The organism is Pseudomonas sp. NPDC089741 (genome assembly GCF_044748825.1).
Taxonomy (GTDB): Bacteria; Pseudomonadota; Gammaproteobacteria; order Pseudomonadales; family Pseudomonadaceae; genus Aquipseudomonas; species Aquipseudomonas helmanticensis.
On sequence record NZ_JBIVGT010000002.1, the window covers coordinates 221,863 to 279,533 of the forward strand.

A 57,671-nucleotide genomic window follows, 5' to 3' on the forward strand; every position below is an offset into this window, starting at 1 on the left:
TGCACTGACATCATCCGTGAGGAGGTGCAGGAAGCCCAGGCCGAAAGCAGCGCGCATAAATTGCCTTCGCCCAAAGAAATCAGCGGCATCCTTGATCAATACGTCATTGGTCAGGAGCGTGCAAAGAAGGTTCTGGCCGTAGCGGTGTATAACCACTACAAACGCCTGAACCAGCGTGACAAAAAGGCTGACGACGTCGAACTCGGCAAGAGCAACATCCTGCTGATCGGCCCGACCGGCTCGGGTAAAACCCTGCTGGCCGAAACGCTGGCCCGCTTGCTGAACGTTCCGTTCACCATTGCCGACGCAACCACCCTCACCGAGGCGGGTTACGTGGGTGAAGATGTCGAGAACATCATTCAGAAGCTGTTGCAGAAGTGCGATTACGACGTAGAAAAAGCCCAGATGGGCATTGTCTACATCGACGAAATCGACAAGATTTCCCGCAAGTCCGACAACCCGTCGATCACCCGCGATGTTTCCGGTGAAGGCGTGCAGCAGGCCTTGCTGAAGTTGATCGAAGGTACGGTCGCTTCCGTTCCACCGCAAGGTGGCCGCAAGCATCCGCAGCAGGAATTCCTGCAGGTCGACACCCGTAACATCCTGTTCATCTGCGGTGGTGCGTTCTCTGGTCTGGAAAAGGTTATTCAAAACCGTTCCACCAAAGGCGGCATCGGTTTCAACGCAGAAGTGCGCAGCAAGGAAGAAGGCAAGAAAGTCGGTGAATCCCTGCGTGAAGTCGAGCCTGACGATCTGGTCAAGTTCGGTCTGATCCCGGAATTCGTCGGTCGTCTGCCGGTCCTCGCGACGCTGGACGAACTCGATGAAGCTGCATTGATGCAGATTCTCACCGAGCCGAAAAATGCTCTGACCAAACAGTATGCCAAGCTGTTCGAGATGGAAGGCGTCGATCTGGAATTCCGTTCCGACGCACTGAAATCGGTCGCCAAGCGTGCCCTGGAACGTAAAACCGGTGCTCGTGGCCTGCGCTCGATTCTCGAAGGTGTATTGCTCGACACGATGTATGAAATCCCCTCGCAGTCCGAGGTGAGCAAAGTCGTGATCGATGAAAGCGTGATCGAAGGCAAGTCCAAGCCACTGTATATCTACGAAAACAGTGAGCCGGCTGCCAAGGCAGCGCCGGACGCGTAAGCGTCCACCGCGCCGCAACAAAGAAGGGGCCTTCGGGCCTCTTTTTTTTTATGTCGTTTTTTACATCCGCTTTGCGCTTGTTTTTTTTCAAGGCAGCCCCCATCTTGGTTTCAAGCTCAATTCCATCTGATTACGGCCATATGGCCGCCGTAGAGGCGAAATCATGAAGACAACCATCGAATTGCCTCTCCTGCCATTGCGTGATGTCGTGGTTTATCCGCACATGGTTATCCCGCTGTTCGTGGGGCGCGAGAAATCCATCGAAGCCCTCGAGGCAGCGATGACGGGCGACAAGCAGATACTGCTGCTGGCCCAGAGAAACCCGGCTGACGATGATCCCGGTGAAGACGCTCTCTATCGCGTAGGTACCATTGCCACTGTCCTGCAGCTGCTGAAGCTGCCTGATGGCACTGTTAAGGTTCTGGTCGAGGGTGAGCAGCGCGGCACCGTCGAACGCTTCAGCGAAGTCGATGGCCACTGCCGTGCAGAAGTTTCGTTGATCGAAGAAGTCGACGCCGCCGAGCGCGAGTCCGAAGTCTTCGTACGTACGCTGCTGTCGCAGTTCGAACAATATGTGCAGCTGGGCAAGAAAGTCCCGGCTGAAGTCCTGTCATCGCTCAACAGCATCGATGAGCCGGGTCGTCTGGTCGACACCATGGCTGCGCACATGGCGCTGAAAATCGAGCAGAAGCAGGAAATCCTCGAAATCATCGATTTGTCGGCCCGGGTCGAGCACGTCCTGGCGTTGCTGGATGCCGAGATCGACCTGCTGCAAGTCGAAAAACGCATTCGCGGCCGCGTCAAAAAGCAAATGGAGCGCAGCCAGCGCGAGTACTACCTGAATGAGCAGATGAAGGCCATTCAGAAAGAGCTGGGCGACGGTGACGAAGGTCACAACGAAATCGAAGAGCTGAAAAAGCGCATCGATGCTGCCGGCCTGCCGAAAGACGCGCTGACCAAGGCGAACGCCGAGCTGAACAAGCTCAAGCAAATGTCGCCGATGTCCGCCGAAGCCACCGTGGTGCGCTCCTACATCGACTGGCTGGTGCAAGTGCCGTGGAAGGCACAGAGCAAAGTGCGCCTTGACCTGGCGCGTGCAGAAGACATTCTCGATGCCGATCACTACGGTCTCGAAGAGGTCAAGGAGCGCATCCTTGAATACCTCGCCGTGCAAAAGCGCGTGAAGAAAATCCGTGGCCCGGTGTTGTGCCTGGTGGGTCCTCCTGGCGTGGGTAAAACCTCGCTGGCAGAGTCGATTGCGCACGCCACCAACCGCAAATTCGTACGTATGGCCCTCGGTGGCGTGCGTGATGAAGCGGAAATTCGCGGTCACCGCCGGACTTACATCGGTTCGATGCCGGGAAGATTGATTCAAAAGATGACAAAGGTCGGCGTTCGCAACCCGCTGTTCCTGCTCGATGAAATCGACAAGATGGGCAGCGACATGCGTGGCGATCCGGCGTCGGCGTTGCTGGAAGTGCTCGATCCTGAGCAAAACCACAACTTCAACGACCACTATCTGGAAGTCGATTACGACCTGTCGGATGTGATGTTCCTGTGCACCTCGAACTCGATGAACATCCCGCCAGCACTGCTCGACCGCATGGAAGTAATCCGTCTGCCGGGCTACACCGAAGACGAAAAGATCAATATCGCCGTCAAATACCTTTCGCCAAAACAGATCACCGCTAACGGTCTGAAGAAGGGCGAGATTGAATTTGATGAAGAAGCGATCCGCGACATCATTCGTTACTACACCCGCGAAGCCGGTGTGCGTGGCCTCGAACGTCAGATCGCCAAGGTCTGCCGCAAGGCTGTCAAAGAGCACGCGCTGGAAAAACGCTTCTCGGTAAAAGTGACAGCTGACTTGCTGGAACACTTCCTCGGTGTGCGCAAATTCCGCTACGGTCTGGCCGAGCAACAGGATCAGATCGGTCAAGTCACCGGCCTTGCCTGGACTCAGGTTGGCGGCGAGTTGCTGACCATCGAAGCCGCTGTGGTACCGGGTAAAGGCCAACTGATCAAGACCGGTTCGCTGGGCGATGTGATGGTCGAATCGATCACCGCAGCGCTGACTGTTGTCCGCAGCCGTGCCAAGAGTCTGGGCATTCCCGTGGACTTCCACGAGAAGCGCGACACGCACATTCACATGCCGGAAGGTGCCACGCCGAAGGACGGTCCTAGCGCCGGTGTCGGCATGTGCACGGCCCTGGTGTCGGCCCTGACCGGGATTCCGGTGCGCGCCGATGTCGCCATGACCGGTGAAATCACCTTGCGTGGTCAGGTGCTGGCGATTGGCGGTCTGAAGGAAAAACTGCTGGCGGCGCATCGCGGCGGAATCAAGATTGTGATTATTCCGGAAGAGAACGTGCGCGATCTCAAGGAGATTCCTGACAATATCAAGCAGGATCTGCAGATTAAACCGGTTAAATGGATTGACGAGGTCCTGCAAATTGCGCTGCAATACGCGCCGGAGCCCTTGCCGGATGTGGCTCCGGAGATAGTTGCCAAGGATGAAAAACGTGAGTCTGACTCTAGGGAACGACGTCGCACGCCTTACTACGTGGGTGCCTGGGTGGCGGCCTTGAGCGCTGTGTAGCGCCCGTGTTCGCGTGCGGCTCGTCTGTGTCGGTCGGCCCTTCAGCGGTCGTTTTTGCTTTCACCAAAAAACTTAGAATCATCTCAAAATAGATATAAGGGGACTTAGAGTGAACAAGTCGGAACTGATTGATGCTATCGCTGCATCCGCTGATATCCCGAAAGCTGCTGCTGGCCGTGCGCTGGACGCTGTAATCGAATCCGTCACTGGCGCTCTCAAGGCTGGCGACTCCGTTGTTCTGGTTGGTTTCGGTACTTTCTCCGTGACTGATCGTCCAGCTCGCGTTGGTCGTAACCCACAGACCGGCAAGACGCTGCAAATCGCTGCTGCTAAAAAACCAGGTTTCAAAGCCGGTAAAGCACTGAAAGAAGCGGTCAACTAAGTCGTTACAAGTTTTTACCCATCCGGGTCGGGGTCATCCCTGACTTGGCAGCGGAGCGGTAGAGCAGGTCGCTGAAACAGCTGCCTGTAACGCCGGGATCGAGGGTTCGAGCCCTGTCCGCTCCGCCAGTTACGAGAAGGCGCATCCTCGGATGCGCCTTTCTTCTATCCGGATTCTACCCACGCTCCACGGTTGCCTAATTTTTGAAGTTCAACCGTTTCTGGGGGACGCATGCTGCAGAATATCAGGGACAATTCACAAGGCTGGATTGCCAAGACCATTATTGGGGTCATCGTTGCACTGATGGCCCTGACCGGTTTCGACGCCATTTTCAAGGCCACGACGCACACGAACGAAGCGGCCAAGGTCAATGGTGAAGAAATCAGCCAGAACGAGCTGAGCCAGGCCGTTGACATGCAACGCCGTCAGCTGATGCAACAGCTGGGCAAGGACTTCGATGCTTCCTTGCTCGACGAAAAAATGCTCCGCGAATCTGCCCTCAAAGGTCTGATTGATCGCAAGCTGCTGCTGCAAGGCGCTGAACAATCGAAGTTCGCTTTCTCCGAAGGCGCGTTGGACCAAGTGATCCTGTTGACGCCTGAATTCCAGGTCGACGGCAAGTTCAGCTCCGAGCGTTTCGATCAGGTAATCCGTCAACTGGGTTACAGCCGCATGCAATTCCGCCAGATGCTGGCTCAGGAAATGCTGATCGGCCAACTGCGTGCCGGTGTAGCGGGCAGCGGTTTCGTCACTGACGCCGAAGTGCTGGCTTTCGCCCGTCTGGAAAAACAGACCCGCGATTTCGCCACCCTGAACATCAAGGCCGATCCGGCTGCGGTGAAGCTGACCGACGATGAGGTCAAGGCTTACTACGACGAACACGCCAAGGAATTCATGACCCCTGATCAAGTGGTCATCGATTACCTCGAGCTGAAGAAGTCGTCGTTCTTCGACCAGGTTGCGGTCAAGGACGAAGACCTGCAGGCGGCGTATCAGAAAGAGATCGCCAACCTGTCGGAACAGCGTCGTGCCGCGCACATCCTGATCGAAGTGAACGACAAGACCACCGAAGCTCAGGCCAAGGCGAAAATCGAAGAAGTCGAGGCGCGTCTGGCCAAGGGCGAGAAATTCGAAGCGCTGGCCAAAGAGTTCTCGCAGGACCCGGGCTCGGCCAACAATGGTGGTGACCTCGGTTATGCAGGTCCTGGCGTTTACGATCCAGCTTTTGAAAAAGCGTTGTACTCGCTGAATAAAGATCAGGTTTCCGCGCCGGTTCGCACCGACTTCGGTTTCCACCTGATCAAGCTGCTGGGTGTCGAAGCGCCTGAAGTGCCGACACTGGCCAGCCTGAAAGACAAGCTGACCCGCGAGCTGAAAGCGGCGCAGGTCGAGCAGCGTTTCGTCGAGGCGACCAAGCAATTGGAAGACTCCGCGTTCGAAGCGTCTGACCTGGCCCAGCCAGCGGCAGATCTGAAGCTGACCGTGCACACCTCCAAGCCATTCGGCCGTGAAGGTGGTGAAGGCGTTGCGGCCAACCGTGCCGTGGTCACTGCAGCATTCAGCACCGAAGTGATTGATGAAGGCGCCAACAGCACCGCCATCGAGCTGGATCCGGAAACCGTGATCGTGCTGCGCTCCAAGGAACACCTGAAGCCTGCGCAACTGCCTCTGGAAAGCGTGAACGCGGCCATCCGCACTCAGCTGACCAAAGAGCACGCCAGCGCTGCTGCCAAGACCAAGGCCGAGAAGCTGATCGCTGATCTGCGCGATGGCAAGGCGCCGCTGGACAAGGCGGTTGACGGTCAGAACTGGAAAGCCACCGCAGCGGCCACCCGTGCGCAGGAAGGTGTTGATCCGGCCGTGTTGCAGGCATTGTTCCGCATGCCGAAGCCGGCGGCCAAAGACAAGCCGACGTTCAGCAACGTGACGCTGCCGGACGGCAGTCTGATGATCGTGCGCCTGAACGGCGTCAACGAAGCAGCGGCACCGACCGATGAAGAGAAGGCTCAATACCGTCGCTTCCTCGCGTCCCGTGAGGGTCAGCAAGACTTCGCGGCGTACCGCAAGCAGTTGGAAGCTCAGGCCGAAATCAAGCGTTACTGATGCCTGACTGAGCAGCAAGACCAAAAGCCCCGGCCGCAACGCCGGGGTTTTTTTTATTCCGTTCCTACAATGACCGTGGAAAACCGTGGCTTCTGGCATTGACGGCCGCAACCAAGGTCAGCACCAGTAGCGCTGCGACAATCCACGGAAACGCCCCAACGCCAGGGTTATCCAGCAATAGACCACCCACCAGCCCGCCGCCGGCAATTCCGACATTCCACAGGGTTACCAGCATCGATTGCGCCGTATCGGCAGCAACTCCCGCCGCTTTCGCCGAAGCGGTCTGCAACAGCGACGGCATAGCCCCGAATGCCAGCCCCCAGACAACTACGGCGACATAGACCACGCCGGCTGAATCGCGCCACACGCCCAGGGTCAGCGCCGAGAGCATGAACAGCGCTGTGCTGATCAACACCAGCTCACGCAGCCAGCGATCAATCAGGCTGCCGACGATCCGCAGGCTCAGTACCGAGGCGAGACCGAACGCCAGCAGCACGCGGTCGATGTCGTTTGCCAACCCGGAGGGTTGCAGGAACGGCGCGATGTAGGTGTAGAGAAGGTTGTGTGCCACCACGTAGGACAACGTCACGAACAACACCGGTCGCACCCCGGGAAGGGTGAACACCTGACGCAAGGGCAGGCGTTTTCCTGCACGTTCGCCGGCAAAGTCCGGCACCTGCCAGCGCACCCAGATCACCAGCAACACGGTCAGCGCGGTCATGATCGCAAAGCTCAGACGCCAGCCGACCATGGTGCCCAACAGTGTGCCTGCCGGTATGCCGAGCGACAGCGCCAGCGGTGCGCCGAGCATGGCGACGGTAATGGCGCGACCTTGCAGATGGGGCGCGACCATGCGGCTGGCGTAACCGGCCAGCAGCGCCCAGAGCAGGCCAGCAAACACGCCGGCAATCAACCGCGCGATCAGCGTCAGCCAGTACAGGTCTGACAGCGCGGTAATACTGTTCGCCAGCGCGAAGCCGCCAATGGCCGACAACAGCAGCGGCCGTCGTCGCCAGCCGCGTGTGGCGATGGTCAGGGGAATCGCCGCGAGCAGCGAACCGACGGCATAGAGCGTGACCAGTTGCCCGATCAGCGCCTGCGAGACGTTCAGGCCGGCGCTCATTTGGGGCAATAGCCCGGCGGGCATGGCCTCGGTGAGCACGGTGATGAACCCGGCGGTGGCCAGCGCCAACAGCGCACCCAACGGCAGGCGTTCGCGGTTGGCGGCGGCTTGTATCAGGGGCGGGGAGGTCAGTTGCGCATCGTTCATGATCCAGCGTCCATTTCGAAGGGAGAGACGAAGGCCATAGGGTAGGGCGCTGCGCATTCGGGAAAAACCGGTTATGGTTCCGAACATATCGGACATTGATGTCGCCAATCCCGGAGTGAAAATGGACAGCCTCGGCAGTATTTCGGTGTTCGTACAGGCCGCCGAAACCCGGAGTTTTACCGAGGCCGGGCGCCTGCAAGGGGTTTCGTCGTCGGCGATCGGCAAGAGTATTGCGCGTCTGGAGGCGCGGCTCGGTGTGCGGCTGTTTCATCGCAGCACCCGCAGCATCACCCTGACCGCAGAGGGGGCCTTGTTTCTGGAGCGCTGCCGGAAGATTCTGGCGGAGGTCGAAGCCGCCGAGTTCGAGTTGTGCAACGCCGCCTCGGCGCCCCATGGCAAGTTGCGCATCAGCCTGCCGCAGGTGCATGACCTGGTGATGCCGGTCCTGATCGAGTTCATGGCGTTGTACCCGCAGATCGAGCTGGACCTGGATCTCACCGATCGCATGGTCGATGTCGTCGACGAGGGCTTTGACGCGGTGATTCGCACGGGCAAGCCGAAAGATTCGCGACTGATGGCGCGACCGTTGGGCGAGTTTCATCTGGTGCTGGTGGCCAGTGCCGTTTATCTCGATCAGCACGGCGCGCCGCAAACCCCGGCCGATCTGGCTGATCACGCCTGCCTGCGCCACACCTTTCACGCCACCGGAAAACTCGAAGCGTGGCCCTTGCGGCGTGAGGAAGGGAGCGCAGAGCCGGTGTTGCCGACGCGGCTGGTCAGCACGTCGATCGAGGCGGTGAGCCACGCGGCGTTGGCCGGGATGGGCATTGCCTGTCTGCCGGATTTCATGGTCGCCGAGGCGGTCCGGCAAGGTCGATTACGGCGGGTGCTCGATGCATATGTGGAGCATGACGGGCAGTTTTGGGTATTGTGGCCATCAAGTCGCCATGCAGCGGCCAAACTGCGAGTGTTCATCGATCATATTTCGCAGCGACTTTTTCCCGCAAAGGATGGTCGATAGAGTTGTAAGCGTTTTAAGACACTAATCCGTACTCCGCAGGGCCGCGATCTGTTGCACAATACGCCCCGGACTGTTTTCCCTCAGGATGTTTAATGTTGATTTCCACTCCCTTGCGTGTTGTCGGGTTGGCGTTGTTGGTGGCTGCTGTCGCCGGCTGTTCGAAAGACAAGCCGATGTATGAGCATGAGAATTTCGACGACTCCGGTATGTTTTCGCGCAACTACCCGGTGGCCGATACTGCCAGTTGCGAAGCCGCCCGGCGCGCATTGCTCAGTCAGGGTTACATCATCACCAGCAGTGACCCGAAACTGGTCAGTGGCCACAAGAGCTTCCAGCAAACCGGCGATACGCACTTGGAGATCAGCTTCAACGTGGTCTGCGCCGAAGACAGCAGCGGCAAACATCACGCGACGATGTTCGCCAATGCCCTGCAGGATCGCTACGCGCTGAAGAAGACCAATAACTCGGCCAGCCTGGGTGTCGGCGTATTGGGTTCGGTGTCGATGCCGATCGGCTCGTCGGACGATTCGATGGTCAAGGTTGCCAGTGAAACGGTGATTTCGCAGAAGTTCTACGAGCGCTTTTTCACCTTGGTCGAGCAGTTCCTGCCGGCTGATGCGAAGAAGGCTGCGCACATCGAAGAGAAACCCAAGGCCGATCTGGGGATGCCGGAACCGAAGCCTGCGCCACTGACGCCGACACCCGCAGCCGAGCCGGCCGCGACTCCCGCGCCTGCACCTGCTGCAGAACCGGCGCCGGCACCTGCTGAAGTGGCCCCCGTGATTTCCGAGCCGGTTGTACCGCCAGCGGAGTCGGCGCCGATCACTTCAGCGCCGAGTGCCGATCCTGCACCGGCCACGGAAACCATCACACCACCGGTCAACCCGGACATCCCGCCGCCCTCCGAGCCGATTCCGGCGATGCCATCCTCAGGCCAGTAATACCGCCTGATCCCCTGTAGGAGCTGCCGCAGGCTGCGATCTGTTGATCTTGATTTAAAAACCAGGATCAACAGATCGCAGTCTGCGGCAGCTCCTACCCAGGAAAATTTCGTTACATTCCCCTGACAAAAATCCCGCGATAAATTCCTGACCACCTGCTACGTTTTAATGATGAAGGCCGGGTTTCACTTTTCCTTCATACGGGCAGTTTATGCTCGAGGCACTGGGCATTTGCTCAGGCCCATTCAAGAGAGCAGCAGGGGGATTACGCAATGGATGACTATCAAGAAGAGCTGCTCGAATTCCAGGCCTTTGAACTGGATCAACCGGAACCTGCGGAAGACGCCACCGAGCTGTGAGCTTTAGCTTGTAGCCCTATGCCGTCTGGCGATGGCTGCGACGAAATTCGCCGGGTGTCTGTCCCGTCCAGCGCTTGAACGCTCGCTGGAAAGCTTCGGCTGAAGCAAAGCCGAGCAGATAAGCGATCTCACCGAATGCCAGTTCGGTGTCGCGAATGTAGGTCATCGCCAGATCACGGCGAGTGTCGTTGAGGATCGCGCGAAACTGCGTGCCTTCCTCGGCCAGTTTGCGCCGCAGTGTCCAGGTTGGCAGCTTCAGGCGTGCCGCCACTTCCTCCAGATCCGGTTCGCGACCACCGTTGAGCAACGGCCCGAGCAATTGCGTGATGCGTTCGCGCAGGCTGCGGGTGCGCGTCAGCTGTTCCAGTTCGCGCTCACACAATTGCAGCAGATGCCGCCAGGTGCTTGGGCAGTGTTCGGGGTTGCGTTGCGCGAGGCTGTTCAGGCTCAGGCGCAGTTGATTACGTTCGGCGCCGAACAGGATCGGGCAATCCCCCAGCGCCGCGTACGCTTCGCGGTAATCCGGCTCGGCGAATTCGATTTCGATGCGTTCAGCGCGCAGCGTTTCACGACTGACGCTGGACAGTTGCTGCAACCAGCCGGCAATGATCGAATCCACCACAAAGCGGTTGTAGGCGTTGTACGGGCTGATCGAATAGAAACGCAGCCATGCGCCGTTGGCATCTTCGTGAAAGCTCGACTGCCCGCGATAGTTGGAGCCGTACAGTGCTTCGAAACGGATCAGGCAACGGGCGGCTTCGCGCACGGTCGGCGCTTGTGCGGCGGTGACCCCGGCCAGTCCGGCTTGGCTCAGGCGGCTCAGTTGGCCCATTCGCAGGCCTAACGCCGGGTCTTCGGTCAGCTGGATCGCCGCGTGCCCGAGGCGCATGTAACGCGGAATTGACAATCGTGCTCCGGCCTCGGCCAGACGGGCGGCATCGAGACCGTATTGCTCAAGCAGCGGCTGCGGATCGGCACCATGGCTGCGCACCGCGTCGGCGAGGCTGTGAACGAAACCCACCGACAAATCGCCAAGGCGCATCGGCAGCGGTTTCATGATTTACAACCAGACATTCAGCAAACGCGCGCCACGGGCTTCGCCGTCGGCAAACTGCTGGCCGTTGCTGCTGAGAAAGCTTTGCCCGGAACTCGACTTGTCCCAGAACTGCCCGCGCAGGAACACGCTCACGCCAGCGATCGCGCGACTGCTCGGCGGCTGCGCAGTGAGGGTCAGGCGATGCCAGGCCTGGCCTTCACTGACTTCGCCGGGCTTGAGGCTGACCGAGCCCGGCGTGCTCGAACCTTTATAGCCGCCCCACGGTTGATTCCACACGCCATGACCCACCACGAACGCCGGCACCGCCACCAGTTGCGCACCTTGCTCGTCGAGTTTGCGGTAATTGTCCGGATACCAGCTGTCACTGCCGATGAGGATGCCCAGGCGCCCGGCGGGCGTGTCGACGACGTTGATCGCGTGTTGATCTTCGCCCTCGATCACATCGCGTTGATCGAAGATCGGGTGCATCTGCCGCTGCGGTTGCCCCAACGGCACGCCATCGCGACCAAACACCACGCTGCTGTTGAACAGTGCGCCGCTGCCGGGTTTGAGCTGGCCATCGCGAATGCTTGGCTCCGGCAAGACGATCGAGCCGGCCACCAGCGTCACATGAAATTCCTTGGCCAGGCCACCGAACAGCGCCTGGTAATCCTTGGCCATCGCCTTGGATTTCATACGTAGATGGGCGTCATCGAGACGACTATTGCCCTTGGCGCTGAGCCAGGCACGGGCGAACAACAGCGGGTTGCTCGCGGCCAGCCAGTTCATCGCTTCGGCGAGGGTCGGCGCCTGATACAGCTCGTCTTTCTCGCCGCTGATCATCAGCCACGTGCCGACATGCTCCGGCAACACCACCACGGTTTTCTCGTTCAACAAGCCTTGATCCTGAGCCTGTTGCAGATACGCCGCGAGTTTGCGGTGCAGGCGATCGGGGCTTTGATAGTCGGTGGGAAACAGTTCGGGCTGGATGCCCAGCAGGTTGCCGCGGTCGGCAGGCGTGCCCTCATCGACCGCCAGTTTGATGCGCAGGTCCGACAGGTAATGGCCCGCCGGCCGGTCTGCCGCCCACATGGCGTAGGTGGTCAGGACGGCCACGATGGCCATGGAAAATGTCAGGTACAAAAGTTTGCGCATGAAAACCAACAACAGCCGGGTACAGGGTGTGGCGACTAGGGTAGGGCCCATGGCGCCGATTGCCAAGAGGCGCTGCGCATTTGGATCAATAACTTGTCAGTTACGGTCATTGAGTGACAACGGTGCGACTCTTAGTCTGTGCCACATGACTGACGGGGGACGCAGAGCTCCCGCACTTTTTCCGTGAACGCTCGTTGTGGAGTTACCGATGACCGCCGCTCATTACCCGCACCTGTTGGCCCCGCTGGACCTGGGATTCACCACGCTGCGCAACCGCACCCTGATGGGTTCGATGCATACGGGCCTGGAAGAGAAACCGGGCGGCTTCGAGCGCATGGCGGCGTACTTTGCCGAGCGCGCGCGCGGCGGTGTCGGCCTGATGGTCACCGGCGGCATTGGTCCGAACGACGAGGGCGGGGTGTACTCCGGCGCGGCCAAGCTGACCACCGAAGAAGAAGCGCTCAAGCACCGCATCGTCACCCGCGCGGTGCACGAGGCGGGCGGCAAGATCTGCATGCAGATCCTTCACGCCGGCCGTTATGCCTACAGCCCGAAGCAAGTCGCACCGAGCGCGATCCAGGCGCCGATCAACCCGTTCAAGCCTAAAGAGCTGGACGAGGAAGGCATCGAGAAGCAGATCAGCGATTTCGTCACCTGCTCGGTACTGGCACAAACCGCCGAGTACGACGGCGTCGAGATCATGGGCTCGGAAGGTTATTTCATTAACCAGTTCCTCGCCGCGCACACCAACCATCGCACTGACCGCTGGGGCGGCAGCTACGAAAACCGCATGCGCCTGCCGGTAGAAATCGTCCGCCGTGTACGTGAGTCGGTAGGCCCTAACTTCATCATCATTTTCCGTCTGTCGATGCTCGATCTGGTCGAGGGCGGCAGCACCTGGGATGAAATCGTCATCCTCGCCAAAGCCATCGAGCAGGCCGGCGCGACCATCATCAATACCGGCATCGGCTGGCACGAAGCGCGGATTCCGACCATCGCCACCAAAGTGCCGCGTGCGGCATTCAGCAAGGTCACGGCCAAGCTGCGCGGTTCGGTGAGCATTCCGTTGATCACCACCAACCGCATCAACACCCCGGAAATCGCCGAGCAGATTCTTGCCGAAGGCGATGCCGACATGGTCTCGATGGCGCGGCCGTTCCTCGCCGATCCAGACTTCGTCAACAAGGCTGCCGAAGGCCGCGCGGATGAGATCAACACCTGCATCGGTTGCAACCAGGCGTGCCTCGATCACACCTTTGGCGGCAAGCTGACCAGTTGCCTGGTCAACCCGCGTGCCTGCCACGAGACCGAACTCAACTATCTGCCGGTGCAGCAGATCAAGAAGATTGCCGTAGTCGGCGCCGGCCCTGCCGGTCTGTCCGCTGCAACCGTGGCGGCCGAGCGTGGCCATCAGGTGACCCTGTTCGATTCGGCCAGCGAAATCGGCGGCCAGTTCAACATTGCCAAGCGTGTACCGGGCAAGGAAGAGTTCTTCGAGACCCTGCGCTACTTCAAGCGCAAGTTGCAGACGACGAATGTCGAGGTGTGCCTGAACACTCGCGTCGATGTGGCGAAACTGCTTGAAGGCGGCTACGACGAAATCATCCTCGCCACCGGCATTGCGCCGCGTTTGCCAGCGATTCCGGGCGTCGAGAATGCCAAGGTGCTGAGCTACATCGACGTGATCCTTGAGCGTAAACCGGTCGGCAAGCGTGTCGCGGTGATCGGCGCGGGCGGTATCGGTTTTGACGTCTCGGAGTTCCTCGTCCATGAAGGCGTTGCGACCAGTCAGGACCGTGCCGCGTTCTGGAAAGAATGGGGCATCGATACGAAGCTGGAAGCACGCGGTGGCGTCGCCGGGATCAAAGCGGCGCCGCACGCTCCGGCCCGTGAAGTGTTCCTGTTGCAGCGCAAGAAAACCAAGGTCGGCGATGGCCTGGGTAAAACCACTGGCTGGATTCACCGTACCGGTTTGAAGAACAAGCAGGTGCAAATGCTCAACAGCGTTGAATACCTGAGCATTGACGACGAGGGTTTGCACATCCGCATCGGCGAAGCCGGCGAGCCGCAATTGCTGGCGGTGGACAACATCGTGATCTGCGCGGGGCAGGATCCGCTGCGTGAGCTGCACGATGGCTTGGTGGAAGCCGGGCAAAACGTGCACCTGATCGGCGGCGCCGATGTCGCGGCCGAGCTGGACGCCAAGCGCGCCATCAACCAAGGCTCACGCCTCGCCGCTGAACTGTAAACACCCCTGCAGGAGCTGCCGCAGGCTGCGATCTTTTGATCTGGGTTTTCAAAAACAGGATCAAAAGATCGCAGCCTGTGGCAGCTCCTACTAGTATGTGTTTTTTTCAGATCATGCTCTGCTCATGTTTGCCCACGCCCCCCTCGAACACCTTCATCTGGACTGGCTCAGCGCTGCCGGCATTGAGGTCGCGATCCTGCGCCTCGACCAGATTGACCCGCTGATCAGCGGCAATAAATGGTTCAAACTCTCTGAACACCTCAAAGCCGCCGAGGGTGCCGGTGCTGAAGGCATCATCAGTCTCGGTGGTGCTCACTCCAATCATCTGCATGCGTTGGCGGCGGCGGGCAAACGGTTGGGATTCAAGACTGTCGGGCTGTTGCGTGGGCATGCGCAGGAAACGCCGACCGTGCAGGATTTGCAAGCGTTCGGCATGCAGTTGCACTGGTTGGGTTACGGCGGCTACCGCGCGCGGAATGAGCCGGGGTTCTGGGAACCTTGGCAGGCGCAGTACCCGCAACTGTATGCGGTGCCGGAGGGCGGCGGTGGATTGGCCGGCGCGCTGGGTTGCGCTGCGCTCAAACAGCAACTCGATGCACAATTGCCCACGCTCGGCTGGAGCGATTACCACGGCTGGTGGCTGGCCTGCGGCACCGGCACGACATTGGCCGGGTTAGTGCTGGCGGAGGCGGGGGCGCATCCGGTGTTTGGCGCACTGGCGGTGCCGGAGGATCACGGTGTGGCGCCGCACATCGAGGCGATCCTGCAAGCAGCAGGATTGGCGAATGCGGGCTACGAGTTGATCGAGGCCAGCCGTGGTGGTTTTGCCAGGGTTGATTCGGCGTTGCTCGCGTTTATTGAGCAGACCGAACAGGCTAGCGGTGTGCCCTTGGAACCGCTCTATACCGGCAAAGCGCTGATGGCCCTAAAGGAACAGATAGAAGCAGGCAGATTTGCCAGCGGCACACGACTGATCGTCATCCACACCGGCGGCCTGCAGGGCAGACGCGGTTTCAGCACCTGTCCCTGACCGCACCCTATTTCTGTCATATGGAGATTCATTGTGGCGAGGGGATTTATCCCCGCTGGGCTGCGAAGCAGCCCCAATTCAGCCCACACTGTTCAGTCTGACACACCGCGTTTTGAGGTTTTGGGGCTGCTTCGCAGCCCAACGGGGATAAATCCCCTCGCCACAGTGGTTTGCAGTGCCACAGATAGATCCCATTGCCAGCCACAATGGTTTGCAGTGCCTCAGATAAATGCCAGCAACAATGGATGTATTGCCACAGTGAGATCCCGGTGGTTTCACCCGCGCTTGGGCATCATCCGCAGCAGCGTGTTATCGCCTACCACGTAATGGTGATAGATCCCCGCCAGCGCATGCAGCCCGATCAGCCAGTATCCGATCGTGCCGATCAGCACGTGCCAGTGCTCGACCTGCTTGGCGAAATCCTTGTTCTCCGCAACCAGCAGCGGCAGATCAAAGCCATAAAACATCACCTGATGCCCCTCGGCGCTGGTAATCAGCCAGCCGAGAATCGGCATGCTGATCATGAACAGGTACAGCGCCCAGTGCATCAGCCGCGCCAGCACGGTTTGCCATTGCGGCGAAGCGGGGAAGATCTTCGGTGCCGGGCCGAGGCTGCGCGCGAGCAGGCGAAACCACACCAGCACGAACACGGTCAGGCCAAGCATGTAATGCACTTCGCGGATCAGCGTGCGGCCGCCGCTGCCTTTGGGGAAGAAGCCGCGCAATTCCATGCTGGCGTACACCAGCACCAACAACACCAGCATCAGCCAGTGCAGCAGCACCGACACGGTGCTGTAGCGCGATTCTGAACTTGTCCACGGCATACGGTGTTCCTCTCGGTTCAGGGCTCCATCGCGCCGTTTCTCCGACGGCATACCTTAACTGTAAACGTCCTTTGGGATTTTTGCCTGAACCCGGCAGAAGTTTTTTCATGTGCTGCTTTTATGACGCTGTTAGTTTCTGCAAAGCGTGATTTTAGTTGTTCAGGTGTAACCGGTTGTTGTTTATTTTTTGAATCTTTAGAGCGTTTGATTGACGTTATTTAAGTGTTTAGTGTTATGCGTAGTTGTCGCTTTTAAAACAGTTGGGTTGACAAGTAATTCCATTAATAACAGGATTTTTCATAAAAGGATTTCAAGATGACTTTCAGTATTCTTCTGGATCGTAAACAGAGTAAGAACATTGTAAAAAAAGCGATGGCAAAACCACCGGTATCGCGACCGAAACCTGTGCCCGGCAAACCGCCAGTGACGCCACCCTCCAAACCCGTGGTCAAGCCGCCCGTGGTTCCGGTCAAGCCGCCAGTCAAGCCTGCCCCGGTCAAACCACCGGTCAAACCTCCCGTCAAGCCAGTAACGCCGGTCACCAAACCTCCCGTCAAGCCAGTAACGCCGGTCACCAAACCACCGGTCAAGCCAGTGACGCCAGGCACCAAACCGCCGGTAAGCGTCCGTCCGCCAATGCCGTGGCCTACCTTGAATATCAACATTGATCCCGTGGCACTCATCAATCTGGTGAACGCCCTCGGCAGTATTGGCAAGCCCGACGGGTCGACCAAGCTGATCGATGGCAGCGTCGTCAATGCTGAGCGAAACCAGGTCACCCGACCGGACGGCATCATTCAGCATGCTGACGGCAGGGTAGAGCACCCGGACGGACGTATCGTCTGGCCGGATGAGACTGTTGAATATCCAGATGGTCGTATCGTCTGGGCTGACGGCACCGAGCAATTGGCGGACGGTTCGATTCGTTATGTGGACGGCTTGCTATATGACGCAGAAGGCAATCTTGTTGTTGAGTGACTGTTGTAGATTCAATGCTGTGTGTTATTCGGATTTAACGGTGTAGATTCCGATTGAATATTTAAGTCGATCAATAAAAAACCGCCAACTGTTGATCAGTTGGCGGTTTTTTTAATCTGACTTAATCGTTTTGCGGCATCTCACCCTTGGCCAGACGCTTGTTGATGTCGGCAATCACTTCCGGCAAGTCAGTGATGGTGTCGATCATATAGTGCGGGCGCGAGCTTTCGAACAGTGCGTGAATGCGTTTGCGTTCGCTGGCCAGTTCATCGCTGCCCAAGGCGCGGAAACCGGCGTAATCCAGGCCCAGCGCATTGCCGGAGCAGATCAGCGCGACCGTCCACATCCCGGCGCGGCGGCCTTCGAGGATGCCGGGCACGGTGTCGTCGATCTTCACGCAGGCACCGACATCGTCGATGCCCAGTGCAATTACGTTGGCCAGTGCTTGAGCCGGCCATGGGCGACCGTTCGGCACTTCGTCGGTGGCGACCACGTGGTCGGCGACATAACCGTTGCTGGCGGCCAGTTCGACGACTTTATCCATGACCTGTTTCGGGTAGCCGGAGCACGAACCGATCTTGATCCCTTGCTCGCGCAGCTTGGCGATGGTTTCCAGGGCGCCGGGAATCAGCGCCGAGTGTTCGGCGATCTTCTCGATCTGCAGGGGCATGAAACGCTTGTAGATCGCGGTGACGTCATCGTCGGTCGGCGTGCGGCCGAAGACTTTGCGATAACGCTCGGCGACTTGCGGCTGATCGCAGAGGGTACGGATGTGATCCCACTTGCCCATGCCCATCGGCCCGCGGGCTTCTTCGATGGAAACCTGTACATCGAATTCGGCGAAGGCTTCGACGAAAATCTGCGTCGGCGCGAAAGAACCGAAATCGACCACGGTGCCGGCCCAGTCGAGGATCGCGGCTTGCAGCTTGCTTGGATTGACGTAGTTCATGGCAATTAAATTCCTGATTTGGCAATGCAATTCAAACTGTGGGAGTGAGCCTGCTCGCGATGAGGGCGTGTCAGTCGACAAAAAATGTTGAATGTTCGACCGCTATCGCGAGCAGGCTCACTCCTACAGGGGAGTTGTGGTGTGGCTTAAATTTCCAGGACTTCCATCTCGCGCAGCACTTCGCCCACCGCCGCGACGGCCTGGCGCATTTCGTCCGGGCTGACGTGGCCGATGCAGCCGACGCGGAAGGTTTCGACCTGAGTCAGTTTGCCGGGATAGAGGATGTAACCCTTGGCCTTGACCCGTTCGTAGAAGTCCTTGAACTGGTACCGCGGATCGTTCGGCGCATGGAACGTGGCGATGATTGGCGCCTGAATCGCCGCCGGCAGGAAGCTGCGCAAACCGAGTTTGGCCATCTCTTCCATCAGTGCCTGACAGTTGGCGGCGTAGCGCGCATGCCGCGCCGGCAGGCCACCTTCTTCGTTGTATTGCAGCAACGCTTCGTGCAGCGCCGCGACCACGTGGGTCGGCGGGGTGAAGCGCCATTGGCCGGTTTTCATCATGTAGGCGTGCTGGTCGAACAGATCCATCGCCAACGAATGCGAATTGCCAGCGGCAGCCGCCAGCGACTCTTTGCGGGCGAAGACAAAACCCATTCCCGGCACGCCTTCCAGGCATTTACCGGAGGCCGCGATCAAGGCATCGAACGGGACTTTTTGCGCATCCACCGGCAACGCTCCGAAGGAACTCATGGCATCGATGATCAGGCGTTTGCCGTGTTGCTCAACGACTTCGGCGATTTCCGCCAAAGGATTAAGAATCCCGGTGCTGGTTTCGCAGTGGATCAGCGCGACGTGAGTGATGTCGCTGTCGGCGCGCAGCAGACGGTCGACGTCGGCGGCGGTGGTCGGTTCGTCTTCAGCGGTTTCAAAAGTGCTGAACGAGCGGCCGAGCACTTCGCAGATCTTCGCCAGACGCTTGCCGTAGGCACCGTTGATCAGCACCAGGACTTTGCCGTCACGCGGCACCAGAGTACCGATCGCCGCCTCGACGGCGAAGGTGCCGCTGCCCTGCAATGGCACGCAATGGTGAGTGGCCGCGCCGTTGAGGATCGCCAGCAATTGTTCGCACAGGCTGGCGGTCAGTTGATTGAAGCGGTCATCCCATGACCCCCAGTCGACCATCATCGCCTGACGGGTGCGGGCCGAAGTGGTCAACGGGCCGGGAGTGAGCAGGATGGGTTCGGCGATACTCATTCGTGTGTCCTCGGATAGCGCTGTGGGATGAAGCTACGGGGCATACGTTGCAATTCGGCGTTGTATCAATCAAATTGTTTGTTGTTATGCCAGCCATCAGTGAGAGTTATTCATGAACCTGTTTCAGCTGCGCGCCTTCGACGCCGTGGCCCGCGAAGGCAGCTTTACCCGGGCTGCTGCGCGGTTATTCATCAGTCAGCCGGCGGTCACCGGGCACATCAAGGCGCTGGAGGAGCACTACCAGATCACTTTACTGCGGCGCACCGCGCGACGAGTGGAGCTGACCGAAGAGGGCACCAAACTGGCGGCGATCACCCGGGCGATGTTCGGCCTCGCGGAAGAGGCGCAGGTGCTGCTTGAGGCCAATCGACAATTGCTTACCGGGCGTCTGGAAGTGGCGGCGGACGGCCCGCACATGGTCATGCCGATGCTCGCCAGCCTGCGCGCGCGGTATCCGGGGATTACCGTGAATCTGCGCTTGGGCAATGCGCAGGAAACCCTCGCGGCGCTGTTGTCCGAGCATGCCGATGTGGCGGTGCTGACTGAAGTCGAACCGCGCAAAGGCCTGCACCTGCAAGGCTTGAGCGAATCGCGGATTTGCGCGTTGGTGCCGGCAACGCATGCCTGGGCGACGCGCGCGGGGGAGGTCAAGCTCAAGGAGCTGGATCAGGTGATCATGGTGCTGCGTGAACCGAGTTCGATCACCCGGCGTACCTTTGATCAAGCGTGTGAACAGGCCTCGATTCATCCACGGGTGTTATTGGAACTCGATAGCCGTGAGGCGGTGACGGAAGCCGTCGCCGCTGAGCTGGGTGTCGGTGTGGTGTCATCGGTGGAAGTCAGCCATGACCCGCGCGTGGTGGCGATTCCGATCATCGGCGACGGCCTGGTCAACCGGCACATGATCGGCTGCATGGAGCGGCGCCGGGATTTGCGTTTGATCCAGGCGTTTTTCGCGTTGGCGCCTGGCTGACCTCAGGCGCAGTCGCGGCATCCAGTTCAGGCCATGGTCAATTGCGGCTGAGCCGGCAGGATCGCGGTACTTTTTCGGGTGATTTCGATTCTTGGGTAATTCGCCTGCTTCAGCTGCATGCTCTCCAGTTGGTCCAGCGCGGCGGCAGGATCATTCAATGGCAGCGTCTGCAGCAATTGCACATCGAGGTTCCACCACTGACTGTCAAGCAAGCGTGCAATGGTGTGCGGGTCATGCCGGTATTTGATGATTTTCGCCGGGGTGCCGGCAACGATTGCGTAAGGCGGAACATCCTGGGTCACCAGCGCGCGCGTCGCGATGATTGCGCCGGTGCCGACCTGCACGCCTTCGAGGATCATCGCGCTGTGGCCGATCCACACGTCGTGACCGATCGTGACGTCGGCCACCACCGGGTCGAAGATCAGGGCGGTATCGGTGTACTGAAAGGGGTGAGAACTGAGCCAGTCGGTTGGATGAGAGCTCTTTTGCTGGCCGATAAAACAGCGGGTACTGATCGAGCAGAAGCGGCCAATGGAGGAAACCGCAGACAGTACGCAATCACTTCTGATGTAGGTGTGCGCACCGATGGCGAGGTGTTTCGACTCGATCACCACGTGGCCGATGCTGACGTGTTCTTCGAGCGTCAGTGTCGATCGCTTGTGCAACGAAAAAATCCCGCCGGCGACTTTGCAGGCATGCTGGCGAATGGATTTTTTCCAGAAGTGATTCCGAACTGAATTTATTATTTTCTTCACGATGCGTACTTCGATTCCATGGTCGAGCCGCGACAGGCTCGATGCGTCTCAGACGGTGATGCTGCGAAATTTTTTGTGACAGATGGCAAGGCGCCAGTGTAGCTGACGTTCAGGTCAGGGCACAGCTACACCAGACTCTCGCGCACCATCTGCAAAAACGTCGCCACCACCCGCCGCGAACTCTGCTCGCGCAGGCACACCAGCGTCTCCGTCAGCCGGCGCGTGCAATCAATGATTGGCAATGCGCAGACCCGCGAATCCGCACCAAACTCCGCCGCCGACACCACCCCCACGCCAATCCCTACCACCACCGCCTCGCGCGCGGCTTCGCGGCCTTCAACCTGAATCGCCGGGCGAATGCGAAACCCGGCGCGGGCCATTTCTTCCTCCAGCGTCTGCCGTGTCACCGAGCCGTGTTCGCGCAACACCAACGGCGTGTCATCGAGGTCCGCCAGGCAAATCGATTCACGCTCGGCCCACGGGTGATGGCGTGAGACGAATGCGACCATCGGGTCGTTGCGCAGCGGCACGCAGAGCAAACGCTCGTCACTGACATCGCGCCCGAGCAACGCCAGATCGGCCTGATAGTTGAACAGGCGAAACAGCGATTCATCGGTGTTGCCCGTCTCGATCTTGACGCTGATCCCCGGATAGCGCTCGCAGAACCGCGCGATCTGCGGCAACACATGCACCGGCGCATCGACTGCCAGAATCAGGCTGCCGGTCTGCAGGGCCTGGGATTCCTGCAACAATTCCTGCGCTTCGGCTTCAATCACGAACAGGCGCTGGGTGATCGCCAGCAAGCGCTCACCAAGATCGGTCAGGCGCACCGAACGCTTATTGCGGTGAAACAGCAGAACGCCGAAACGTTCCTCCAGTTTGCGCACCTGGTCGGATATCGCCGGTTGCGTGAGAAAAAGCCGCTCGGCGGCTTTGGTGAAGCTTCCATGCACGGCCACGGCATGGAAGGCTTTGAGCTGGGCGTGGGAGACGGACATGAATGCTCCAGTAACAAGCTGAGCTTATGTGTGAAATACGATAAATCGATTTTATTTATTAAACAGTAATTGCTTTGATCGGCTCACGCCATCGCTGACTGCTCGTTCGGGAGCAGCAATGGCCATGAGCCTGTGCGTGCAACAGCAGGACTCATCTGACCGGTATCGCCATAGGGATGGGGGGATATCGCAGTGCTCAACAATAAAAACACAGGCGTTTTTCTTAACGATTCTGCCGGCACACTCACACCCTGAGGTCAGAACCACCATGAACAAGCACATCGGCACCATTGCGCGTTGGCGCGTGCAGATCTTCGCTGTCACCTGGCTCGCGTACGCCGCTTTCTACTTCACCCGCAAAGCTTTCTCGGTGGCCAAACTCGGCATCGCCGAAGACCCCACCTTCATGCTCGACAAGATGGCCATGGCCAACCTTGATGCGATTTATCTGGCGGCTTACGCCATCGGCCAATTCACCTGGGGCATGCTCGCCGACCGCTTTGGCCCACGGGTCGTGGTGCTTGGCGGTTTGCTGATTTCCGCTGCCGCAGCGCTGGTGATGGGCAGCTACGCGACACTACCAATCTTCGCTACCTGCATGTTGATTCAGGGCCTGGCGCAGTCCACCGGGTGGTCGGGGTTGTGTAAAAACCTTGGCAGTTTCTTCCCTGCGCAACAGCGCGGGCGGGTGCTCGGTTTATGGAGTTCCTGCTACGCCTTCGGTGGTCTGGTGGCTTCACCGTTTGCCGGCTGGTGGGCGTATACGCTGGTGGGCAGTTGGCACGCGGCGTTTATTTCCAGCGCAGCGGTGGTCGCGGTGGTGGCGGTGGTGTTCTTCATCTTCCAGCGCAACAAACCGGAAGATGTTGGCCTGCCGGCGGTCGAGCCGGAGCCGGAACTCAGCGCAGAGGAGACCGAAGCCAACAGCAAACTCAGCATCTGGGAACCGTTAAAGGAAATCCTGCGCAATCGCACGGTGCTGGTGCTGGGCCTGGCGTATTTCATGCTGAAACCGGCGCGTTACGCGATTCTGCTGTGGGGCCCGGTGATTGTCTTCGAGCAAATGCCCAGCGTTGGCAAGGTCGGTGCGGCAATCATTCCGACCTCGTTCGAGCTGGCCGGTCTGCTTGGGCCGATCATGATTGGCCTGGCCTCGGACAAGCTCTTCGGCGCCCGGCGCATGCCGGCCTGCGTGCTTAGTCTGCTCGCACTGACCGTGACGCTGGCGCTGTTCATGGGCGCTCTGCACACCGGTAGTGTTTTGCTGGTGGTCGCACTGCTGTTTGTCATGGGCCTGACCCTGTACGGCCCGGATTCGATGATCAGCGGCGCAGCGGCCATCGACTTCGGCAAAGCCAAGGCCGGTGCCACGGCGGCCGGTTTCGTCAACGGCTGCGGATCGGTCGGTGCGGTGCTCGGTGGCTTGTTGCCGGGTTACTTCGACTCAGTCACGGTGTTCATCGTGTTTGCCGGTTGCGCGCTGTTTTCGGCGCTGGTGCTGATTCCGCACTGGAACAGCCGTCCGGTCGGTGTGATGGAACCACGCGCCTCCATCCCCAATTGCCCGTTGACGATCAAACCCCTGCGTTCCTGAAAACCCTTGCCTCGCGGCCTGCTGCGACGCACGCGGCAGGCTGTGGCGTGGCCAACTGACTGGAGAAAACCCATGAGACCGTTTTGGCTGGAGCAGGCCCTGCACACCGACACGTCTGAAACCTGTGCACCGCTGCAAGGCGAAGTGCGCACTGACGTGTGCATCGTCGGCGGCGGTTACACCGGGTTGTGGACAGCGATCATGCTCAAGCAGCAGAACCCGGAGCTCGATGTGTTGCTGATCGAGGCCGACATCTGCGGCGCTGGTGCCAGTGGGCGCAACGGTGGCTGCGCGTTGTCGTGGTCGGCAAAGTATTTCACCCTGGAGCGCCTGTTCGGCGTCGAGGAAGCAGTGCGCCTGGTCAAGGAATCTGAGCGCAGCATTCATGCCATCGGCGAGTTCTGCGAACAGTACGGCGTCGATGCCGATTACCGGCTCGACGGCACGCTGTACACCGCGACCAATCGTGCGCAGGTCGGCTCGACCGACGCAGTGATCGCGGCGCTGGAGCGCAATGGCATCAACTCGTTCAGCCAGCGCCCGCTCGCCGATGTGCAGCGCATGGCCGGTTCCGCCAAGCATCTGGAAGGCTGGTTCTCGCCGGCGGCGGCCAGTGTGCAACCGGGCAAACTGGTGCGCGGATTACGCCGTGTGGCCTTGCAGCTCGGCGTGAAAATCCATGAAAACACGGCGATGACCGGCCTTGAAGAGGGCCGCCCGGCGCGCATTCATACCGCCACCGGCAGGGTTGTCGCCGACCGCGTGGTGCTGGCGATGAATGCGTGGATGGCCCGCGCTTTCCCGCAGTTCGAACGCAGCGTGGCGATCGTTTCCAGCGACATGCTGATCACCGAGCCGCGCCCGGAACTGCTGCAGGAAATCGGCTTGACCAGTGGTGTCACCGTGCTCGATTCGCGGATCTTCGTGCACTACTACCACAACACCCCGGACGGCCGGATCATGCTTGGCAAGGGCGGTAACACGTTTGCCTTTGGCGGGCGAATGCTGCCGGTGTTCGATCAGCCGTCGCCGTACGCCGGATTACTCAAGCGCAGTCTCGGCGATTTTTTTCCGGCGTTTGCCGAGGTCAAAGTCGACGCGACCTGGAACGGTCCTTCGGATCGCTCGGTGACCGGCCTGCCGTTTTTCGGGCAGATGAGCAGCAGCGGCAATGTGTTCTACGGTTTCGGCTATTCCGGCAGCGGCGTTGGCCCGTGTCACATGGGCGGGCAGATTCTCGCGTCGCTGGTGCAAGGCCTGGATAACCCGTGGACGCGCTCGCCGCTGGTCAACGGCCCGCTGGGCTACTTTCCGCCGGAGCCGATCCGTTATCTGGGTTCGCTGATGGTGCGCAACGCCATCCGGCGCAAGGAGCGCGCTGAAGACCACGGTCGGCTGCCACGGCACCTGGACGTACGGCTGGCGAAATTCGCTGCGGCGGCGGGCAAGGCCGACAAAGCCTGACTCCCCCTCATGTAGGAGCGGCCGCAGGCTGCGATCTTTTGATCTTGTTTGTAAAAGACCAGATCAAAAGATCGCAGCCTGCGGCAGCTCCTACACGGGGTTTTTTAGTTGCGGTAGAGGAGCCAGTCGAGTAACTGGGGATTGTCTTGAGTGGGCGGTATTTGTTGCTGCGGCAGTTCGCCTTGCGTGCCCAGGCAGAGGATCGGTCGATCCGGATCGCTGTCGAGAAAACTCACCCACACCTCGCTGCCGGCACAGGGCAGTTCATTGGCGGCGATCCGTCCATTGGCGTTGGTCAGGGCAATTGGCAGCCATATTCCATCGTCGGCCTGCACCGTTGCGACAGACCACAGACTGACGTTGATCCGGCCCTGGTCATCGAGAGATGCCGGCTGCCCGGGCGTGCCGAGTACGCGCGCCAGGTGATAACCGGGGATCGCCGGTCGCGGCTGTTTGAGTGCCGGACGAAATTCCGTCGACCAAGGCAGGGCAACGAAATCGTTGTGGTAGCGGTAAACGCTGGGTGTCGGCTCGAGAATCGACGGCTGTTGCCCGTGATGGCGCATTTCGGTGATCAACCATTGTTCGTTGAAACTGTTGATCGGATGCTCCGCAACCTGGACCAATTGACCGCTGAGCAGGTCCACGCAATCGCTGCGGCCATGGATCGAGCGATATTCGCAGCGCTGACGTTGCAGATGACGACGGCTGCGTTGTTCGGCATAGCGATGTGGCTGGGACAGCGTTGTTGTCGGCCCCGTTATGCTCTGGTTCGCGGCATCCTCGCGCAGGTCTCGTTGCCCGCGATTGCGTACATGACGTTGCGGTGCGACTGGCACCGCGTCATGCCGCTGGAACAGCGTCGCGATGTGCGGCGAGGGCGCCTCGTCATCGAGGCTGAACGGCAGCAGCGTGGGCTCTTGCGGCAAACTCAGACTGTCGTCGGCGAACACCACGACATGCCCGTCCGGGCCATGTTCGAAGTGGTAATGAATGCCTTCTTCCTCGCACAAGCGGTGCAGCAGGGCCAGATCGCTTTCCTCATATTGAATGCAGAACTCGCGCTGGGGGTATTGGCCGACGATCACTTCGATTCGGTAACTGTCGACCGGCAGCGCGTTTTCCTCGAGTAACTGTTGGAGAATCTGCGGCACGCTCAAGTGCACAAAGACGCGGCGTTTTTGTGCTTGCGCGAGTTGTTGAAGGGAGGGCACCAGCACCACTCGATAGCCGACCCGATGCGCACCGCGATGTTCGCAACTGGCGCTGTCGATGCGCCCGTGAACCCCGTGATGATCACTCAGATGCAGGAATGCCGGTTGCTGCAACAGCGTGCCTGGCGTCATGGCCGGGCCGAGGCTGATCAGTTCGATGTCGAAGCGGTAGGGCTGGTTGAGCGCTTCCTCACCGCGAAAGCGCAACACCGGCATTTGCAATCCACTGTCGGTCAGGGTCAGCGTGAAGGGACTTTCCATGTCATTGAGCATTCGCACAGGCTCTGTCTGGCAATACGGCCCCAGAGGGTACGAAACCGCAGCGCCGAATGCTTATGGCAAAGCGGCTTTTCAGAATAGCCCTACACGCTCTGGCGAAAATGTCGATTCAGCATTACGATTTTTTTGGTCGATTGCCGACTTTAGGCCGTATAAACTTGGCGCCACGCGTCGGCCAATAGATGTCTCGGCGCCACAGATCAAGAGAGTGAGTAATGGGCGCACAGTGGAAGGTTAAACACAAAGAAGCGGCAGCCAACGCCAGGGGCAAAATCTTCGGCAAACTGGTGAAAGAAATCACCATTGCTGCACGCAACGGTGCCGATACCGCCACCAACGCACACTTGCGTCTGGTGGTCGAACAGGCCAAGAAAGCCTCGATGCCGAAAGAAACCCTCGATCGCGCGATCAAGAAAGGCGCGGGCCTGCTGGGTGAAGCGGTGCAATACCATCGCGTGACCTACGAAGGCTTCGCCCCGCATCAGGTGCCGCTGATCGTCGAGTGCGTGACCGACAACGTCAACCGCACCGTAGCGGAAATCCGCGTGGCGTTCCGCAAGGGCCAATTGGGCGCTTCCGGCTCCGTGGCCTGGGACTTCAACCACGTCGGCATGATCGAAGCCTCGCCGGACACCCCGGACGCCGATCCGGAAATGGCCGCGATCGAAGCCGGTGCCCAGGATTTTGAAGAAGGTGAAGACGGTGCGACGCTGTTCCTGACCGACCCGACTGACCTCGACGCCGTGCAGAAATCCCTGCCCGAGCAAGGCTTCACGGTCTTGTCGGCCAAGCTTGGCTACCAGCCGAAGAACCCGGTCAGCGGCCTGAGCGACGAGCAGATGGCTGAGGTTGAAGCGTTCCTCGAAGGCCTCGACAACCATGATGACGTGCAGGACATGTTCGTCGGTCTGGCTGGCTGATCTGTTTCGCCAGTGATGGCCTCATCGCGGGCAAGCCCGCTCCCACAGGTTTTTGCGCAATTCACATATTTTGTGCACGACACGGACACTGTGGGAGCGGGCTTGCCCGCGATTGACCGCGCCGCGGTCACAGATTTTCAAGTTCGCGCAACACTTCACTGAACCCCGGTCGCGCCCGCACATCCGCCTGGCAGCAACACCGTTCCAGCGCTTCCCAATGTAAACGCCGCTCTGCACTCAACCCCGAGTCGATGCGCGCCAGCAATTCCCCCAGCAAAATCCCGAACGCCCGCACTTCAATGCGTTGCAGCGCCCGCGTCTGTGCGGTATCCGTCGTGGCATGGAACGACGCCCCACCAAAGTCCCCCAGCAGGCAATCGCCCCGTTCGTTCAACAAAATGTTGTGCCCGTACAGGTCGCCGTGGGTGATGCCTTGCGCATGCAGATGCTCGGCTGCCGAGGCAATGCCCTTGGCAATGCGCAAGGCAACGTCGGCGGTAAAGCGCAGATCATCGGCGTACACATCCCGCGAACACGAGGCCAGGCTTGGCAATCCGGCGAGGTTGCGAAAACTCGGGTCAATCAGTTGCATCACCAGCCCTTGCTGGCCGTCGGGATGAGCGGTGATACGCCCTTCAACGCGGATCAGGTTCGGGTGCAGGCCGGCGGTGATGCAGGCGTTCATTTCGTGTAACGGCGAGCCGTCGCTGGTCATTTCACCTTTATACAACTTCACCGCGACCGGTTTCAGCGAGCCATCGGCGTGCTGCCAGTTCGCCCGGGAAATCACCCCGGAGGCGCCTTCGCCGAGTTTTTGCTCCAGGCGCAATGCCGACCAATCAATCAGCGGCGTGGCTTCCAGCGCGGCGGCGTCGGCTTCGGTTTCCAGCGGATTACCGGCGTAGGCCAGCCATGTCAGGCTCGGCAAGCTCAGCAGCCACTGCGGCAGTTCGCTGAACTGGTTGACCGAGATGCGCAGCAGTTCCAGTCGATGGCAGTCGCGCAGCGATTCAGGCAGAGCTTGCAGACAATTGCCCGACAGCATGAGTTTTTGCAGATAAGGGCGCTCGCCCAGTTCAGTCGGCAGGGTGTCGATGCAGTTGTCAGTGAGGATCAGCCAGCGCAGCAACGGCGGCAGCGCGGCGCTGGGTACCTCGACGATGCGATTGGCCTTGAAGCCGATCATTGTCAGCGCCGCGCATTGGCCGAGGCAGGCTGGCAGCTCAGTGAAATGGTTGTCGGAACAGAACAGCACGCGCAGCCGAGTCAGGCGATGCAGATCGTCCGGCAGGCTACTGAGTTCATTGCCGCTGAGGTTAAGGATTTCGAGGGTGTCGGCCAGCTCGAAGATCTCGCGCGGAAACTCGGTCAGCCCGCAAGACAGATCCAGCCGCGTGATGCCCGACAACTCGCCGGCGCGCAGTTGAGCAAGGGTGTGCATGTCAGTGTTCACTTTTGAAAGGTGCAGAGACGCGAAGCGCTCGGAATGGGCGACATGATAACGGCAAAGCGGCGATTTGCGGCCAGATCAGATTTTTTCAGCGGGGGTGTCAGACAGAGGGGCAATAACCTGCAATTGTCCCAACCGGCTACGCGTGCGCCCGAGGTCGATCGCATCGCCGCCGAGGCTTTCGCAAAGCGACAGTCGACCCATCAGCGTCAGGTGTTTGTCCTGGTCGTAGAGCACGTCGATCAGATTGATGAAGCGTTGTTGCGCGGCAATCGAGCAGTCGCCCAGCAGTGGTAAATCGTCAATCACCCAGTGGTCGAAACGCCGACACAACTCCAGATAATCCATCACCGCGGTTGGCTGTTCACACAGATCAGCGAAAGTAAAAGCCACACGTCGGCCTTCAATCAGACGTGCACGAAAATGCCGGGTACCGACCGCCAGCGACAGCGGCGGAGCATCCTCAGTTGGCAGAGTCAGCGCCTGGCGCTGCGCCGGCGTGCCCGGCCACACATAATGGCCGTGGGTAAACACTTGATGTTCATGGTTGCGCGCCACACTGCGGTAATCATGCGGGCCGCCGACTTCCATCACCTGCATGCGCGTATTGATCAGTTCGATCACCGGTTTGAACCGCGCGTGATAGAGCGGGTTGGGCAACAGGCCTTCGGGTGCGTAGTTGGACGTCACCAACAGCAATATCCTGCGCTTGAACAGCGCTTTGAACAGCCGGGTGATGAGCATCGCATCGCCGATATCGTGCACATGAAACTCGTCGAAACACAGCACCTGACAGTCCTGTAACAGCTCGTCGAGGCTGGTTTCGAGGGCATCATCGCGCTCGCGATGGCGGAACATGCCCTGATGCAATTGCGCAAAGAACTGATGGAAATGCAGGCGGCGTTTGCGCGTGATCGGCAGAGCCTGAAAAAAGCCATCAAGCAGCCAGCTCTTGCCGCGCCCGACGGCGCCATACAAATACAGGCTCGGCGCTGTCTGTGGTGTGGCGCCGAGCAACAGGCTGGCCTGCTGTGCCATGCAATCGATTACCTGTTTTTGGCTGGCGCTGAGGGTGTAACCCTGCTCGTGGGCCTTGCTGCGGAAGTAATCGCGGATCGACTGCGCGCTGGCGTCATGCCCGGCGCTGGCGGCCATGCCCTTGCCGAACAAGCGGCGCAACGCCGGCCAGCGCTGGCTCAGTCGCGATCGGTCGGGCAGTCGGGCGGGCACTCTGGGTTACTCCGGGCAGGTCGAACCGGCTCCACTGAGCGCGGCGGGGTAGTGTAACCAGACGTTCAGCGGGGCTACCACCACGGAGCATCGAGAATGGGCGGTTACTGAACAATATTCTGCGGGCTGTACAGCTATTTTCAGCGACATGATTCGCCCTGTTGCCAACCTTTCGAAACATATCCCGGCCGTTCAGTGGATCCAATCGACTGGCGCAATCGCCGTCCGTTGCTAACCTGAAACACAGTAACGCCAACGCAAGCGATCCCTGACAAGGAATGGGGCAGTGAATGCACGAGTGGTCATGGGCCTGCTGGGAGTGTTTTGCGCACCGGCATACGCGGCGGATCTTCAGGTCGAAGTGCGCGTCGATGTGCAACGCGGCTGCCAATTGATCGGCCAGCAGCGCGAGGCCGGCATCGAGCAACTGGGTGTCCTCGATTTCGGCAGCACCGCGCGTCTCGACGACCCGGCCGGGCCATTGGCTGCAGCGCTGACCAATCAACGCTTGCCACGGCTGGAATGCAATCCGGACACGCCGTATCAAATGCGTGTCGATGGCGGTCTGCACGGTGGCGTCGGCGAGGTTCGCTACCTGGCCGGTACGGCTGACAGCAAGCCGATTCCGTATCGCCTGTATCAGGACGCCGCGCGGCGTGTGCCGCTGGTGGTGAATGTGCCGGTCAGCGGGCGCGTGCCGGACAGCGGCACGGTGGAGTTGCCGTTGTACGCACGGATCGAGCGTTTGACCGAGGTGCCGCGAGTCAGCCGTTATTCGGATCTGGTCAAGGTCACGGTCACCTGGTGATCGCGAGGTTTACCGGCAAACCGCTGAATTGGGTGGTGCCGGGAAGACGTTCAATGATGAACGCAAGGGTTGGAGTCACCTGAAGGAGTAGGGACGGGCGCAATGACAGGCAAACACTGGATGGTCATGGCAGCAGGTACGCTGGCATTACTCGCCGACGACGCGCAGGCGGCTGTCAGCGGGCAGATCCACGCGCGGCTGATCCTGATTGCCGGCTGCGAAGTCACCAACTCCTCCAATCCCGCCAGCCCGGTGGGTGAGCTTGGCACACTTGATTTCGGTCTTCAGGGACCCACCTGGAATGCGCCGATCAAGGCCAGTCTCGACGGCGACAGCAGCGGCAAACTCAATGTCGCCTGCAATCCTTCGGTCACCGGCTTCACCGTCACTATCGACGGCGGCACCCACGGTGACGGCAATACCCGGCGCCTGAGCAATGGCCGCCAGACCATTCCCTATCAACTGTTCGTCGATCCCTCCGGCGCCCGGAGCTACAGCATCGGCCAACAACACAATTTCGCTGTCACCAGCGGTGCGCAGATACCCATTCCGGTATTTGGCTCAGTGGTGGCGAATACCCGCGCGGTTCCGGCTGGGGTCTATACCGACACCCTGACGGTGACGCTCGACTGGTAACCCCGTAGAGGACGGACACCATGCGTATGTTTGCATCAAGGATAGCTTTGCCGCTGCTCGGTCTGGCGCTGGTTTCCAGTGCCAACGCCGCCACCACGGTCACCGGCCAGATCACTTCCAGCCTGATCCTGATCAGCAGCTGTCAGGTCAACGGTGCGGGTGGTTCCACCGGGCTGAACTTCGGTGCATTGAGCTTCGGCACCGCCAACAGCCTGTTCACCACGGCCACCGGGCAAGTGCTCGGCGGTGGCGGCGGGGCGTTGTCGATTCTTTGCTCCAGCGGCACCACGCCGACGGTCAAGGTACGCGCCGGTGCCAACGACGGCAAATCACCGGGTGGCACGCGCGCCCTGTTTGACGGCGTGGCCAATTATGTCCCGTACGACTTGTACACCGATGCCGGTCATTCGCAGCTGTTGGCGATCGACGGGACGATCAATCTCGCTGCGAGTACCGGTGTTGCGCAGACCGTGAATATCTACGGTCAGGCCGTGGGCAAGGCCGGTTTGCCGGCCGGCACGTACACCGACACCGTCGCTGTTGAACTGACGTTCTGATGCCATGCGCCGGCAGGGATGCGCCGCGCTGCTCCTGCTCTGTGCGGGCAGTGCACCGCTGCCGCTGACGGCGGCGACCAGTCAGAGTTTCCAGGTCAGCGCCACGGTCACGGCGGGATGCCTGGTGGTGGGCGGTGTGTCGAACTATGGCGGGCTGAATTTCGGCTCGCGTTCGGCATTGGCCACCGGCACCGTGCAGGTCGCGCTGACCGGTGGCGTGCAATTGCAATGCACGCCCGGGGTGACGCTGAACATGAGCGTCGATGGCGGTCAGTACAACAGCAGTGGCCGGCACATGCAGGTCAACAGCGGCAGTGCGCGGGTGGCGTATGCGCTGTTTCGCGATGCGGCATATAGCCAGAGCCTGGGCATCGGCCAGAGCGTGGCAGTGGCGTACAGCGATGCGAACAACATCAGCCTGCCGATTTACGGTCAGGTGCAACTACCGGGCAATCAGCCTGGGGGGACGTACAGCGACGTGTTGCAGGTGCAACTGTCGTGGTGAGGTGCAGTAGCCATTGCCGACAAGGAGCAGGTCTATGGGGTCATTCATGTCACGGCACACGTTACTGCAAAGTGCGATGCTGGCGCTGCTCATGCTCGGAACAGGCCATGCCGGCGCCGCCAGTTCGGTGTTGATCTGGCCGATCGACCCGGTGCTCGAAGCCGATCAACAGGCCAGTGCACTGTGGCTCGAAAATCGCGGCAACGAGACCGCCAATCTGCAGATCCGCGTGTTTGGCTGGAGCCAGAACGGTTTCGAGGAGCAATACCAGAATCAGCGCGACGTGATCGGCAGCCCGCCGGTGGCGAAGATCGAACCGGGGCAAAAACAACTGGTGCGCCTGACCCGAACCAAAGAGGTGCCGCCGGGTCAGGAACTGGCCTACCGCATCATCATCGACGAAATCCCTTCCGCACAACCTCCCTCAGCTGACGGTGGCAAGACCGCCGCAGCGATCCGCTTCCAGATGCGCTATTCGGTGCCGCTGTTTGCCTACGGCGCGGGACTGTGGAGCAAGGAAGACAGCACGCGTGCGCGAGATCCGAAGGGCATCGGTTTGCCACAATTGAGCTGGCGCACGGTGGCGGTCGATGGTCGGCCCTACGTCGAGGTGCGCAATCAGGGCGCGGTGCATGCACGGTTGACGGATGTCGCGATCAAACAGGGTGGGCAGAGCAAACCGCTGGCCGAAGGCTTGCTCGGTTATGTGCTGCCGGGCGCGGTGATGCGCTGGCCGGCGCCGGGTTCGCTGGCCGGGGATTCGGCGTTGCAGGTACGGGTCAATGGCGCGCCGCAGGTGCAGAGCATTACCCCGGCACGCTGATTGAGTGGTTGTGGGCCGACAAAGACTGAGAGCCAGACATAGCCGTATCAGGCCACCGCAGTATCAGGAGGATTCAGTCCATTGACGGACGTAAAACGTGTATGAGCCGAGGATGGGCTCGCCGTATTCAGCGTCCGCTGTGGCACATCACCGGCGCGTGTTGCCTGGTGTTCGTTCAACCCTCCGGGGCCGGCGAACTGCCGCCGCCACCCAGTGGCATGGAGGCGGTGAGTGATGCTCAGCTGTTTCTCGAACTGGTGGTCAACCAGATGAATACCGGACGGGTGGTGGCGGTGCAGCAGCGTGGCGGGAAGCTGCTCATACCGGTTACGGCGTTGCGCGAAACCGGCATGAAACTGCCCGACAACCTCGGCGCGGAAGTTGATCTCGACAGCCTGCCGGGCCTGCACAGCGACTACGACAGCGTCGGCCAGCGCCTGTTGCTGGATGTCCCGCCAGACTGGTTGCCCGAACAATTCATCGGTAATCGCCAGGCCTATCCACGCACTCCGGCGCTGAGCAGTTTCGGCGCGCTGTTCAACTACGATCTGTACCTCAACGACACCGACGATGCCGGCACGTATCTCGCCGCATGGAACGAGGTGCGCCTGTTCGATAGCTGGGGCACGCTGTCCAACACTGGGCAGTACCGGCGCACGCTGTCCGGTGATTCGCTCAACACCCTCGACAATGGCTACTTGCGCTACGACACCACGTGGCGCTACTCGGACGATGAGCGAATGCTCACCTACGAAGCCGGCGACGTGATCAGCGGTGCCTTGCCGTGGAGCAGTTCGGTGCGGCTGGGCGGTGTGCAATTCTCGCGCGATTTTGCCGTGCGCCCGGATCTGGTGACCTATCCGCTGCCGCAATTTGCCGGTGAAGCGGCGGTGCCGTCGTCAGTGGATCTGTTCATCAATGGCTACAAGTCCAGCAGTGCCGATCTTCAGCCCGGCCCTTATACCCTGACCAACATTCCGTTCATCAACGGTGCCGGTGAAGCCGTGGTGGTGACCACCGATGCACTCGGTCGACAGGTGTCGACCACCTTGCCGTTCTACGTCACCAGCAGTCTGCTGCAACAAGGCTTGAGTGATTTTTCCGTGGCTGCCGGTACGCTGCGCCGCGACTACGGCCTGAAGGATTTCAGTTACGGCACCGGCGTCACCTCCGGCAGCCTGCGTTATGGCGTCAGCGACAGCTTTACCCTCGAAAGCCATGCCGAAGCTTCGGATTCACTGACCCTCGGCGGCCTCGGTGGCAATCTGCGGCTGGGTAACTTCGGCGTACTCAACAGTGCGCTCAGCCAGAGCCGTTTCGACGGTGAAGTCGGTGAGCAACTGAGCCTCGGCTACCAGTACAGCAATCAGCGTTTCAGTTTTTCCTACCAACGCCTGCAACGCCATGATCAGTACGCCGACCTGACCGTGATCGACACTCCCTACATCAGCCTCAGCCGCCGCAGCGAACAAGCGACCCTGAGCCTCAATCTCGATCGTTGGGGCAGCCTCGGTGCGGGCTACTTCGATGTGCGCGCGGCGGACGATTCACGCACGCGACTGCTCAATCTGACCTGGAGCAAACCGCTGTGGCGCAACAGCAGTTTCTATCTCTCGGCCAACCGCGAGATCGGCGACAGCAATTGGGCGGTGCAGGCGCAACTGGTGATTCCGTTCGACTTGCGCGGCAGCCTGGCGATCAGCAGCGAACGCAGCAAGACCGGTCAGAGCCAGCAGCGGGTCAATTACAGTCGTGCGGTGCCCACCGAGGGCGGCGTCGGTTTCAATCTGGGTTACGCCAAGGGTGATGGCGCCGATTACCGTCAGGCCGACGTGACCTGGCGCCTGCAATCGGTGCAATTGCAGGCTGGCGTCTACGGCACTTCCGACGCTGAAACCCGTTGGGCCGATGCCAGTGGTTCGCTGGTGTGGATGGATCGGCAAGTGTTCGCCGCCAATCGAATCGACGATGCGTTTGTGGTGGTCAGTACCGATGGTTTTGCCGATATTCCGGTGCGCTACGAGAACCAGCAGGTCGGCCAGACGGACAAGAATGGTCACCTGCTGGTGCCGTGGAGCAGCGCCTACTACCGTGGCAAGTACGAAATCGATCCGCTGAATCTGCCGCCGAATGTGCGCAGCCCCAACGTCGAACAACGCATCGCCGTGCGGCGCGGCAGTGGTTATCTGCTGGAATTCCCGCTGAGCCGGGTGATTGCCGCGAGCATCATCCTGGTCGATCCGCAGCAGCGCGAACTGGCGCTGGGCGCTGGCGTGCTGCATCAGGAGAGTGGCACGCGGACGGTGGTCGGTTGGGACGGGCTGGTCTATCTGGAAAACCTTCAGGCGCAAAACACTTTGCAGGTGACGCTGGCTGACGGCAAAACCTGTCAGGCGCAATTCAGTGTCGACATGAACCAGAACCAGGTGCCGCTGATCGGGCCGTTGGTGTGTCAGTGAGCGTTGCACGGTTTTGCTTGTGGCTGGCATTGCTGATGCCGGGGGCGGCGCAGGCGTTGTGTTCGGTGGTCAGCACTACTCCGGCGGCATTCGGTACGCTCAGTTCGATTGCCGTGCGCACGGTTTCGCAGCCCAGCTCGACGCTCAATGGCGGGTTGAGTTGCACCGGTTCGCTGTTGTCACTGTTGACCAGCGGTGACCATTTCTGGGGCACGGTTTCCTCGACTCAAAGCGGTCTGGTCGGGCCGACTGGCGATGTCATCAGTTACACGGTCTACGCCAACAACAGCACCAGCTACCCGCTGACTCGCGGCACCGCCTATGATTTTGCTCGTAACGGCATCATCGATGCCTTGGGCCTGCTCAACGGCACGACGCCGAAAACCGTGCCGCTCTACCTCGGCACAACCATCGGCAGTAATGTCGCCGCCGGGGTGTATACCGAGACCCTGAGCATTTTCTGGAACTGGAATTACTGCTCGGGGATCGGCATCGGCGCCATCTGCCTAGGGCGCGATATCAACAGCGCAACCACCACGCTGACGGTGAACCTGACCGTGTCCAACGACTGCACGATTACCGCGCCGAACATTGCCTTCGGCAGCGCGCCGGTGGTCAGCGCCTTCACCCCGGTGACCGGGCTGACCATCAATCTGGCCTGCACCAAGGGCAGTGCCTACACGGTGGGTTTGAGTGATGGCCAGAATCCGCTGAGCGCCGGCGGGCGGCGGCGGATGATTTCCGGGAGCAATTACCTCGCCTACGACATTTTCAAAAGCGCCGGCACCACGCGCTGGGGCAGCGTCGGCGCGGCGCGGCGCGCGAGTACCGATGCCGAGGTCAATCCCGGCAACGGTTTGGGCACCGGCAGCCAGATCTTCAACTACAACGCAAAAATCTATACCGACCAGACCACACCACCGGCCGGCACATACCTGGACAATGTGGTGCTCGACGTCGGTTTCTGACCTGACTTCCTCCTGACCGGTCTCATCCCCTGCAGGCGCTGTCGAGTGCAACGAGGCTGCGATCTTTTGATCCTGTTTTTTACGATCAAGATCAAAGGATCGCAGCGTGCCGCAGCTCCTACAGGGGCGGTTCAGAATTGCAGTGATTGCTTGAGCTGTTGCGCTGCCGGCGAGTCGGTCGGGCTGACCATTGCGTAGTTGTAGCCGCCACCCGACCAGTACTCGGCTTGCAAATCGCCGTCACTGCGGGTGCCGCGCGGCAAAAAGGTGTTTTTCGGTCCCGGTGGGCGAACATAAAAGCTCACCTTGTGCCCGCTGCCATCCTCATACATCACCATCGCCGCCGGCCCTTCATCGGTGCTGAGCAAGCGTCCGCTGACCGGTTCGAACCCGGCGGCTTTCAGATCCGGCAAACGAGTGGCCCGAGTGAAATAACGATCGAGCCAGCGCTGCATGTCACCGTCACTGTCGACCTTGTAATCGGCCGGCAACATCCCTTGTTGGGCGATCAGCCGATAAGCCTGCAACGCGTCGGTCATCGGTAACAGGGAAGGGCGCACAAGCGTCATCTCGCGGGCCTGCCATCCGCTGAAACCGCCGACGCTGACCGCGATCATCAACACTGCCGCACTGGCCAGATGGCGACGTGCCTGGCGCTGACGGCGCTGGCGGATCAGTGCCGGCTCAAGTGCCGGATTGGCCGGTTGCTGCAAGGCACCGCCGAGCGCCGCGCGCAGTTGCTGGGCATCCTGTTGCCAGGCGCGCAGCTTTGCCGCCTGTTCCGGGTGACTGGCCAGCCAGGCTTCCAGCACACGCCGATCGGCGTCGCTGAGCTGGTGGTCGACGTAAGCATGCAAATCATGCTCGCTGGGAGGCAGGCTGATCATTTGAGTATCCGCAAAGAAGGGCTGCTGATTTCGCCGTCGCTGAGTTGGCGCAAGGCCTGGCGGGCGCGGGACAGGCGCGACATCACGGTGCCGATCGGGGCGCCGAGAATCTCGGCGACCTCTTTATAGGTGAGGCCTTCCACGGAAACCATCAGCAACAGCGCGCGCTGTTCGGTGGGCAAACGGTCGAAGGCCTGCAGGGTCGACTGGGCAATCACGGTGCGCTCTACCGAAGGCTCGGCATCGTCACGACCGGTGAAGAATTCGAGCATCCGCGCATAGCGCCGCGAGCGCCGGTGGGCATCGAGAAACTGCCGGTAGAGGATCGCAAACAGCCAGGCTCGCAAGTCGCCGTCGGCGCGTTTTGCGCCCCAACTCGACAGGGCGCGCTCCAGACAGCCCTGCACCAGATCGTCGGCGCTGCTGCTGTTGCGCGTTAACGACACGGCAAAGCGGCGCAATCTGGGAATGATTTCTCTCAACTGTTCGTCGAATTCGCTCATGAAATTCTGCTAGTCACTACGCTGTGGACTAGGGAGACGTCCGTCGCCGCAGGTTATTCCACGTTCGGAAAAATAAATACCGGCCTGTGGAATAAATCCGGATGCGGTGCGTCTTGCTGATTCTTCCTACTTGCGGCCGATGGCCCTGGAGTTGTTCATGGTTGATCGCTCATCCCCCAATGCAGCCCCGCCCGGCGGGCCGCAGCGCCCGCCATTGAGCGCCGCGAGCCTGATTTTGCGTCTGAGCGGCATTGCCGTGGTCGTCGCTGCCGTCGCCGGGGCATTTGCCTACGTGCACGGTAACTTCGACCCACAACGTCTGACGCCAAAAGCGCTGGTCGATGTGCTGGAGAAAAACAACGGCGTGCATCCCGGGTTTCGTCGTAACCATGCCAAAGGCGTGTGCGTGATCGGCCATTTCGAGAGCAGTGGCGAGGCGCGGGTGTTTTCTTCCGCGCAAGTGTTCAACGAACCGCGCACCCCGGTGGTCGGGCGATTCGCGTTGCCGGCGGGCAATCCTTATGCGCCGGACAGCGCCGTGCCGATTCGCAGTCTGGCGTTGCGTTTCACCCAGGCCAACGGGCAGCAATGGCGCACCGGGATGAACAGCATGCCGGTGTTCCCGGTCGGCACCCCCGAGGCGTTCTATCAGTTGCAGCAGGCGCAGTCGCCGGACCCGGCCACGGGCAAACCTGATCCAGCGAAAGTGCCGGCGTTCTTCGCTTCACACCCCGAAGCTGTGCCGTTTCTGACTTGGGTGAAGACCGCCAAGCCGTCGGCCAGTTATGCCACGGAAACCTACAACAGCATCAACGCGTTTTATCTGGTGGACGCCAGTGGCAAAAAGCAGGCCGTGCGCTGGAGCATGACGCCCTTGGCTGAAGATGCTGCGGGTGCCACCGCACCTGAAGGCGGCGATTTTCTCGAGAAGGATCTGGTGCAAAAGCTCGCCGCGGCACCGCTGCGCTTTCAGTTGAACATCACCCTGGCCAATCCCGACGATCCGGTCAACGATGCCAGTAAAATCTGGCCCGCCGGGCGCAAAGTGCTGAACGCCGGCACGCTGGTGCTAGAGAAAACCCAGCCGCAACTCAGCGGTGAGTGCCGCGACATCAACTACGATCCGTTGGTCCTGCCCTCGGGGATTCAAGGGACGGACGATCCATTGCTTGCCGCGCGTTCTGCCGGTTACGCCGATTCCTACCTGCGTCGCACCAGCGAAGTCAGCCAGTTGCCCGCCGCCAAACAGGAGGCTCGTCCATGAGAACCCAACCGACTCATTTCGTCCTGTTGGCGCGTTTGCTGCACTGGCTGATGGCGGTGATGATTATCGCCATGCTGTTTATCGGCGCGGGTATGGTCACCTCGGTCTCGTCGCGACATGAATGGCTGATTCATCTGCACAAACCGTTGGGCATTGCGATTCTGGCGCTGGTGATCGTGCGCCTGCTGGTGCGTTTGACCACTCGCCAGCCTCCGCTGCCGGCGGATCTGCCGGGCTGGCAGGTGATGGCGGCCAAGGCTTCGCACCTGTTGTTGTATGCGTTGATGCTGGTGTTGCCGCTGCTTGGCTGGGCAATGATCAGTGCCTCGGGCGAGCCGGTCATGCTCAGCGCCTCGTTGCAGTTGCCGTCGTTTGTGCCGGCCGATGCGCAACTGTTTGCGTTGCTGCGCAAGGCTCACGGTTATCTGGCGTATCTGCTGTTCCTGACGGTGTTGCTGCATCTGGCGGCGGCGTTGTTTCACGGCTGGGTACGCCGTGACGAGGTGCTCGACAGCATGTTGCGCGGCCGCGATCGCCGTTAACCCGACGGGCTGGCGCATTGCGCAGGTGCGCCACTTTTCAGGGTTAGCCACCAATACCCCAGCGCGACGGCGTTGATGCCTGCACCCAGCAGGCACACGCCGTTCCAGCCCGCCCAGGCGTACATGGCGGTCGAGGCAATTGAACCGCCAGCGCTGCCGATCGAATAAAACAGCATGTAACCGGCGGTGAGGCGGCTTTGCGCCTCGGGGCGCACGCTGTAGATCATGCTTTGGCTGGTGACGTGCACCGCTTGCAGGCCCAGATCCAGAGTGATCACGCCAAGCAGCAAGGCCCACAGCGAGGATTGGGTCAGCGCGATGGGCAGCCACGACGCGAGCATCAGCAACAGCGAAAGGCCGCTGACCCACTGACCAAGCCCGCGATCGGCGAGATATCCGGCACGCGCGGCGGCCAGTGCGCCGACGGCACCCGCGAGGCCGAATAGACCGATTTCGCTGTGCGAAAGTGACAGCGGTGGGGCGGCCAACGGCAACACCATGGGCGTCCACAGCACCATGGCGCTGGCGAATGTCAGCAGAGCAAGTATCGCGCGTTGGCGCAGCAGCGCTTCCTGCCTGAACAGGCTGAATACCGAGGCGATCAACGCTCCATAAGTGGTGGTTGGCTGCGGTTGTTCATCCTTGGGCAATACGCTGAACAGCAGCAATGCCATCAGCAAAGTCAGCCCGGCCGAGAGCAAGTAGATCGCCTGCCAACCGGCCACATCAGCCATTGCTCCGGCGGCCGTGCGCGCCAGCAAGATGCCGACGACGATCCCGCTGGTCACCACGCCGACCACCCGACCGCGTTGCGCCGGGTCGGCCAGCGTTGCCGCATAAGCCACCAGCACTTGCGTCACCACGGCGAGCAAGCCGGTCAGTGTCATGCCCAGCAGCAGCCAGGCGCTGTTCGGTGCCCAGGCGATCATCAGCAACGCCACGACCGAGAGCAGGCTTTGCGTAACGATCAGTCGGCGCCGGTTAAGCAGATCCCCGAGCGGCACCAGCAGCACCAAGCCAATGCCGTAACCCACCTGCGTCAGGGTGATGACGATGCCGATACCGGCCGGCGACATCGCAAAAGCCTCAGCCATGGCGTCTAGCAAAGGCTGCGCGTAATAGACATTTCCCACCGCCAGGCCACACGCCACGGCGAAGAGCAGCACCACGCTGCTGGTTATCGATTGATGTTGCATGCCCGGCGTCCTTTTTAGGTTTCAAAATAAAACCAGATTAACGGTACGGGTTGTGGTTTTAATTTGCAACCTGATTGCGCGAGCCTCTGAATTGCACAAAGCAAAAGATCGCAGACAAGCTGCGATCTTTTGGTGTGGCGGGAGGAGGGGATCAGCGCAGGGTATCGACCATGTCAGCGATGGTGGTCAGCACGTCCTTGCCCAATTGTTTCGAGCGTTTGCCTGACCAGCCGGTTTCTTTATCAGGATGGTCGTCGTGATCCTTGAACGGCATTTCCAGGGTCAGCGCCAGGCAGTCGTACTTCTGGCCAACGCTGTTGCAGGCCAGGGTCATGTTGGCCTGACCCGGTTCGTCGCGGGTGTAGCCGTATTTGGTCTGGAAGTCTTTGGTGGTGTGTTTCAAGTGGCTGCGGAAATGCTCTTCGAGTTTCTCCAGCCGCGGTGTGTAACCCGGGTTGCCTTCGCAACCGGCAGTGAAGACGTGGGGGATTTCTTCGTCGCCGTGTACGTCGAGGAACAGATCGACGCCGTACTTTTCCATTTGCTGCTGTACGAAAAGTACCTCAGGGCTGACTTCCTGACTGGCGCTCTGCCAGGCGCGGTTCAAGTCCTGGCCCATCGCATTGGTGCGCAGGTGACCATGGAAAGCGCCGTCCGGGTTCATGTTCGGCACCAGATACAGATCGGCACTGGCCAGGAGTTTGTTGAGTACCGGGTCGTCGTGTTTTTCCAGACGCTCGATCACGCCTTCCATGAACCATTCGGCCATGTGTTCGCCCGGATGCTGTTGGGCGATGATCCAGACCTTACGCTGACCTTCGGCACCGCTGCCTTTGCGCAGCAGCTGAATGTCGCGGCCCTCGACGCTTTTACCGGTGGCCAGCAGTTCGGTGCCGGCCTTGCTCAGTGCCTGCTCGATCAGCCAGTCATGGCGACCACGGCTGTAGGGTTCGAAGTAGGCAAACCAGGCGTGGGTCTGCGTGGCTTCGAGACTAAAACGCAGGCAGTCGCCTTCGAAAATCGTCGGTACACGGAACCAGTTGACGTGATCGTAGGAGGCCACGGCTTGATAACCGGTCCAGGCTTTGTTGTAGGAGGACTGACTGGCATTGTTCAGGCGAAACCAGTGTTCCTGGCCGACATGCAAGCCGCTGGCCTTGAAGTGGAACCACTGGAAATGGGCGCTGCGCGTGTCCGGGCGAATGGCCAGAACCGGGCTGAGCGGGTTACTGATATCAATGACTTGGATGTTGCCGCTGTCAAAATTGGCGCTGATGTCGAACGAAGATTTAGCCACGGTCATATCGGTTCCTGATCAGGATTGTTATGGCCGATACTTTACACAAGATTGGGCTGAAACCGAGGGGAATTGCGGGGTTGTGGCGGGGGGCGTCCTCCATGACGCGGATGCAGCTTAGTGGCTGTGCGATTGATTCTCAAGTGCTATTTGTCATTAGTTTGCCCCAATGTGGCCGGGCTCGGCTTGCCAACCGATATTCTTTTGATATTATCCGCGCCATCGAATTTGCAGCACCTAAAGACTTCATTAGCCTGAAGCCATAAGCCCGAAAAACGGGCAAAAAAAGACCCGGCAAAAAGCCGGGTCAAAAACCGTGATTAGCCTGATGAGGAGATAGTCCAGAAGACCGACCTAAGGTCTCTGGTCCATCGACTGATCTCGCGACCAGTTGCTTGCAATAATAATCATTATCATTTGCAAGTCAAATGTTTTTATCTGCGCGATGGGGAAATTCTTTCCCGTCCGTCCTTATTGTTGTTCCTCAGATTTCTTCGCCGTCGATCGAATGGTCGACCATCGCCCGCGCCATATCCACCATATGCACCACCGAAAATGCCAGATCGCGACTAGCGCCCTGCAGGTTTTCTGCGGCCTTGCACGCAGTGGCGGCTGCGCAGCGCAACAGATCCGACGCGTGCACGAGGGCTTCTTCGCCGCTGACATGACGATTGACGTCGAAGAAACGCTCATCAACCTCAGGTTCTGACACAGCTGGTTTCAAGTAATAGTCCAGTGCTCGCTGGGCCGCGGCATTACCTTGGGGCGAGGTGAATGTGGTGTCCATTTGCAGCTCGGGCAAGTCTTTGCTGGTGATATCCATGATGAGTGGTCACTCCTTGTTTGATTGAAAATCCGTGCTTGCAGCATAGTACGATGCGTAGTTGTGACCAGAATTTAAATACTACAATATGTGTTTTGCCGGCCAAAGGCGTCCGGGTAAGGTGCCGCACATGGATAAATGGATTGAGTTGGTCAAGGCCAAGATGAGTGAACTCAAAATCACTCAAACAGAGCTCGGAGAGCGCGTCGGCATGTCCCAAGGCGGGATCGGCCATTGGCTGAACAAACGTCGCGAACCCGGTGTCACGGAAATGAACCGCGTCTTGCAGGCGCTGGGCATGGATTTCCTTGAAGTGGTGCTGGTGATCCGTGAGCCGCCGCTGACACCCGACGACGAAATGCCGCTGGCGCAGAAGTACAACCCGTACTTCCGCTACCCGGTCAGCAATTGGCACACGCCGTGCGAAGTGCGCGAGAGCGGGCAGCCTGCCTACACTCCGGCAACCGATAAACAGCGTTTTGAACTGACGGATTACCACGCCCGAGGCGCGGCGTTCTGGCTGACAGTCACGGGCAATTCGATGACGGCGCCAAGTGGCCAGAGCATCGCCGAAGGCATGCTGATTCTGGTCGATCCGGAAGTGGAGGCAGTGCCCGGCAAACTGGTTATCGCCCAGTGGCAGGACAGCGAGGAAGCGATATTTCGCAAGCTCGACGAAGAGGGCGGCCAGCGTTACCTGGTGCCGCTCAATCCGACCTGGCCGAAAACCCTGTTCACCGATGAGTGTCGAATCATCGGTGTTGTGATGCAGGCAACGGCGCGTTACTAGTCAGATCGATCCTCGTCAGGCGCAGGATCGATCCTCACATCACACAGCTTCCAATTCAACCAAAGCGCTGCCTTCGCTAACCATTTCGCCTTCCTGGCAATACAGCGCTTTGATCACCCCGGCGTGGGGCGCGCGGATACTGTGTTCCATCTTCATCGCTTCCAGTACCACCAGTTGCGCGCCGGCCTCGACCGTTTGGCCGGCCTCGACCAGCACCCGAACGATGCTGCCATTCATCGGTGCAGTCAGACCGCCCTGGTGACTGTGGCTGGCTTCGACGGCGCTAATCGGGTCGTATGTGGCGATCCGGCGCAACTCACCTTCCCACTGTAGATACAACGAATCACCCTGACGAATCGCCCGCAGAGAGCGACGCACACCGTTCTGTTCGACAACAAACTGCTCGCCGGACAATGTGCCAGTGCTTCCCGCAGCCAACGTCAGCGCCCGATCCTGTCCTTCGCAACTCAGGTGCAAGGTGATTTCCGGTGGCAGCCCCGCGCGTAATCCGCTACTCGCTGCCCACGGTGAATTCGGGTCGTCTGCCCGCGCACCTTTCGGCAAACTCTGGGCAAACGCCTGGCCCGCCGCCTGCCAGAAGGCATCGCTCAACTCACCCGGAGCGGGGAGTAATTGTTCCTGATAACGCGGAATGAACCCGGTATCCAGCTCCGCTGCCGCAAACGCCGGATGCGCGATAATCCGCCGCAGAAAGTTGATGTTGGTTTTCAGCCCACCAATCGCGAACGCGTCGAGCATGCTCAACAGGCGCAGGCGTGCCTGTTCACGATCCTCACCCCAGGCTATCAACTTGCCGAGCATCGGGTCGTAAAACGGCGAAATTTCATCGCCTTCTTCGACCCCGCTATCGACCCGACGCCCCGGCCCTTCAGCCGACTCGCGATACAAGTCCAGACGTCCGGCGGCTGGCAGAAAATCATTCGACGGATCTTCGGCATACAAGCGCACTTCAATCGCATGGCCAATCAGCGGCACTTGTTCCTGAGTGATCGGCAGCGCTTCGCCACGGGCCACACGGATCTGCCAGGCAACCAGATCGAGACCGGTGATGGCCTCGGTCACCGGGTGCTCGACCTGCAAGCGGGTGTTCATCTCCATGAAGAAGAATTCGCCCCGGGCGTCGAGCAGAAACTCCACGGTACCCGCGCCGACATAACCGATCGCCTGCGCCGAACGCACGGCGGCTTCGCCCATCGCGCGACGCAACTCAACCGACAAACCCGGAGCCGGAGCTTCCTCGACGACTTTTTGATGCCGACGCTGGATCGAGCAATCACGTTCGTTGAGGTACAGACAATGGCCATGCTGGTCGGCGAACACCTGGATTTCCACGTGACGCGGCTTGAGCAGGTATTTCTCTACCAGCATGCGCGAATCGCCGAACGATGATTGCGCTTCCCGCTGCGCCGAGGCGAGGGCTTCGGCCAGTTGGCTGACCTCCTCGACGACTTTCATGCCTTTGCCTCCGCCGCCGGCAGTCGCCTTGAGCAACACCGGATAACCGATGCGCTCGCAGGCAGCGCGGAAGGTCACCAGATCCTGCGCTTCGCCGTGATAGCCCGGCACCAGCGGCACGCCGGCGGTTTCCATCAGGGCTTTGGCGGCGGACTTGCTGCCCATCGCGTCAATGGCCGAAGCGGGTGGGCCGAGGAAGATCAGCCCGGCCGCTTCGATGGCGCGCGCGAATCCGGCGTTCTCCGACAGAAAACCATAACCCGGGTGAATTGCCTGCGCGCCGCTGGCCTTGGCTGCCGCGATCAATTTGTCGATTTGCAGGTAACTCTCGGCCGCTTTGCTGCCGCCCAGATCAACACGAATATCCGCTTCACGACTGTGCCGCGCGTCGCGGTCAGTGGCGCTGTGCACGGCGACAGTGGTCAGGCCCAGCGCTTTCGCGGTGCGCATCACGCGGCAAGCGATTTCGCCACGGTTGGCCACCAGCAAGGTGGTGAGAACAGGTGCGCTCATCAACGCGACTCCTTGGTGGTGGGTGCGGCTTGCCAGCTCGGCGGACGTTTTTGCAGAAAGGCGCGCAAGCCTTCCTGACCTTCAGGACTGACGCGGATGCGCGCGATGGCGTTTTCGGTGTAGCGGCGCAGCGCCGGTGTCAGTGCGCCGTTGCCGACTTCACGCAACAAGTCTTTGCTGGAGCGCATGGCGGCGGGGCTGTTGAGCAGCAGATTGTTGATCCATTGTTCGACTTGCTCATCCAGTTCGGCAGGCGGATAGCTGTCTGACAACAAACCGATTTCGCGTGCGCGCTGACCGCCAAAACGTTCAGCGGTCAGTGCATAACGCCGCGCTGCGCGTTCGCCAATGGCTTGCACCACGAACGGACTGATCACCGCTGGCGCCAGACCAATGCGCACTTCCGACAGGCAGAATTGCGCGTCATCGGCGCCAATCGCCATGTCGCAGCAACTGATCAGCCCCAGCGCGCCACCGAACGCTGCGCCTTGCACCACGGCCACGGTGGGGATTTTCAGTTTGGCGAGGTTGTACATCAGCTCGGCCAGTTCGCGGGCGTCGTCGAGGTTGGTGTGGTAATCGAGTTCGGCCGATTGCTGCATCCACGCCAGATCGGCGCCGGCGCTGAAGTGCTTGCCGCGCCCGCGCACCAGCAGGAAACGCAGGCTGGCGTCGCTGGCAACCTGGTCGAGGGCGAGGATCAGTTCGCGGATCATCTCGGCGTTGAATGCGTTGTTCTTTTCTGGGCGGTTGAGCCACAGCGTCGCGAAACCCCGTGGGTCGCTGTGCAGTTCGAGAGTGTTGAAGTCGCTCATGAGATTCTCCCGATCACATCCGGAACACGCCGAAGCGGCTCGGTTCGATTGGCGCGTTCAACGACGCGGACAAGGCCAGGGCCAGCACATCGCGGGTTTGCGCGGGGTCGATGACGCCGTCGTCCCACAGCCGTGCGCTGGAATAGTAGGGATGACCCTGCTCTTCGTATTGGTCGAGGATCGGCTGCTTGATCTCGGCTTCCTGCTCGGCACTGAACGCCTGACCGCTGCGTTCAGCCTGCTCGCGTTTGACCTGCACCAGCACGCCGGCCGCCTGTTCGGCGCCCATCACGCCAATCCGCGCGTTCGGCCACATCCACAGGAATCGCGGGTCGTAAGCACGACCGCACATGCCGTAGTTACCGGCGCCAAAACTGCCGCCGATGATCACGGTAAATTTTGGCACCTTGGCGCAAGCTACCGCCGTTACGAGTTTTGCGCCGTGTTTGGCGATGCCGCCGGCCTCGTATTTCTGGCCGACCATGAAACCGGTAATGTTCTGTAAAAACAGTAGCGGAATGCCGCGCTGGCAGGCCAGTTCGATGAAGTGCGCGCCTTTCTGCGCGGCTTCGGCGAAGAGGATGCCGTTGTTCGCCAGTATCGCGATCGGGTAACCGTGCAGATGGGCGAAACCGCAGACCAGCGTGGTGCCGAACAGCGCCTTGAACTCATCGAACACTGAGCCGTCGACCAGTCGCGCAATCACTTCGCGCACGTCGAACGGTTGCTTGGCGTCGGCGCAAACCACGCCGTACAACTCGTCGCTGGCGTACAGCGGCGCAATCGGCGTGCGCTGCTGCACGTCGCCGAGTTTGCGCCAGTTGAGGTTGGCAACGCTGCGGCGGGCGAGGGCGAGGGCGTGTTCGTCGCTCTCGGCGTAATGGTCGGCGACCCCGGAAATCTTGCAGTGCACATCGGCACCGCCCAAGTCCTCGGCGCTGACCACTTCACCGGTCGCGGCTTTTACCAGCGGCGGGCCGGCGAGGAAAATCGTCGCCTGATTGCGCACCATGATCGCTTCGTCCGCCATCGCCGGCACGTAAGCGCCACCAGCGGTGCACGAACCCATGACCACAGCGATTTGCGGAATGCCCATCGCACTCATGTTGGCCTGGTTGAAGAAGATCCGCCCGAAGTGCTCGCGATCCGGAAACACTTCATCCTGACGCGGCAGGTTGGCACCACCGGAGTCGACCAGATAGATGCACGGCAGACGATTCTGCTGCGCGATGGTTTGTGCGCGCAGGTGTTTCTTCACGGTCAGCGGGTAGTACGAACCACCCTTAACCGTTGCGTCGTTGGCGACGATCATGCACTCGACGCCTTCGACCCGGCCGATCCCGGCAATCACGCCAGCGGCGGGCACGTCTTCACCGTAAACGGCGTGGGCGGCCAGTTGACTGATTTCCAGAAACGGCGAACCTGGATCTAGCAAGCGATTAATGCGCTCACGCGGCAGCAATTTGCCCCGTGAGGTGTGGCGTTCCTGGGCTTTCGCGCCGCCACCCTGTGCCACTTGGGCGAGCAGGGTGTGCAGGGCGTCGACCTGTTTGAGCATCGCCGCGCTGTTGGCGGCGAACTCTGCAGAGCGAGGATTGAGCTGTGTATGCAGAATCATGGCTTACTCCGTAAGCAGCTACGAGTTGCAAGCTTGGAGCGGCAAGTTGAGGCTGTTCTCTTGCAGCCTGAAACTTGCAGCTCGCAGCTGACGAAATTCATTTCGTTTCGTTGAAGAGTTCGCGACCGATCAGCATGCGACGGATCTCACTGGTGCCAGCGCCGATTTCGTACAGCTTGGCGTCGCGCAGCAGACGGCCCGCCGGGAATTCGTTGATGTAACCGTTACCGCCGAGAATCTGGATCGCGTCGAGGGCCATTTGTGTGGCGCGCTCTGCGGTGTAGAGGATTACGCCGGCGGCATCTTTACGGGTGGTTTCGCCACGTTCGCAGGCCTGCGCAACCGCATAAAGGTAGGCGCGGCTGGCGTTGAGTTGGGTGTACATGTCGGCGACTTTGCCCTGGATCAGCTGGAACTCACCGATGCTCTGGCCGAACTGTTTGCGGTCGTGGATGTACGGCACGATCAGGTCCATGCACGACTGCATGATCCCGGTCGGGCCGCCTGACAGCACGACGCGCTCGTAATCGAGGCCGCTCATCAGCACTTTGACGCCGCCATTGAGCACGCCGAGGATGTTTTCTTCCGGCACTTCGACGTCATCGAAGAACAACTCGCAAGTGTTGGAGCCGCGCATGCCGAGCTTGTCGAACTTGTTGCTGCGGCTGAAGCCTTTCCAGTCGCGCTCGACGATGAACGCGGTGATGCCGTGCGGACCTTTTTCCAGATCGGTCTTGGCGTAGATCACGTAAGTGTTGGCGTCAGGGCCATTGGTGATCCAGGTTTTGCTGCCGTTGAGGACGAAACGGTCGCCGCGCTTGTCGGCCCGCAGTTTCATCGAGACCACGTCGGAACCGGCGTTCGGCTCGCTCATCGCCAGCGCGCCGACGTGTTCGCCGCTGATCAGCTTCGGCAGATACTTGTTTTTCTGTTCGTGGTTGCCGTTACGGTTGATCTGATTGACGCAGAGGTTGGAATGCGCGCCATAGGACAGCGCCACCGAAGCCGAGCCACGGCTGATTTCTTCCATCGCCACGACGTGCGCCAGATAACCCAGGCCCGCGCCGCCGTACTCTTCCGGCACGGTAATGCCGAGCAGGCCCATGTCACCGAATTTGCCCCACATGTCGGCGGGGAACAGGTTGTCGCTGTCGATCTGCGCGGCGCGCGGAGCGATCTCCTTGGCGACAAAGGACTGAACCTGATCGCGCAGCATGTCGATGGTTTCACCGAGGGCGAAGTTCAGGGATGGATAGCTCATGGGTCACCTTTTGGCTTTTTTGTAGGGTGGGGAGGGCGGTTACTCGGCTCTCACCTTTACGTTAACGTAAGCCTGTGACGAATGGCTGTCAATCACCCTTTACGTTAACGTCAACTTCAGCGAGAGTAGGGGCAGTTCAAGATTGAAAGCGGACTGCTTTTTTGTGGGAGCGGGCTTGTGTGGCGAGGGGATTTATCCCCGTTCGGCTGCGAAGCAGTCGTGAAATCTGTAAATCTGATTTGTCTGGAGATATGCAGGGGCGGCTTCGCCACCCATCGGGGATAAATCCCCTCGCCACAGTTGGCTCCCACAAAAAGTGTAATTCGGTAAACCCACTAATAAAGACAATAGGGGTCGTCATGGATCAACCCAGTGCAAACCCGCAGCGCAGCTACACCCGTGGTTCCCAGGACAAAGCCTTGCTGGCGCTGACCATCGGGCAGAAATTCGATCAGACCGTCGCGCAATTCCCCGACAGCGAAGCGCTTGTCGTGCGCCATCAGCAACTGCGCTATTCGTGGCGACAACTGGCCGACGCGGTGGATCTCCATGCCAGAGCCTTGCTCGCCCTGGGGTTGCAGGCTGGCGACCGCCTCGGTATCTGGGCGCCGAACTGCGCGCAGTGGTGCATCACTCAATTCGCCACGGCGAAAATCGGCGTGATCCTGGTCAACGTCAATCCGGCCTACCGCAGTTCCGAACTCGAATACGTACTCAAGCAATCCGGCTGCCAATGGCTGGTCTGCGCTGGCGCATTCAAGTCGTCGAACTACCACGGCATGTTGCAAGGATTGGTGCCAGAACTGGCCGAACAATCCATTGGTCAATTGCGCAGTGAACGTCTGCCGGACTTGCGCGGGGTGATCAGCCTCGACGCTCAACCGCCTTCAGGTTTCCTGCCATGGTCACAACTGACCGACATGGCCGCCAGCGTTACCGCAGAACAACTCAGCGAACGCAGCGACAGCCTGCACTTCGATCAACCGGTGAACATCCAGTACACCTCCGGCACCACCGGTTTTCCCAAGGGCGCGACCCTCAGCCACTACAACATCCTCAATAACGGTTACATGGTCGGCGAAAGCATCGGCCTGACTCCGACCGATCGCCTGGTGATCCCGGTGCCGCTGTACCACTGCTTCGGCATGGTCATGGGCAACCTCGGCTGCATCACCCACGGCAGCACGATGATTTACCCCAACGATGCGTTCGATCCGTTGCTGACCCTGCAAACCGTCGCCGAAGAAAAAGCCACCGGGCTCTACGGCGTGCCGACCATGTTCATTGCCATGCTCGACCAGCCGCAACGCGCCGAATTCGATCTGTCGAGCCTGCGCACCGGGATCATGGCCGGCGCCACCTGCCCGATCGAAGTGATGCGCCGGGTCATCAGCGAGATGCACATGAGTGAAGTACAGATCGCTTACGGCATGACCGAAACCAGTCCGGTGTCGCTGCAAACCGGCCCCAACGACGAGTTGGAATTACGCGTGACCACCGTCGGTCGCACCCAGCCGCAACTGGAAAGCAAGATCATCGACGAGGCCGGCAACCTCGTGCCGCGCGGCACCATCGGCGAACTGTGCACCCGTGGTTACAGCGTGATGCTCGGCTATTGGCAAAACCCGCAAGCCACCGCTGAAGCTATCGATGAGGCTGGCTGGATGCACACCGGCGACCTGGCGAGCATGAACGAGGAGGGTTACGTCAACATCGCCGGGCGTAACAAGGACATGATCATTCGCGGCGGCGAGAACGTTTATCCGCGCGAGCTGGAAGAGTTTTTCTTCACTCATCCGGCGGTGGCGGACGTGCAGGTGATCGGCATTCCGTGCTCGCGTTACGGTGAGGAGATTGTCGCCTGGATCAAATTTCATCCCGGCCACAACGCTTCGGAACTGGAACTGCAAACCTGGTGCAAGGAGCGCATCGCGCACTTCAAGACGCCACGGCACTTCAAGTTCGTCGAAGAGTTTCCGATGACGGTGACGGGCAAGATCCAGAAATTCAGGATGCGTGAAATCAGCATCGAGGAACTGAAAACGGTGCGGTGAAGATCAAAAGATCGCAGCCTGCGGCAGCTCCTACAGGGGATCGGTGTAGGAGCTGCCGCAGGCTGCGATCTTTTAAAAAGAGGAATCGCAGAAAGCACAAAGGGGAGCCGAGGCTCCCCTTTAATTTTGTCGTCGCGTGCTCTTTTTTATTATTGAGGGTCGGTCTGTTGTTGTTTTTGGCAACCGTGGCCCTTTACCGCTGTTTTTGGCGACCCCCATCCGGGGTCAAGAGCAAACGTATTTTTTTGAGCGCTGATCTGCTTTCTCGTTAAACGATCCAACCGATTCGGGAGCTACCTGAAGGTAGTTTTATTGTTCTCTGCCCGGTTGCGGGTCACTCCTGAGAGCACCCTGAAAAGCACACCTTCTCCAAAAAAATCTGTTAGCTGCGTCTCTGCCGTGTTGTTTTTGTTATGTCAGAGTCGTTACGTCTTATTTTTATTGGTTTGCTGCTTTTTATTCTTGTTATGCCATAGAGATAGCAGAAGCCGTGCCAACTTTTAAAAACCCTTATAAATCAATAAGATATAAATTATGAGGATTTTTCGTTCAGACGAAACCAGACAATTTGTTTCCGTGTTACTCGCTTAAACCCACATTTCAGACACAGCGGTAACACCTTCCCCCCTCACTGTGCGCTGCGAGCCTTGGCCACGCGCGAACCGCTTGGGCGACCGAGCACCGCGCTGATCTGCTGACCCGCGACAATCAAGGCGTCCAGGTCGATTCCGCTCTCGATGCCGAGGCCGTTGAGCAGGTATACGACGTCTTCGGTGGCAACGTTACCGCTCGCACCTTTGGCGTACGGGCAGCCGCCGAGGCCCGCGATAGAGCTGTCGAACACTGAAATGCCTTCGAGCAGGCTGGCGTAGATGTTGGCCATGGCCTGGCCATAGGTGTCGTGGAAATGCCCGGCGAGTTTTTCCCGTGGCACTTGCGCTGAAACCACTTCGAACAGGCGGCGGGTGGCGCCTGCGGTGCCGGTGCCGATGGTGTCGCCCAAGGAAACTTCGTAGCAGCCCATCGCATACAACTCGCGCGCGACCATGGCCACTTGCTCCGGCGCGACCGTGCCTTCGTACGGGCAACCGAGCACGCACGACACGTAACCGCGCACGGTAACGCCGTGGTGTTTTGCCGCTTCCATGATCGGCGCAAAACGCGCCAGGCTTTCACTGATCGAGCAGTTGATGTTGCGCTGCGAGAACGCTTCGGACGCAGCGGCGAACACCGCGACTTCCTTGACCCCGGCAGCGATCGCATCTTCAAAGCCGCGCAGGTTCGGTGCCAGCGCACCGTAGGTCACGCCAGGCTTGCGCTGGATCTGCGCGAACACTTCGGCAGAACCGGCCATTTGCGGCACCCATTTGGGCGAGACGAAACTGCCGACTTCGATATAGCCAAGCCCGGCCGCGCTCAGCGCGTCGACCAGTTGCACCTTGTCAGCGACGCTGATCGGTTGGGCTTCGTTCTGCAGGCCGTCGCGCGGGCCGACTTCGATCAGGCGTACTTGGGAGGGGAGGGACATGGGCTGACCTGCTCTTTTGAATTCGTGGAGATCTTTTGTAGGAGTGAGCCTGCTCGCGATAGCGGTGTGTCAGTCGAACAAATATTATCTGACACGCCGCTATCGCGAGCAGGCTCACTCCTACAGGGGATTTGTGTTGTTTGTCAGATCGCCTGCTGGCTCTTGAGCGTCTGCTCCAGCGCCTGCACGCAGCGCTCTTCGGCGGTATCGAGTTCCAGCTTCATCTGTTCGATATCCAGCAACTGCTGTTCCAACTGCTCGCGGCGTTCAGTGATTTTCGCCAACATGCTATTGAGCTGCTTGGTGTTACCGCTGGACGGGTCGTAGAGCTCGATCAGTTCGCGGCATTCGGCCAAGGAGAAACCGATGCGCTTGCCCCGCAGGATCAGCTTCAGGCTGACCTTGTCGCGTGGCGAATAGATGCGTTCCTGGCCACGGCGCTCAGGGCTGAGCAGGCCTTGTTCTTCATAAAAACGGATCGCCCGGGTGGTGATGTCGAGCTCGCGGGCGAGGTCGGAAATGCTGTAGGTCTGGCTGCTCATGGGCGCGCTCGGAAAAAGGTCTTGGCGCTAAGCTAATGGCAGGTTGACGTTTACGTCAAGCAAGAAAAAGATCGCAGCCTGCGGCAGCTCCTACACCGATCCATGTAGGAGCTGCCGCAGGCTGCGATCTTTTGATCTTTCCTCAAACCACCTGCTTATCCAGCTTCTTCTCCTGTGCCGTCACCTGCTGGCACAACTCGATCATCTGCTCGCGCATCCAGCGATTTGCCGGGTCCTGATCGGTGCTCTCATGCCAATACAGATGCGTCTCCACCGGCGGCACATCATTCACCGGCAGATTAAACGCCTGCAGCTCATGTCGCCGGGCAAAACGCTCCGGCACGGTCATGACCATGTCCGTCTGCTGCATCACCTGCGACGCCATCAAATAATGCTGCGAACGCAGGGCGATCTTGCGCTGAATGCCCATCTTGCCCAACGCCAGATCGACATACCCCAGGCCACTGCGACGGCTGGAAATGTGGATATGCGTCAGGGACAGATAATCATCCAGCGAGAGCTTTTCCTTGCCCGCCATCGGATGCCCTTTGCGCATCGCACAGACGTAACGGTCTTCCATCAGCTTGACGTGGCGCACCTGCGGGTCAGTGTTGAGCGGCGCATCCACGGCAAAATCGAGGCGCCCGGCGGCCAGTTCCTTGGTGGTCTCGCGACGTTTCGACAGGAAACTTTCGATGATCACTGTCGGCGCCAGGCGGCGCAGGCGCTGGAACAATGGCGGCAGAATCACCGCCTCGGTGAGGTCGGTCATGCTGATGCGGTAGGTCTTGACCGCTTGCGCCGGGTTGAAAATGCGACTTTCCTGAACTGACACGCGCAGCAGTGACAGCGCATTGCGCACCGGGCCGATGATGTTCTGCGCCATCGGCGTCGGCACCATGCCCTGAGCCGTGCGCACGAACAGCGGATCGTTGAAGGTCTCGCGCAACCGTGCCAATGCGTTGGACACCGCCGGCTGGGTGATGCCGACAATCTGCCCGGCGCGGGTCAGGTTGGCTTCGGTGTAGATCGCGTCGAAGACGATGAAAAGGTTGAGGTCGACCTTACTCAGATTCATAACGCGTTTCTCTTGTTTTAGGGGGCTGGCAATCAGCCGATCATATATCGGTGATGAATGTTTATACACGCCGAGAATAGGCTAGGTAAATTATCAACGCTGTTCTAGCATCGATTGCATGACTTAAACAACCTCCGCCAAAGAACTGCCTTAACCATCGGGAGCTGCTCATGGATTTCGCTTATTCGCCCAAGGTGCAAGAACTGCGTGAGCGCGTGACCGCGTTCATGGACGCTTACGTTTACCCGGCCGAAGCCGTATTCGAACGCCAGGTTGCCGAAGGCGATCGCTGGCAGCCGACGGCGATCATGGAAGAGCTCAAAGCCCGCGCCAAGGCCGAAGGCCTGTGGAATCTGTTCCTGCCGGAATCGGAACTCGGCGCCGGCCTGAGCAACCTTGAATACGCACCATTGGCGGAAATCATGGGCCGCTCACTGCTCGGGCCAGAGCCGTTCAACTGCTCGGCGCCGGACACCGGCAACATGGAAGTGTTGGTGCGCTACGCCAACGAAGAACAGAAACAGCGCTGGCTCGAACCGTTGCTGCGCGGCGAGATCCGTTCGGCGTTCGCCATGACCGAACCGGACGTGGCTTCCTCCGACGCCACCAACATGGCCGCCCGTGCGGTGCGTGATGGCGACGAGTGGGTGATCAACGGCAAAAAATGGTGGACCTCCGGCGCCTGCGATCCACGTTGCAAGATCCTCATCTTCATGGGCCTGAGCAATCCCGATGCACCGCGCCACGCCCAGCATTCGATGATCCTCGTGCCGGTCGACACCCCCGGGGTGAAAATCGTCCGACCGCTGCCGGTGTTCGGTTACGACGACGCACCGCACGGTCACGCTGAAGTGCTGTTCGACAACGTGCGGGTGCCGTACGAAAACGTCTTGCTCGGTGAAGGACGCGGCTTCGAAATCGCTCAGGGGCGTCTCGGCCCAGGGCGAATTCACCACTGCATGCGTTCGGTCGGCATGGCGGAGCGTGCGCTGGAATTGATGTGCAAACGCTCGGTGAGCCGCACTGCATTCGGCAAGCCGCTGGCACGCCTGGGCGGTAACGTCGACAAGATCGCCGACTCGCGGATGGAAATTGACATGGCGCGCCTGCTGACTTTGAAAGCGGCGTACATGATGGACACCGTCGGTAACAAAGTGGCGAAGAGCGAGATCGCACAGATCAAGGTCGTCGCGCCGAACGTAGCGCTACGCGTGATCGACCGGGCGATTCAGATGCATGGCGGGGCAGGGGTGTCGAACGATTTCCCGCTGGCTTATATGTATGCGATGCAACGGACATTGCGTCTGGCCGATGGCCCGGACGAAGTGCACCGTGCGGCGATTGGCAAGTTTGAGATCGGCAAATATGTGCCGAAGGAAATGCTGCGTAGCGAACGCTGATCCACCTGATCGTTCCCACGCTCTGCGTGGGAATGCGTCCCGTGACGCTCCGCGTCACAGTGGACGCGGAGCATCCATGGCGGCGTTACCACGCGGAGCGTGGGAACGATCTGCATCAACATCAGGCTCAATACACCCAAACCTCAACCCGCCGATTCTTGATCCGCCCCTCATCCGCGCTATTGGTCGCCACCGGCATCAACGCACCAAAGCCGCGCACCTCACGCAACACCACACCGCTCTTCACCAACTCGCGCCGCACCGCCATGGCCCGCAGTTTCGACAGCAGATCCGCGCGCGCCGGGTCGTCCTTGGCATCACCAAAACCCACCAGCGTCACCGCACGTTCGCTCTTGTCATGGCGCTTTATATAGTCGAGCACCCGCGCCAGATCCTGACGCGCCTTGTTGTCCAGGCTCGCGCTGCCTTCTTCAAACCGGAAATTGACTGTCAGACGCTGGGCGTGACGGCTGAGGGATTGATAACCCTCGGGCATCAGCGCATTCGGCGCGACCGTCATGGCGTGCACGGTCTGGCTGACAAAACCATTGGCCGCGACGATCGCCTGACCCTGACGGCTTTGCGCAAACGTCACCAACGCCTGCGCCCACGGGTTTTTGCTGTCCGGCGGCAGATAGAAGAACAAACGTCGGGACAATGGATAGTCTTCGGTCGCGATCAGGCTGTTGAGCGGCAGCATCGATTGCGACGCGCCATCGGCAATCGCCACGGCTTTGGCCTGACGCACATACGGCAAACCAATGAAGCCGATGCCCTGCGGATCGCTACTCACCGCGTCGGATAACTGCTCGCTGGATTCAAAACGTTTTGCGGCGCTACCGAGAATTTTCCCACGACGACTGAGGACCAATTCCTTAAACGTGTCGTAGGTGCCCGACTGATCATCGCGCGCATACAAATGAATTGCGCCGCCACGCCCGCCGAGGTCTTCCCAGCTTTTTACTTCGCCGGCGAAGACCCTCGCCAGTTGCTCGGTGTCGAGTTGCTGCAACGGATTATCGGGATGCAGGATGATCGCCAGGCCATCGATGGCGATGACTTGCTCAGCGGCGGAGCTTTTCAGATCGCCCAGTGATTGCAGGGTCTGCAACTCACTGTCCTTGATCTCGCGAGAGGACGCGGCCAGA

General features: G+C 60.0%; 49 protein-coding genes (1 of these 49 running past the window's edge). 25 read left to right on the forward strand and 24 right to left on the reverse strand.

The window, feature by feature from the left end:
- From clpX to ACIPZE_RS03180, 4 genes are all read left to right on the forward strand, one after another.
- A partial coding sequence (gene clpX / locus ACIPZE_RS03165) for an ATP-dependent Clp protease ATP-binding subunit ClpX (RefSeq protein ID WP_400771304.1) occupies positions 1–1,152 on the forward strand: 1,152 nt, incomplete at its 5' end.
- A gap of 163 nt (positions 1,153–1,315) precedes the next feature.
- Positions 1,316–3,751 carry an endopeptidase La gene (gene lon / locus ACIPZE_RS03170; protein WP_400771307.1) on the forward strand — a complete coding sequence of 812 codons (2,436 nt, stop codon included), beginning with the start codon at positions 1,316–1,318 and terminating at the stop codon, positions 3,749–3,751.
- Positions 3,752–3,860: 109 nt separating this feature from the next.
- Positions 3,861–4,133: an HU family DNA-binding protein gene (locus tag ACIPZE_RS03175; RefSeq protein ID WP_008077714.1), complete on the forward strand. Its 273-nt coding sequence runs from the start codon at positions 3,861–3,863 to the stop codon at positions 4,131–4,133.
- Between the two features lie 231 nt (positions 4,134–4,364).
- Entirely contained in the window at positions 4,365–6,236 is a 1,872-nt protein-coding gene (locus ACIPZE_RS03180) for a SurA N-terminal domain-containing protein (RefSeq protein WP_400771310.1), read from the forward strand.
- 64 nt (positions 6,237–6,300) lie between these two features.
- Here ACIPZE_RS03180 and ACIPZE_RS03185 read toward each other — a convergent pair whose 3' ends face one another.
- Positions 6,301–7,506: an MFS transporter gene (locus ACIPZE_RS03185; protein WP_400771312.1), complete on the reverse strand. Its 1,206-nt coding sequence runs from the start codon at positions 7,504–7,506 to the stop codon at positions 6,301–6,303.
- 121 nt (positions 7,507–7,627) lie between these two features.
- On the opposite strand from ACIPZE_RS03185, the gene ACIPZE_RS03190 reads away from it, so the two are divergent.
- Positions 7,628–8,527: a LysR family transcriptional regulator gene (locus ACIPZE_RS03190; RefSeq protein ID WP_400771514.1), complete on the forward strand. Its 900-nt coding sequence runs from the start codon at positions 7,628–7,630 to the stop codon at positions 8,525–8,527.
- Positions 8,528–8,619: 92 nt separating this feature from the next.
- Positions 8,620–9,468, forward strand: a complete 849-nt coding sequence (locus ACIPZE_RS03195; protein WP_400771315.1) for a DUF2242 domain-containing protein — start codon at positions 8,620–8,622, stop codon at positions 9,466–9,468.
- A gap of 375 nt (positions 9,469–9,843) precedes the next feature.
- Here ACIPZE_RS03195 and ACIPZE_RS03200 read toward each other — a convergent pair whose 3' ends face one another.
- Positions 9,844–10,884, reverse strand: a complete 1,041-nt coding sequence (locus ACIPZE_RS03200; protein WP_400771317.1) for an AraC family transcriptional regulator — start codon at positions 10,882–10,884, stop codon at positions 9,844–9,846.
- 3 nt (positions 10,885–10,887) lie between these two features.
- Positions 10,888–12,018, reverse strand: a complete 1,131-nt coding sequence (locus tag ACIPZE_RS03205; RefSeq protein WP_400771320.1) for a nitrilase-related carbon-nitrogen hydrolase — start codon at positions 12,016–12,018, stop codon at positions 10,888–10,890.
- Positions 12,019–12,226: 208 nt separating this feature from the next.
- Between ACIPZE_RS03205 and ACIPZE_RS03210 the strand changes: the two genes are divergently transcribed.
- The gene (locus tag ACIPZE_RS03210; RefSeq protein WP_400771322.1) at positions 12,227–14,266 is read left to right on the forward strand and encodes an FAD-dependent oxidoreductase; all 2,040 of its coding nucleotides are present in this window, start codon (positions 12,227–12,229) and stop codon (positions 14,264–14,266) included.
- 124 nt (positions 14,267–14,390) lie between these two features.
- Positions 14,391–15,296, forward strand: a complete 906-nt coding sequence (locus tag ACIPZE_RS03215; protein ID WP_400771324.1) for a 1-aminocyclopropane-1-carboxylate deaminase/D-cysteine desulfhydrase — start codon at positions 14,391–14,393, stop codon at positions 15,294–15,296.
- A 275-nt stretch (positions 15,297–15,571) separates the two neighbouring features.
- Here the strand turns inward: ACIPZE_RS03215 and ACIPZE_RS03220 are convergent, their stop codons facing one another.
- A complete protein-coding gene (locus ACIPZE_RS03220) occupies positions 15,572–16,120 on the reverse strand; it encodes a cytochrome b (protein ID WP_283436975.1) in 549 nt (182 codons plus the stop codon).
- A gap of 315 nt (positions 16,121–16,435) precedes the next feature.
- Here ACIPZE_RS03220 and ACIPZE_RS03225 point away from each other — a divergent pair, with 315 nt between their 5' ends.
- On the forward strand, positions 16,436–17,098 hold the full coding sequence (locus tag ACIPZE_RS03225; RefSeq protein ID WP_400771326.1) for a hypothetical protein: 663 nt from the start codon (positions 16,436–16,438) through the stop codon (positions 17,096–17,098).
- Between the two features lie 121 nt (positions 17,099–17,219).
- Here ACIPZE_RS03225 and phnX read toward each other — a convergent pair whose 3' ends face one another.
- Positions 17,220–18,047: a phosphonoacetaldehyde hydrolase gene (phnX, locus tag ACIPZE_RS03230; RefSeq protein ID WP_129392025.1), complete on the reverse strand. Its 828-nt coding sequence runs from the start codon at positions 18,045–18,047 to the stop codon at positions 17,220–17,222.
- 146 nt (positions 18,048–18,193) lie between these two features.
- Positions 18,194–19,303 (reverse strand): 2-aminoethylphosphonate--pyruvate transaminase, encoded by a 1,110-nt coding sequence (locus tag ACIPZE_RS03235; protein ID WP_129392031.1) that lies wholly within the window; start codon positions 19,301–19,303, stop codon positions 18,194–18,196.
- A gap of 112 nt (positions 19,304–19,415) precedes the next feature.
- Between ACIPZE_RS03235 and ACIPZE_RS03240 the strand changes: the two genes are divergently transcribed.
- A complete protein-coding gene (locus tag ACIPZE_RS03240) occupies positions 19,416–20,276 on the forward strand; it encodes a LysR substrate-binding domain-containing protein (RefSeq protein WP_283436972.1) in 861 nt (286 codons plus the stop codon).
- Between the two features lie 26 nt (positions 20,277–20,302).
- Here ACIPZE_RS03240 and ACIPZE_RS03245 read toward each other — a convergent pair whose 3' ends face one another.
- Together ACIPZE_RS03245 and ACIPZE_RS03250 are read right to left on the reverse strand one after the other, a co-directional pair.
- Entirely contained in the window at positions 20,303–21,031 is a 729-nt protein-coding gene (locus ACIPZE_RS03245) for a CatB-related O-acetyltransferase (protein ID WP_283436971.1), read from the reverse strand.
- Positions 21,032–21,156: 125 nt separating this feature from the next.
- Positions 21,157–22,029 (reverse strand): LysR family transcriptional regulator, encoded by an 873-nt coding sequence (locus ACIPZE_RS03250; protein WP_129392037.1) that lies wholly within the window; start codon positions 22,027–22,029, stop codon positions 21,157–21,159.
- A gap of 268 nt (positions 22,030–22,297) precedes the next feature.
- On the opposite strand from ACIPZE_RS03250, the gene ACIPZE_RS03255 reads away from it, so the two are divergent.
- Positions 22,298–23,623, forward strand: a complete 1,326-nt coding sequence (locus ACIPZE_RS03255; protein ID WP_400771331.1) for an MFS transporter — start codon at positions 22,298–22,300, stop codon at positions 23,621–23,623.
- Positions 23,624–23,695: 72 nt separating this feature from the next.
- Complete coding sequence (locus ACIPZE_RS03260) at positions 23,696–25,087, forward strand: FAD-dependent oxidoreductase (RefSeq protein ID WP_283436970.1); 1,392 nt, start codon at positions 23,696–23,698, stop codon at positions 25,085–25,087.
- A 104-nt stretch (positions 25,088–25,191) separates the two neighbouring features.
- Here ACIPZE_RS03260 and ACIPZE_RS03265 read toward each other — a convergent pair whose 3' ends face one another.
- The gene (locus tag ACIPZE_RS03265) at positions 25,192–26,574 is read right to left on the reverse strand and encodes a type VI secretion system Vgr family protein (protein WP_400771334.1); all 1,383 of its coding nucleotides are present in this window, start codon (positions 26,572–26,574) and stop codon (positions 25,192–25,194) included.
- 221 nt (positions 26,575–26,795) lie between these two features.
- On the opposite strand from ACIPZE_RS03265, the gene ACIPZE_RS03270 reads away from it, so the two are divergent.
- Entirely contained in the window at positions 26,796–27,500 is a 705-nt protein-coding gene (locus ACIPZE_RS03270) for a YebC/PmpR family DNA-binding transcriptional regulator (protein WP_129392049.1), read from the forward strand.
- Between the two features lie 127 nt (positions 27,501–27,627).
- Here ACIPZE_RS03270 and ACIPZE_RS03275 read toward each other — a convergent pair whose 3' ends face one another.
- Entirely contained in the window at positions 27,628–28,941 is a 1,314-nt protein-coding gene (locus ACIPZE_RS03275) for a leucine-rich repeat-containing protein kinase family protein (RefSeq protein WP_400771337.1), read from the reverse strand.
- Positions 28,942–29,028: 87 nt separating this feature from the next.
- The gene (gene zapE, locus ACIPZE_RS03280) at positions 29,029–30,180 is read right to left on the reverse strand and encodes a cell division protein ZapE (RefSeq protein ID WP_400771339.1); all 1,152 of its coding nucleotides are present in this window, start codon (positions 30,178–30,180) and stop codon (positions 29,029–29,031) included.
- Positions 30,181–30,466: 286 nt separating this feature from the next.
- On the opposite strand from zapE, the gene ACIPZE_RS03285 reads away from it, so the two are divergent.
- The 7 genes from ACIPZE_RS03285 (at position 30,467) to ACIPZE_RS03315 (ending at position 36,936) form a co-directional block, all read left to right on the forward strand.
- Positions 30,467–30,988 (forward strand): spore coat U domain-containing protein, encoded by a 522-nt coding sequence (locus ACIPZE_RS03285; protein WP_283436966.1) that lies wholly within the window; start codon positions 30,467–30,469, stop codon positions 30,986–30,988.
- A 102-nt stretch (positions 30,989–31,090) separates the two neighbouring features.
- The gene (locus ACIPZE_RS03290) at positions 31,091–31,624 is read left to right on the forward strand and encodes a spore coat U domain-containing protein (RefSeq protein ID WP_129392059.1); all 534 of its coding nucleotides are present in this window, start codon (positions 31,091–31,093) and stop codon (positions 31,622–31,624) included.
- Between the two features lie 20 nt (positions 31,625–31,644).
- The gene (locus tag ACIPZE_RS03295; protein WP_129392063.1) at positions 31,645–32,181 is read left to right on the forward strand and encodes a spore coat U domain-containing protein; all 537 of its coding nucleotides are present in this window, start codon (positions 31,645–31,647) and stop codon (positions 32,179–32,181) included.
- Between the two features lie 4 nt (positions 32,182–32,185).
- Entirely contained in the window at positions 32,186–32,686 is a 501-nt protein-coding gene (locus ACIPZE_RS03300) for a spore coat U domain-containing protein (protein WP_283436965.1), read from the forward strand.
- A 34-nt stretch (positions 32,687–32,720) separates the two neighbouring features.
- On the forward strand, positions 32,721–33,509 hold the full coding sequence (locus ACIPZE_RS03305; RefSeq protein ID WP_400771342.1) for a molecular chaperone: 789 nt from the start codon (positions 32,721–32,723) through the stop codon (positions 33,507–33,509).
- A gap of 101 nt (positions 33,510–33,610) precedes the next feature.
- Complete coding sequence (locus ACIPZE_RS03310) at positions 33,611–35,968, forward strand: fimbria/pilus outer membrane usher protein (RefSeq protein ID WP_400771344.1); 2,358 nt, start codon at positions 33,611–33,613, stop codon at positions 35,966–35,968.
- A 35-nt stretch (positions 35,969–36,003) separates the two neighbouring features.
- Positions 36,004–36,936, forward strand: coding sequence for a spore coat protein U domain-containing protein (locus ACIPZE_RS03315; protein ID WP_372238477.1), 933 nt, complete (start codon positions 36,004–36,006; stop codon positions 36,934–36,936).
- Between the two features lie 131 nt (positions 36,937–37,067).
- Here ACIPZE_RS03315 and ACIPZE_RS03320 read toward each other — a convergent pair whose 3' ends face one another.
- The gene (locus tag ACIPZE_RS03320; protein ID WP_400771346.1) at positions 37,068–37,823 is read right to left on the reverse strand and encodes an anti-sigma factor family protein; all 756 of its coding nucleotides are present in this window, start codon (positions 37,821–37,823) and stop codon (positions 37,068–37,070) included.
- A complete protein-coding gene (locus tag ACIPZE_RS03325) occupies positions 37,820–38,326 on the reverse strand; it encodes a sigma-70 family RNA polymerase sigma factor (RefSeq protein ID WP_400771349.1) in 507 nt (168 codons plus the stop codon). Before ACIPZE_RS03325 ends, ACIPZE_RS03320 begins: the two co-directional genes overlap by 4 nt.
- Before the next feature lie 157 nt (positions 38,327–38,483).
- Here ACIPZE_RS03325 and ACIPZE_RS03330 point away from each other — a divergent pair, with 157 nt between their 5' ends.
- Together ACIPZE_RS03330 and ACIPZE_RS03335 are read left to right on the forward strand one after the other, a co-directional pair.
- Positions 38,484–39,590: a catalase family peroxidase gene (locus ACIPZE_RS03330; protein ID WP_283436960.1), complete on the forward strand. Its 1,107-nt coding sequence runs from the start codon at positions 38,484–38,486 to the stop codon at positions 39,588–39,590.
- Positions 39,587–40,132 carry a cytochrome b gene (locus ACIPZE_RS03335; protein ID WP_283436959.1) on the forward strand — a complete coding sequence of 182 codons (546 nt, stop codon included), beginning with the start codon at positions 39,587–39,589 and terminating at the stop codon, positions 40,130–40,132. The genes ACIPZE_RS03330 and ACIPZE_RS03335 overlap by 4 nt, the downstream gene beginning before the upstream one ends.
- Here the strand turns inward: ACIPZE_RS03335 and ACIPZE_RS03340 are convergent.
- The 3 genes from ACIPZE_RS03340 to ACIPZE_RS03350 form a co-directional block, all read right to left on the reverse strand.
- Positions 40,129–41,328 carry an MFS transporter gene (locus ACIPZE_RS03340; RefSeq protein ID WP_400771353.1) on the reverse strand — a complete coding sequence of 400 codons (1,200 nt, stop codon included), beginning with the start codon at positions 41,326–41,328 and terminating at the stop codon, positions 40,129–40,131. The two genes, ACIPZE_RS03335 and ACIPZE_RS03340, sit on opposite strands and share 4 nt — an antisense overlap.
- Before the next feature lie 151 nt (positions 41,329–41,479).
- Positions 41,480–42,631, reverse strand: coding sequence for a M14-type cytosolic carboxypeptidase (locus tag ACIPZE_RS03345; protein WP_283436957.1), 1,152 nt, complete (start codon positions 42,629–42,631; stop codon positions 41,480–41,482).
- A 478-nt stretch (positions 42,632–43,109) separates the two neighbouring features.
- On the reverse strand, positions 43,110–43,448 hold the full coding sequence (locus tag ACIPZE_RS03350) for a DUF6124 family protein (protein WP_283436956.1): 339 nt from the start codon (positions 43,446–43,448) through the stop codon (positions 43,110–43,112).
- A gap of 130 nt (positions 43,449–43,578) precedes the next feature.
- On the opposite strand from ACIPZE_RS03350, the gene ACIPZE_RS03355 reads away from it, so the two are divergent.
- A complete protein-coding gene (locus ACIPZE_RS03355) occupies positions 43,579–44,238 on the forward strand; it encodes a LexA family transcriptional regulator (RefSeq protein ID WP_283436955.1) in 660 nt (219 codons plus the stop codon).
- 39 nt (positions 44,239–44,277) lie between these two features.
- On the opposite strand, the gene ACIPZE_RS03360 is transcribed toward ACIPZE_RS03355, so the two are convergent.
- The 4 genes from ACIPZE_RS03360 to ACIPZE_RS03375 form a co-directional block, all read right to left on the reverse strand.
- Positions 44,278–46,227, reverse strand: a complete 1,950-nt coding sequence (locus ACIPZE_RS03360) for an acetyl/propionyl/methylcrotonyl-CoA carboxylase subunit alpha (RefSeq protein WP_400771358.1) — start codon at positions 46,225–46,227, stop codon at positions 44,278–44,280.
- Positions 46,227–47,042, reverse strand: coding sequence for a gamma-carboxygeranoyl-CoA hydratase (locus ACIPZE_RS03365; protein WP_400771360.1), 816 nt, complete (start codon positions 47,040–47,042; stop codon positions 46,227–46,229). Before ACIPZE_RS03365 ends, ACIPZE_RS03360 begins: the two co-directional genes overlap by 1 nt.
- A 13-nt stretch (positions 47,043–47,055) precedes the next feature.
- Positions 47,056–48,660, reverse strand: a complete 1,605-nt coding sequence (locus tag ACIPZE_RS03370; protein ID WP_283436952.1) for a carboxyl transferase domain-containing protein — start codon at positions 48,658–48,660, stop codon at positions 47,056–47,058.
- 97 nt (positions 48,661–48,757) lie between these two features.
- Positions 48,758–49,921, reverse strand: a complete 1,164-nt coding sequence (locus ACIPZE_RS03375; RefSeq protein ID WP_400771363.1) for an isovaleryl-CoA dehydrogenase — start codon at positions 49,919–49,921, stop codon at positions 48,758–48,760.
- A gap of 359 nt (positions 49,922–50,280) precedes the next feature.
- Between ACIPZE_RS03375 and ACIPZE_RS03380 the strand changes: the two genes are divergently transcribed.
- Positions 50,281–51,975, forward strand: coding sequence for an AMP-binding protein (locus ACIPZE_RS03380; protein ID WP_400771365.1), 1,695 nt, complete (start codon positions 50,281–50,283; stop codon positions 51,973–51,975).
- Between the two features lie 628 nt (positions 51,976–52,603).
- On the opposite strand, the gene ACIPZE_RS03385 is transcribed toward ACIPZE_RS03380, so the two are convergent.
- From ACIPZE_RS03385 to ACIPZE_RS03395, 3 genes are all read right to left on the reverse strand, one after another.
- Positions 52,604–53,503, reverse strand: coding sequence for a hydroxymethylglutaryl-CoA lyase (locus ACIPZE_RS03385; RefSeq protein ID WP_400771368.1), 900 nt, complete (start codon positions 53,501–53,503; stop codon positions 52,604–52,606).
- 143 nt (positions 53,504–53,646) lie between these two features.
- Positions 53,647–54,045 carry a MerR family DNA-binding transcriptional regulator gene (locus ACIPZE_RS03390; protein WP_007917234.1) on the reverse strand — a complete coding sequence of 133 codons (399 nt, stop codon included), beginning with the start codon at positions 54,043–54,045 and terminating at the stop codon, positions 53,647–53,649.
- A gap of 142 nt (positions 54,046–54,187) precedes the next feature.
- A complete protein-coding gene (locus ACIPZE_RS03395) occupies positions 54,188–55,123 on the reverse strand; it encodes a LysR family transcriptional regulator (RefSeq protein ID WP_007917233.1) in 936 nt (311 codons plus the stop codon).
- A 170-nt stretch (positions 55,124–55,293) separates the two neighbouring features.
- Between ACIPZE_RS03395 and ACIPZE_RS03400 the strand changes: the two genes are divergently transcribed.
- Positions 55,294–56,523: an acyl-CoA dehydrogenase gene (locus ACIPZE_RS03400; RefSeq protein WP_283436949.1), complete on the forward strand. Its 1,230-nt coding sequence runs from the start codon at positions 55,294–55,296 to the stop codon at positions 56,521–56,523.
- 127 nt (positions 56,524–56,650) lie between these two features.
- Here ACIPZE_RS03400 and ACIPZE_RS03405 read toward each other — a convergent pair whose 3' ends face one another.
- Positions 56,651–57,671, reverse strand: partial view of a substrate-binding domain-containing protein gene (locus tag ACIPZE_RS03405; protein ID WP_400771370.1) — the 3' portion only. 314 nt of this gene lie beyond the right edge of the window; 1,021 of the gene's 1,335 nt are visible here — the last part of the coding sequence; its start codon lies off the right edge, out of view; its stop codon occupies positions 56,651–56,653.

Coding starts and splice junctions, on each gene's coding strand:
- lon (WP_400771307.1), top strand. CDS start 1,316: ATGAAGACAACCATCGAATTGCCTCTCCTGCCATTGCGTGATGTCGTG.
- ACIPZE_RS03180 (WP_400771310.1), top strand. CDS start 4,365: ATGCTGCAGAATATCAGGGACAATTCACAAGGCTGGATTGCCAAGACC.
- ACIPZE_RS03185 (WP_400771312.1), bottom strand. CDS start 7,506: ATGAACGATGCGCAACTGACCTCCCCGCCCCTGATACAAGCCGCCGCC.
- ACIPZE_RS03190 (WP_400771514.1), top strand. CDS start 7,628: ATGGACAGCCTCGGCAGTATTTCGGTGTTCGTACAGGCCGCCGAAACC.
- ACIPZE_RS03195 (WP_400771315.1), top strand. CDS start 8,620: ATGTTGATTTCCACTCCCTTGCGTGTTGTCGGGTTGGCGTTGTTGGTG.
- ACIPZE_RS03200 (WP_400771317.1), bottom strand. CDS start 10,884: ATGAAACCGCTGCCGATGCGCCTTGGCGATTTGTCGGTGGGTTTCGTT.
- ACIPZE_RS03205 (WP_400771320.1), bottom strand. CDS start 12,018: ATGCGCAAACTTTTGTACCTGACATTTTCCATGGCCATCGTGGCCGTC.
- ACIPZE_RS03210 (WP_400771322.1), top strand. CDS start 12,227: ATGACCGCCGCTCATTACCCGCACCTGTTGGCCCCGCTGGACCTGGGA.
- ACIPZE_RS03215 (WP_400771324.1), top strand. CDS start 14,391: ATGTTTGCCCACGCCCCCCTCGAACACCTTCATCTGGACTGGCTCAGC.
- ACIPZE_RS03220 (WP_283436975.1), bottom strand. CDS start 16,120: ATGCCGTGGACAAGTTCAGAATCGCGCTACAGCACCGTGTCGGTGCTG.
- ACIPZE_RS03225 (WP_400771326.1), top strand. CDS start 16,436: ATGACTTTCAGTATTCTTCTGGATCGTAAACAGAGTAAGAACATTGTA.
- phnX (WP_129392025.1), bottom strand. CDS start 18,047: ATGAACTACGTCAATCCAAGCAAGCTGCAAGCCGCGATCCTCGACTGG.
- ACIPZE_RS03235 (WP_129392031.1), bottom strand. CDS start 19,303: ATGAGTATCGCCGAACCCATCCTGCTCACTCCCGGCCCGTTGACCACT.
- ACIPZE_RS03240 (WP_283436972.1), top strand. CDS start 19,416: ATGAACCTGTTTCAGCTGCGCGCCTTCGACGCCGTGGCCCGCGAAGGC.
- ACIPZE_RS03250 (WP_129392037.1), bottom strand. CDS start 22,029: ATGTCCGTCTCCCACGCCCAGCTCAAAGCCTTCCATGCCGTGGCCGTG.
- ACIPZE_RS03255 (WP_400771331.1), top strand. CDS start 22,298: ATGAACAAGCACATCGGCACCATTGCGCGTTGGCGCGTGCAGATCTTC.
- ACIPZE_RS03260 (WP_283436970.1), top strand. CDS start 23,696: ATGAGACCGTTTTGGCTGGAGCAGGCCCTGCACACCGACACGTCTGAA.
- ACIPZE_RS03265 (WP_400771334.1), bottom strand. CDS start 26,574: ATGCTCAATGACATGGAAAGTCCCTTCACGCTGACCCTGACCGACAGT.
- ACIPZE_RS03270 (WP_129392049.1), top strand. CDS start 26,796: ATGGGCGCACAGTGGAAGGTTAAACACAAAGAAGCGGCAGCCAACGCC.
- ACIPZE_RS03275 (WP_400771337.1), bottom strand. CDS start 28,941: ATGCACACCCTTGCTCAACTGCGCGCCGGCGAGTTGTCGGGCATCACG.
- ACIPZE_RS03290 (WP_129392059.1), top strand. CDS start 31,091: ATGACAGGCAAACACTGGATGGTCATGGCAGCAGGTACGCTGGCATTA.
- ACIPZE_RS03295 (WP_129392063.1), top strand. CDS start 31,645: ATGCGTATGTTTGCATCAAGGATAGCTTTGCCGCTGCTCGGTCTGGCG.
- ACIPZE_RS03300 (WP_283436965.1), top strand. CDS start 32,186: ATGCGCCGGCAGGGATGCGCCGCGCTGCTCCTGCTCTGTGCGGGCAGT.
- ACIPZE_RS03305 (WP_400771342.1), top strand. CDS start 32,721: ATGGGGTCATTCATGTCACGGCACACGTTACTGCAAAGTGCGATGCTG.
- ACIPZE_RS03310 (WP_400771344.1), top strand. CDS start 33,611: ATGAGCCGAGGATGGGCTCGCCGTATTCAGCGTCCGCTGTGGCACATC.
- ACIPZE_RS03315 (WP_372238477.1), top strand. CDS start 36,004: ATGCCGGGGGCGGCGCAGGCGTTGTGTTCGGTGGTCAGCACTACTCCG.
- ACIPZE_RS03320 (WP_400771346.1), bottom strand. CDS start 37,823: ATGATCAGCCTGCCTCCCAGCGAGCATGATTTGCATGCTTACGTCGAC.
- ACIPZE_RS03325 (WP_400771349.1), bottom strand. CDS start 38,326: ATGAGCGAATTCGACGAACAGTTGAGAGAAATCATTCCCAGATTGCGC.
- ACIPZE_RS03330 (WP_283436960.1), top strand. CDS start 38,484: ATGGTTGATCGCTCATCCCCCAATGCAGCCCCGCCCGGCGGGCCGCAG.
- ACIPZE_RS03335 (WP_283436959.1), top strand. CDS start 39,587: ATGAGAACCCAACCGACTCATTTCGTCCTGTTGGCGCGTTTGCTGCAC.
- ACIPZE_RS03340 (WP_400771353.1), bottom strand. CDS start 41,328: ATGCAACATCAATCGATAACCAGCAGCGTGGTGCTGCTCTTCGCCGTG.
- ACIPZE_RS03345 (WP_283436957.1), bottom strand. CDS start 42,631: ATGACCGTGGCTAAATCTTCGTTCGACATCAGCGCCAATTTTGACAGC.
- ACIPZE_RS03350 (WP_283436956.1), bottom strand. CDS start 43,448: ATGGATATCACCAGCAAAGACTTGCCCGAGCTGCAAATGGACACCACA.
- ACIPZE_RS03355 (WP_283436955.1), top strand. CDS start 43,579: ATGGATAAATGGATTGAGTTGGTCAAGGCCAAGATGAGTGAACTCAAA.
- ACIPZE_RS03360 (WP_400771358.1), bottom strand. CDS start 46,227: ATGAGCGCACCTGTTCTCACCACCTTGCTGGTGGCCAACCGTGGCGAA.
- ACIPZE_RS03365 (WP_400771360.1), bottom strand. CDS start 47,042: ATGAGCGACTTCAACACTCTCGAACTGCACAGCGACCCACGGGGTTTC.
- ACIPZE_RS03370 (WP_283436952.1), bottom strand. CDS start 48,660: ATGATTCTGCATACACAGCTCAATCCTCGCTCTGCAGAGTTCGCCGCC.
- ACIPZE_RS03375 (WP_400771363.1), bottom strand. CDS start 49,921: ATGAGCTATCCATCCCTGAACTTCGCCCTCGGTGAAACCATCGACATG.
- ACIPZE_RS03380 (WP_400771365.1), top strand. CDS start 50,281: ATGGATCAACCCAGTGCAAACCCGCAGCGCAGCTACACCCGTGGTTCC.
- ACIPZE_RS03385 (WP_400771368.1), bottom strand. CDS start 53,503: ATGTCCCTCCCCTCCCAAGTACGCCTGATCGAAGTCGGCCCGCGCGAC.
- ACIPZE_RS03390 (WP_007917234.1), bottom strand. CDS start 54,045: ATGAGCAGCCAGACCTACAGCATTTCCGACCTCGCCCGCGAGCTCGAC.
- ACIPZE_RS03395 (WP_007917233.1), bottom strand. CDS start 55,123: ATGAATCTGAGTAAGGTCGACCTCAACCTTTTCATCGTCTTCGACGCG.
- ACIPZE_RS03400 (WP_283436949.1), top strand. CDS start 55,294: ATGGATTTCGCTTATTCGCCCAAGGTGCAAGAACTGCGTGAGCGCGTG.